The sequence below is a fragment of the Olleya sp. KJ81-1 genome (genome assembly GCF_055808135.1).
Genome location: NZ_CM147854.1, coordinates 2,200,009 through 2,257,679, shown reverse-complemented (window position 1 = coordinate 2,257,679; position 57,671 = coordinate 2,200,009). Strand labels below are relative to the sequence as shown.

The following is a 57,671-nucleotide window of genomic DNA, read 5'->3' as shown; positions in this document are numbered from 1 at the left end:
AAGTAAATCCAGAGCGTAAACCAACCAAAATCCCAAGAGCAGTAATTCGTAAACGCTTAAAAAACAAAAAACACAATTCAGATATTAAAGCTAGTCGGAAAAAACCAAAAATAGAGTAGCTTATTATATGTGTCTTAATTGTATTTTAACAATATTAATTATTGCGTAGATTATTCTTTCAAAAAAAATCAAGAATCATATTTCATAAATCAAAATTCTAATCTACCTTTGCAGCGTTCTCAAAAAAGGGGTGCCTATATCGGCTGAGATCATACCCATTGAACCTAGAACAGGTAATGCTGTTTAGGAAATTTGAAACACATTTTTTGTGTTGCTATGTAATATATAGAGAGTCTATGTATTGCAAAATTTAATTAATAACAATTAAGAATAATTACCTCTTTTTATTCGATTAGTAATTTAATCGTAATGAAAAATTTATTTCTTTTTTAACACTATTAGTGTTATCGGTCAGTGTTAACGCACAAGACAAAAAAACAGTTGAGTCGGACTCAACAAAAATCACAAAACTTGATGAAGTCTTACTATCTGCTACTAGAGCAAAGGATAAAACGCCAGTAGCTTTTTCAAACATCACAAAAGAAGAGTTAGAATCTATAAATCTTGGTCAGGATTTGCCAGTATTATTAGATCAATTACCATCCGTAGTAACAACAAGTGATGCAGGAGCAGGTGTTGGTTATACAGGGATTAGAGTTAGAGGTAGTGATGCGACACGTGTCAATGTTACTATCAACGGAATACCTTACAATGACCAAGAAAGTCAAGGGACATTCTGGGTTAATATGCCTGATTTTGTAAGTTCTGTTGAGGATATTCAATTACAGCGTGGTGTTGGAACATCTACCAATGGATCTGGTGCTTTTGGAGCTAGCTTAAACTTAAAAACACTTAATCCATCTACTGAAGGTTACGCTACAACAACAAATGCTGTTGGTAGTTTTGGAACTAGAAAGCATAATATTAGTATTGGTTCTGGAATTAAAAATAATTTTTATGCTGAAGCTAGATTATCTAATATACAAAGTGATGGATATATTGATAGAGCTAGAGCAGACTTAAATAGTTATTATACAGAAGCTGGTTTTGTTAACGAAAAAACATCCATAAAAGCTATTGTATTTGGAGGAAAAGAAGAGACTTACCAGTCTTGGTATGGAACACCAGAAGCAGTTGTTAATAACGATTTAGAAGGAATTCAGGCTTTTATTGATAGAAATTATCCAAGTGATGCAGAAGCTGAAAATTTATTAAATTCAGGAAGAACATATAACTACTACACATATGATAATGAAATTGATAGCTATCAACAAACACATTATCAATTACATGCTTCTCACCAATTTAACTCTAATTTTTCTGCTAATATTTCTGGTAATTTTACAACAGGTAAAGGTTATTATGAACAATATAAAGATGGTGAGGAATTAGGTGACTATTTCCCAAATAATGCAAATGCTTCAGACGAAGGAGATGTTATTAGAAGACGTTGGTTAGATAATAATTTTACAGCAATTGTATATTCACTTAATTATAAAAAGGATAAGTTAAATTTATATTTAGGTGGTGGATATAATTCTTATAAAGGGGATCACTTTGGTGAAGTTATTTGGGATTCTTTTGAAACACCAATACCTGTAAGAAGCAATTATTATTTTAGTTATGGAGATAAGCAAGATTTTAATACGTACTTAAAAGCCGAGTATAATATCAATTCAAATTTATTTGCATTACTAGATTTACAATATAGAACGGTTGATTATGAGTCTGTTGGGACAAGCTCAGACTTACTAGATATTAATGTAAAAGAAACGTATAATTTTTTCAATCCAAAAATGGGATTAACCTACAGGATTAACAATAATAGTAATGTATATGGATCTTACGCTGTAGGTAACAGAGAGCCAAATCGTGACGATTTAACAAAAAATCCAATCAAGCCAGTATCGGAACAGTTACATGATTTTGAGTTTGGTTATAAATTACAAAATTCTAAGTTTTACCTAAACGCTAATTTATACTATATGGATTATAAAGATCAATTAGTGTTAACAGGAGATTTAGATGATGTTGGTGATCCAATCAGACAAAATGTAGCAGATAGTTACAGAGCTGGTATCGAGATACAAACAGGATATAAATTATCGGATCAATTTAGGATTGATGCTAATGCAACTTTTAGTCAAAATAAAATTAAAGCGTTTGATTATGTCGTTTATGACACGCAGTATGATCCTAGCACATTTGATACAGTATCTTATGATGCTGTTGTGACAACTTATAATGATACAGATATCTCATTTTCGCCAAACGTAATATTTGGTAGCACATTAACCTACTCGCCAATTAAAAATGCTAACATCGCTTTATTATCTAAGTATGTTGGGCAACAATATTTAGACAACACGTCAAGTGATAGTAAAAGTATGGATGGCTATTTTGTAAACAACTTAAATGTGTCTTATCGTATCAAACCAACTTGGATTAAAGAAATCGCTTTTAATGTATTGGTTAACAATGTGTTTAATAATAAATATGTATCTAATGGTTATACGTATAGCTATTTTTATAGACCAGAAAACTCTAATGATGCACCAATCACAGAAAATTTTTACTACCCACAAGCAACCACTAACTTTTTAGCAGGTGTAACCTTAAAATTTTAACCAATAATTTTTACAACAACCCTTTAAAAGCATCTCTAATTTAGAGGTGCTTTTTTAGTTATTGTAAACTCTAATAACATCTCCATTAACCTCTACAAAGTAAGGTTTTAAACTATATTGTCCATTAGTGCCATCAAAAGGAACACCTCCACCAGCAACGCTATAACTATTACCATCATCGCAATTACAAGTTGCAATACCACTTTCAACAGTTAGTAAAGAGCAGTCTGAAGGGACGTGATTAGGATCTGTAATTTCAAAAGCATAATAAGTGTTACCTGTGTAATAAATGACAATGCCATTATACCCAAAACCATTGATAACAATACTACCACCAGGAAACTGCAAGTCATTATATTGTGGTAAAGTTGTGTTTATGGAATTAAAAGTGTCAAAATTAATATTTGGTATAAAATTATTGCTGTTATCAGCATCATCGTTTTTTTGACATGACGTTATTAGCACAAAGCATAATATTATTGTAGTTAAAGACCTTAACATATAAATTTAATAATTTTTTAGGATTGCAATTTACAACAATTACAATGTTGAGTTAAATATTTTGTATATTTGTAAGACAAAATCTCGTGTCGACGAGATTTTTGTGTTTAACGCTAAATTGTTTTAGCGTCTTTTTATTTAAACGAAAAAAATATGAGTAAAGTATCTTATTATACAGCAGAAGGGTTAAAAAAATTGCGTGACGAGCTTAAGCAGCTTAAGGATGTGGAGCGCGTTAAGGCCTCTAGAGCAATAGCAGAAGCAAGAGATAAAGGTGATTTAAGTGAAAATGCCGAGTATGATGCAGCCAAGGAAGCGCAAGGTATGCTAGAAATGCGTATCGCGAAGCTAGAAGATCAAATGGCTGGAGCACGTGTTATTGACGAGTCACAAATGGACACCTCTAAAATATTAGTCCTATCTAAAGTAAAAATCAAAAACCAAACCAATGGTATGGAAATGAATTATACTTTAGTAGCAGATGGCGAAGCAGATTTAGCCTCAGGTAAAATATCTGTAAACAGCCCAATAGGTAAAGGTTTATTAGGTAAATCAGTTGGTGACGTTGCCGAAATACAAGTACCAAGTGGTATTATTAAATTTGATATTGTCGAAATTAGTAGGTAATTATTCATTTAAATAATAACGCTAAAGCGGAAATATATAAAAATGTAAATTTTTTGAAGATTCCTGTTTATTCTGAAACAAATTTCAGGTTAGCAGGAATCTTTTTTTATCTTTAGTTTCTAAACCGAAACCTATATGTCATCCATTTTTACAAAAATAGTAAACGGAGAAATTCCGTGTTATAAAGTAGCCGAGACTGAAGATTTTTTAGCCTTCTTAGATGTTAATCCTAATGCTAAAGGACATACCTTATGTATTCCTAAAAAAGAAGTAAATAAACTTTTTGATTTAGATGAAGCAACATACACTGCTTTAATGCTATTTTCCAGAAAAGTAGCAATAGCTTTAGAAAAAGCTGTGCCTTGTAAACGTGTTGGTGTAAGTGTAATTGGTTTAGAAGTACCACATGTACATGTACATTTAATACCATTAAATACAATGGAAGACGCAAGGTTTATTAATAAAGTGTCTTTACAAAAGGAAGATTTTGAAGCTTTAGCAAAAGCAATCGCTGCTAATTTATAATTGGTAAACTAAAACGCTTAGTATTGCAGCTATTAAAAGGGTAGCTGCACCAATCAAAATCCAAAACAGACTTTTGTACTTTTTAGATGATTTTTTAGGCTGGAAAGCTTTCATCTGGTAGTCATAAACGCGCTCAATGTCATCCGTCCAACGAGCTGGATAGATTTTAGTATTACAAACAATGCAATTCATTTCCGTACTTACCTCTTGTGTAATGCTTTTATAAAAAGAAGTTTCAATAAAACGTTGTTTAAACGTTAATTGCAGTCCTTTAGTGCTAAAGCATTCAGGGCAATTATTATTTAAATCAACAGTATTTATTGTTAGTAATCTATCAGACATTTATATTGTTTTTAGGCTAATCTGCATAGTTGTTCCTTTTCCTTTTTCAGAGTGCAAAACTTTTATACGACCATTATGAAAGTCTTCTACAATTCGTTTTGCCAATGATAAGCCAAGTCCCCAACCACGTTTTTTAGTTGTATAACCAGGCTCAAAGATAGTACTAAATTCGTTTTTACTTATTCCTTTTCCTGTATCTGTTACAGTTATTTTTACACGTTGTTCTAACTGTGTGATACTGACATGCAAATCACCTTTTCCCTTCATGGCATCTATAGCATTTTTAACTAAATTTTCAATAGTCCAACCATATAATTGGGTATTTAAATTAACGTATATAGGGTGTTCTGGTAAAGTGATATCAAAATTTATTAGTCTTGAAGATCTTGTTTTTAAATAGTCATAAGCGTCTTTGGTTTCAGCAACAATATCAACCTTATTCAGTGTTGGAAGCGATCCTATTTTGCTAAATCGCTCTGTGATTGTTTGTAAGCGACTAATGTCTTTTTCTATTTCTTTTATGTATTCAGGATTAGTGTTTTCACCTTTTAAAATTTCGGTCCAACCAATTAATGATGATAAAGGCGTCCCGATTTGATGTGCGGTTTCTTTAGCCATTCCTGACCATAATTTATTTTGAGTTGCAATTTTAGAGCTACGATAAAAAAAGTAAACCACTGCTCCAAATAAGACAATAATTAATAATAGCGCTAATGGATAATATTTTAGTTTATTTAAAAGTGGCGAGTTTCCGTAGTATAGCATACCAAGGGACTCATCGCTATTAGTTTTGTTATTATAATAGGATAATGCAATAGGATGGTTTTCTTCTTCAAACTGTAATTGACTTTTTCTTAAAAAAGCATCAACATTTTTTATTCCTAAAGTATCTAAATTATTAAAGCTGCTTATTTCTCCTTTAGGAGATACTAAAATCATTGGAGTTGTAGAGGTGGAATCTGTTATAATAAATGTTGTGACATTGTTTACTTCGCCATCCAACCCGTTTCTAAAGCTATTTAAAAAATCACTTTGTGCATAGGACCATGTTTGCATTTTTCTGCGTTCTTCTGCTTTAAATTTTTGAAAAAACACATACGTATTCCATAGTATTAAAGAGATAATAGCAAATGAAGCAATAATAATTATCCAGCGTATAAGCTGACGATGTTTTGTAAAAAACATGATTGTTAGTTTTTGGTGTTAATATAATGCAATTCTGTTAATATTATTGTGGAGGTTGGTTACTAATTGCCTTTTAGTTGACCGTCAGATTGTGTATTTTTGTAGTAAATAATACTCCTTTATGTTATCATTTACACCACAAGAATTCTCTACAGCTAAATTACATGGCTATTTACTTAGTGCTGTTGCACCTAGACCAATAGCTTTTGCTAGTACAATAGATGCAGACGGAAAACCTAATTTATCGCCTTTTAGTTTTTTTAATGTGTTTAGTGCTAATCCACCAATATTAATTTTTTCGCCAGCAAGACGTGTTAGAGATAATACTATCAAGCATACATTGGTTAATGCAGAAGCGACTAAAGAGGTTGTAATTAATGTGGTCAACTACGATATTGTACAGCAAATGTCTTTAAGTAGTACAGAGTATCCTGAAGGTATAAACGAATTTGAAAAAGCAGGTCTGACTATGTTAAAATCAGATGTGGTAAAACCATTTAGGGTAGCAGAAAGTCCTGTGCAAATGGAATGTAAAGTTAACCAGATCGTGCATCTTGGTGAAAACGCAGGAGCAGGTAATTTAATTATTTGTGAAGTGGTTAAAATGCATGTGTCTGAAGATGTCTTGGATGCAAATGGTGCAATTGACCAAAATAAATTAGATTTAGTATCTAGAGCAGGAGGTAGTTATTATAGCAGAGCAAAATCTGGGTTTTTTGAAATTCCAAAACCGTTGTCAACCCTTGGTATAGGTGTTGATGCTTTACCAAAAGCAGTTAGAGAAAGTGCTGTTTTAACAGGAAATGATTTGGGGCTTTTGGGGAATGTTGAAAACTTACCTGAGGAAAATAGCATTCAGGCTTTTAAAAACCAACATAATTTAAGTTCTTTGTCGACTGAACAAAAACATAAAAAAGCAAAAGACTTTTTAAGTTTTAGTGATGTGGAAAGCGCTTGGAAAGTGTTGTTATCGTAAGTTTACGATATTTAATTAGACGAATATTTAATAATTATATAGAAAATGGAAGTACAAGGTAAAGTTAAGCTAGTAGGAGAAACTCAAAGTTTTGGTAGCAACGGATTTAGAAAAAGAGAATTAGTAGTAACTACAGAAGAGCAATATCCTCAACATATTTTAGTAGAGTTTGTTCAAGATAAATGTGATTTATTAAACAACTATCAAGTAGGGCAAGATGTTAAAGTAAACATCAATTTACGTGGTAGAGAGTGGGTTAATCCTCAAGGAGAAACTAAATATTTTAACTCTATTCAGGGTTGGAGAATTGAAGGCGTACAAGCTGGAGCAGCACCTCAAGGGATGCCAGAAGTACCACCAGCACAAGCTTTTGAACCAGCAAATAATGTAAAAGATGAAGATCACGACGATTTACCATTTTAAGTAATAGTCAGTCTTTAAACAATAACTTTATTAAAATTAGTTGTTGTACTAGATATAAAAAACCTCAAGACTTTTGTTTTGAGGTTTTTTTATAAAAAAAGTCTTGTAATTAAACAAGACTTTTTAAAATAGTGGATTTTATTAGCCTTTAGTTATAAACTTTAAAAACAGTGGAAAACTAATTATCAATATAAAGACTACATAAATATCTGAAAAATAAATTAATTAGAAGATAAAACGTTGGTAATTAATGTTATAAAATTAAATATTAGTGTTTTTTGTAAGTAAAGACAGTTTGTAATAAGGTTTTCTAATTCAATTTCTTACTTTAATATTTTAAACTAATTGATTAAAAATGGAATTTTTAAATAATAATCATGTGTTTCCTGAAGTTGATAAAGCCACAGAAGATGGTCTTTTAGCTGTTGGTGGAGATTTAAGTGCAAACCGATTGTTAACTGCGTATCAAAAAGGCATTTTTCCTTGGTTTGAAGATGATAACACTATAATGTGGTGGTCTCCAGATCCCAGATTTGTATTGTTTCCAAAAGATTTAAAAGTGTCTAAAAGCATGAAGCAAATCCTGCGTAACACAGATTTTGTGGTCACTGTTAATAAAGATTTTAACGCTGTTATTACAGCTTGTGCTGCAGCAAAACGACCAGGACAAGATGATACTTGGATTACAAAAGGTATGATTGACGCCTATACCAAATTACATCAATTAGGTTATTCAAAGTCTATAGAGGTTTGGCTAAATAATACACTTGTTGGAGGCTTATATGGTGTAGACTTAGGTAATGGTGTGTTTTGTGGAGAAAGCATGTTTGCTAAAGTAAGTAACGCCAGTAAAGTAGGGTTTATAAGTTTTATTCAAAATACAAACTATAAGCTTATTGACTGTCAAGTTTATACAAATCACTTGGAAAGTTTAGGTGCAATGGATATTTCTAGAGCGCAGTTTTTAAAGTATTTAACTTAAACCTCATGGTATCTAAAACAAGCGACCTCATGGTCATTAACCATACCTACAGCTTGCATAAATGCGTAAACAACAGTTGATCCAACAAATTTAAAACCTCGTTTTTTTAAATCTTTACTTAGGGCATCACTAATTGTAGTATTTGCAGGTGCACTTTTATAATGTGCTACTTTATTTTTTATAGGTGTATTATTTACAAAAGCCCATAAATAAGTTCTAAAACTACCAAACTCTTTTTGGATGTCCATAAATAATTGGGCATTAGTAATCGTGGCATTGACTTTTAATTTATTTCTAATAATGCCAGTATTTTGTAATAATTCAGATTTTTTTCTTCATTGTAATTAGCTATTTTTTGATAATCAAATTGGTCAAATGCATCAAAAAAATTATTGCGTTTTCGTAAAATAGTTATCCAACTAAGACCAGCTTGGAAGGTTTCTAAGATTAAAAACTCAAATAGTGTAGCATCATCATATACAGGAGTTCCCCATTCTTTATCATGATAAGCTTCATATAAATCATCTCCAACGCACCAACCGCATTTATGTTTTGTCATTTTGTTTCGTTTTTCGATATTCTTTTATGGCAATTAACATGTAAATAAGCACTATTACATGTCTTAAATCAAACAAATATAGATTTTTAAAAATATGATAATTAGGAATCAAATTAAGACTTTTACAAGCTAATAAGCTGAAAAAACCAACAAATAAAATAGGTTTAAAGGTTCTTAAAGTTAACATTGTAAGGAAGTTTTAATAATTTCTACTAATGTAACAACAGTAACTTATAAATCATAATAGTTGCTGTATTTTTGTACTATGGATACACTTAAAGATACAATTATCAAACAAATTTTACAGGATGGGTTGGATAATAGCATGAGCTATGCTGAATATAGAGATTTGGTTTTGACTAAAGTCGAAAACAATTCAAACACAGGTCATGAGGTTAATGAAGCTTTAGCTAATTATACAATGCTTAATAGTAAGCGCATGAAGCGTTGGGATAAAACGATTAAGATTGGAGAAGGTGTTGCAGATGCTATTAAACATAAAACATTTAATCAAACTTGGATTATAATTACAGAAAGTTGGTGTGGAGATGCTGCACATGTAATGCCTGTTATTAATAAAATTGCAGAATTAAACGATGGTATCAATTTTAGAGTTGTATTAAGAGATGATAACGAAGCGTTAATGGACCAATTTTTAACTAATGGTTCTAGGTCTATAGCTAAGTTAATTATTTTAGATACAATTACTAAAGATGTTATTTCTACCTATGGTCCAAGACCAAGCACAGCAACATTATTGGTAAATGACTATAAAGCTAAGTATGGTAAATTAACGCCAGAGTTTAAAGAAGACTTGCAACAATGGTATAATAAAGATAAAGGTCATACAGTTATAGCGGACTTAGTCGCTTTAATTGGTTAAATAATATATATTCTCTTTTACATTTAAAGGAGAATATATCTATTTTCCGGTAAATTGAAACGTAATAGACCCTAATTGCTTTGATGTTGTTGAGGTATTAAACTTAGCCTCCTTAGCATATTGTAAAGCATGTTCTTGTAAACATGCATTATTAGAAGTTGATGCATTGTTGATATAAGCATCTATAACAGTACCATTATTATTTACGGTTATATTAACTACAATTTTACCTTCTGCATCACATAAATAAACAGGAATTGGTAAGTATTGATCTGTCCGACCTTTTAAAGAATAGTATATGGAGCTGTTAGTGTTGGCAACATTACTTTGTTTCGCACTACTGTTTTTAGACCGTTTGTTAAGTATTTCATTTACGCTATTAAAACTAGTTAATGTCTTTTCAGAGATTGCAGAATTACCATGACTTACTTCCGTAGTTTTTTCAGTTTTGATATCGTTTTTATAGGTCTCTAATTTTGGATTAGTATAATCCTCAGGAGGAGCTATAGGTTTGTAAGCTTGTGCATAGTGTTTATAGTTTTCAGAACTGTTAAAGGCTTTATTAGTTGCTTTATTAGCACTTTTGATTGGTGTTTGCTCGGCTAAATTTTCAATAATATCTTCAACTTGCTCTATGTCGTACACTGTTTCAGCGACAGCTGTATTTGTTTTAAAAACAGTCACATTTAATACAGACAACAGTAATGTGCCTGTTATTAATAAAGTTATAGCTAGCGCTTTATGAGAGTTTTTAAAAAGCATGTATTACAAACGATTTTTAACTAATTGTTAGTATATTTATATACGTTTGCAAAGTATAAAAAGATGTGTTTTAGTCCTTTTTTGGGAGATTTTTAATAAAATCATCTATCGAAAGCCCATTTTTTACATCAAAATCACCAATTTTTGTGCGACGTAAAACAGATAAGTGTCCACCGGAATTTAATGCTTTTCCAAAATCGTTAGCCAAAGATCGTATGTAAGTCCCTTTACTGCATACCACTCTAAAATAAATGTTTAGACCATCAATGTTAGTAATTTCAAATTCTTGTATTGATATTTTTCTAGATTTAATTTCAACGGTTTCACCAGCTCTAGCATATTCGTAAAGGCGCTTTCCTTCTTTTTTTAAAGCAGAAAATATTGGAGGATATTGGTCAATTTCACCTATAAACTGTTTAGTCGTTTGGTGAATTAAATCTTGGGTAATATGGCTAGTATTAAAAGTCTCGTTAATTTCGGTTTCTAAATCGTATGATGGTGTTGTGCTTCCTAAAACAATTGTTCCTGTATACTCTTTAATTTGACCTTGAAAGGTGTCTATTTGTTTGGTCATTTTACCAGTACAAATAACAAGCAATCCAGTAGCTAATGGATCTAAAGTTCCAGCATGACCCACTTTTATTTTTTTAATATTAAAAGCTTGGCGGATTTCCCAACGTAGTTTGTTTACCACCTGAAAAGACGTCCAATCTAATGGCTTGTCTATAAGTAAAACTTGTCCTGCTAAATAATCTTCTTTAGTCATTGACTTAATTTAATAGTGCAAATGTTATTGCAATTATACCAACAATAGCACAGTAAATAGCAAAATAGGATAGCTTACTTTTTTTAACCAAGCTAATCATCCAAGTGCAAGCAAATAAACCAGCAACAAAAGCAGCTATAAAACCAGCGGATAATGCAGTGATATTTTGACTATCAAAATTTAAATCACCTCCTAAAATGTCTTTGGCTATTTTTCCGAATATTAAAGGTACAACCATTAAAAAAGAAAAGCGTGCAGCTTTAGTTTTGTCATTACCTAATAATACAGAAGTAGATATGGTTGCTCCACTTCTGGAAATACCAGGAAGCATGGCTATTGCTTGAGACACACCTATAATTAGTGCATCTTTAAAGGATACGTTCTTATTTGTGTTTTTAGCTTTATCAGCAAAAAATAATAATATTGCTGTAACTAATAACATACAACCTACTAAAAGAATATTGCCACCAAAAAGTTGTTCTAATTGTTCTTCAAAAAACAATCCTACAAAAGCAGCAGGAAGCATAGAGATTGCAATTTTTGTTACAAACTTGGTGTCCTCATTCCATTTAAAAGCCAAAAAGCCTTTAATAATGTCTAAAATATCTTTTCTAAAAATAACAATGGTACTTAATGCAGTAGCAAAGTGAAGAACTACAGTAAATAATAAGCTTTCTTCAGGAATACTTTTATCGCCTAAAATGGCTTTACCTATTTCTAAATGACCACTTGAAGACACAGGAAGAAACTCAGTTAATCCTTGTACTATACCTAATAAAATTGAATCGAAAATATCCATGTTGGCAAAAGTATTAAAATACTATGACCAAATGATACAATGAAGTTGAAATTTAATAGTCTAATTTCAATAAAAATAAACTACTAGAAGTGTTATTCGGCTTTAGGCTTAGATAGTATAGCGTAAACTTGTATACCAAAGCCAATAATTACTAAAGCAGGAGCCAAACGGATACGTCTCCAGCTAAAAATAGCATCACTAAATACATTTGGGTCGTCACTACCACCACCAGACATCAAAATGAAGCCTAAGGCAATGCAAGCTAAGCCAATAAACATAAATTTATAGTTGTGTTTACCAAAAACTAATTCGGTTTTTAAACTGTTTTTATTGTTTTTGTTGCTTTCTCCCAAAGTATTATTTGTGTTGATTTTTGACAAATTTAAACTTTTTAAATTAATCGTAAATAAATTTTGTTTGATGTTTTTTAATAGTCACTTTATCTGTGTGTGCAACTTTAGTTTCAAACTTATTAGTTGTTGTCGCTAAATAAGCAATAATTGCAACTAGACCTATTAATACAAATGTGATTCGTTTCATAAACATTAGTTTTAGAGTTATTAATCATTTTAAAGTATTAGTTGGTCAATAGTGCGTTATTTTTTGGTTAAGTAAATATAACGCGCTAAAGTGCAAAGTATTGTTAACGCTTTAGTTAAAAGCTGTTAAATTAATACAGTTGATCGGTCTTTAAATTTAAAAAACGTTGTGTTGCAAAATGAGTACTTATCCAAGTAATAAGTATACCTAGTAAAAAGATTATTAAAAATAAACCACCTATTAAAATAGGGCTTTGACGTAAAACTAATTCTGGAAAAGCTTGGTCCACATAATACACTATAAACCCTAAGCCTACTAATGCAAGGATAGCACCAAGTATACCTAGTTTAATGCTTTTCCAAACAAATGGTCTACGTATAAAGCGTTTGGTAGCACCTACCATTTGCATCGTTTTTATAGTAAAACGCTTAGCGTAAACAGATAATCTAATGCTACTATTAATTAGTAATACCGCAATTAAAGTAAAAATAGCACTTAGTAATAAGACCCAAAAGCTAATTTTTTTAACGCGACTATTCATTAAGGTTACTAAATCTTTGTCATACCTAACTTCTTCAACAAAACCTTTTTCTAGTGCAGTTGCAGCTAATTCTTCTAACTTATCAGAAGTCACAAAATCTGCTTTAAGGTTAACATCAATATTATTTTGTAAAGGATTAAATCCTAAAAACTCCATAAAATCTTCACCATTTTCAGCTTTCATAGACTCAGCAGCTTGCTCTTTAGAGATGTATTCGGTAGATTTTACATAATCTGCCAACGCTAAACTTTTTTCAAGTTGCTTAACTTCGACGTCCTTGGCGTTGTCTTTTAAATAAATAGTAACCGTTACTTGTTCTTTAAACAAGTCTGCTACCTTTTTAGCGTTAAGAACTAAAAGTCCCAAAATACCCAATAAAAATAATACTAATGCAATACTTAGTACTACAGAAAAGTAAGAAGAAATTAATCTACGTTTTTGATATCTTTCAAAAGAAGAGCTCATAAATTGATGTTAGTTAATAGTGTAAAAATATAAAAGAAAATGAAATCCCTTTGATTTAGAACGTCAAACTTTTAATAGTCTTATAATAAGTTTAAATTTGTTGCTTAATTAAGCGGAAAAACACAAAAATGCAATACCATTTTAACGACATCGAAGCCAAATGGCAAAAATATTGGGCCGAAAATCAGACTTTTAAAGCCTCAAACAGTAGTGACAAACCAAAATATTATGTTTTGGACATGTTTCCTTATCCATCAGGAGCAGGTTTACACGTTGGTCACCCATTAGGTTATATCGCGTCAGATATTTATGCACGTTACAAACGCCATAAAGGATTTAATGTATTGCATCCTCAAGGGTATGATAGCTTTGGATTACCTGCCGAACAGTATGCTATTCAAACTGGTCAACATCCTGCAATTACTACAGAGACTAACATAAAAACTTACAGACGTCAATTAGACCAGATTGGTTTTAGTTTTGATTGGAGTCGCGAAGTACGCACATCAAGTCCAGAATATTACAAATGGACGCAATGGATTTTTATTCAATTATTTGAATCTTATTACTGTTTTAACGATAATAAAGCAAAAGATATAAAGGAGTTAATCTACGTTTTTAAATTAAACGGAAATTGTCCAAAAGAATCTGGATTAAACGTTGCTTGTGATGATAATATCGAAATATTTTCTGCTGACGATTGGAATGGATTTTCATCAGAAAAACAACAAGAAATATTATTACAATATAGATTAACGTATTTAGCCGAAACTGAAGTCAACTGGTGTCCTGCTTTAGGAACCGTTTTAGCTAACGATGAGATTGTAAACGGAGTATCAGAACGTGGTGGACATCCTGTTATGCGTAAAAAAATGACGCAATGGAGTATGCGAATTTCTGCTTACGCAGAACGTTTACTGCAAGGGTTAGATACTATAGATTGGACAGACTCGCTTAAAGAAAGTCAACGTAACTGGATCGGTAAATCTGTGGGAGTATCCGTGACTTTTAATGTTATTCCTTCTGTCTCGTCGAGCGCAGTCGAGATGTCTCATCAAATAGAAGTCTTCACAACTAGACCTGATACTATTTTTGGTGTTAGTTTTATGACCTTAGCTCCAGAGCATGAGTTAGTGTCTAAAATAACGACTCCAGAACAAAAAGCAGAAGTTGAAGCATACATTTTAGCAACCTCAAAACGTAGCGAGCGTGATCGTATGGCAGATGTAAAAACCATTTCTGGTGCGTTTACAGGTGCATACGCAGAGCATCCTTTTAGCAAAGAGCCAATTCCAATTTGGATTGGAGATTACGTGTTAGCTGGTTATGGTACAGGAGCAGTAATGTCTGTGCCTTGTGGAGACCAACGTGATTACGACTTTGCAAAACATTTTAATATTGCAATTCCTAATATTTTTGAAGGAGCAGATATAAGCCAAGAAGCTTTTACATCTAAAGACAACGTGAAAATTGCAAACAGCGATTTCCTTAACGGAATGAACTATAAAAAAGCAACCAAACGTGCTATTTACGAGTTGGAGCAAATGGGTCAAGGTGAAGGAAAAACTAACTACAGATTGCGCGATGCAGTATTTTCGCGTCAACGATATTGGGGAGAACCATTCCCAGTATATTACGTTAACGGAATGCCACAAATGATTGATAAAGCGCATTTACCAATCACTTTACCTGAAGTAGAAAAATATTTACCAACCGAAACTGGAGAGCCACCTTTAGGTCGTGCAGATGTTTGGGCTTGGGACACTAATACTAATACTGTGGTTTCTAACACGCTTGTCTCGTCGAGCGCAGTCGAGACGTCTAAAGATAACGGAATCTACCCATTAGAGTTAAACACAATGCCAGGTTGGGCAGGAAGCTCATGGTACTTTTTCCGTTATATGGAAGAAAAAGCCAACAGAGGAGAAGACTTTGCAAGTAAAGATGCACTTAACTACTGGGAAAACGTAGACCTTTATATTGGAGGAAGCGAGCATGCAACAGGACATTTATTATACTCACGTTTTTGGGTGAAGTTTTTAAAAGATAGAGAATTTGTTGGAGTAGAAGAGCCTTTTAAAAAGCTGATTAACCAAGGAATGATTCTTGGGACTAGTGCTTTTGTTTATAGAGTTACTTCACTTCCGATGATTGGGAAAAAAGCGACCGGAAATATTGAAGATAATGCTGTTATGGATAGTTATGCTTCTAATATTTATGTCTCTAAAAAAATATCAGAATTAATTGAAAATAATGATCTTAATTCCAAAGAATTAGGTGAAATAGTAAAATCATTAAATAATAAGATTAATGAAGTTAATTCTAATTTAAGTGAAGGTGAAACTAAATATGGACAAACAGCAAAAATTAAAGTCACTCCTATTCATGTTAAAGTGCAATACGTTAATGCTTCTGATGAATTAGATATCGAAGGATTAAAAAATGATGGAGAATTTGGAGAAGACTTTAAGGACGCAGAATTCATTTTAGAAGATGGTGTTTATAAAGTAGGTCGCGAAGTCGAAAAAATGTCTAAATCCAAATACAACGTCGTAAATCCAGATAATATTTGCGAGCAATATGGAGCAGATAGTTTACGTTTATACGAAATGTTTTTAGGACCCTTAGAGCAAGCTAAACCTTGGAATACAGCAGGTATTACAGGTGTGCATGGTTTCTTAAAAAAACTATGGAAATTATATGTTGGCGAAAATGGAGTTACTGTAAATGATGCTGAGCCAACAAAAGACAATCTAAAAACGTTACATAAAACCATTAAAAAGGTTGAAGAAGATATAGAGAACTTCTCTTTTAATACTTCGGTTTCAACGTTTATGATTGCTGTTAACGAGTTGACACAACAAAAATGTACTAGTAAAGCTATTTTAGAGCCATTATTAGTACTATTATCACCTTACGCACCTCACATTACGGAAGAGCTTTATAGTCAATTAGGAAATACAAAGTCTATTAGTACTGCAGCTTTTCCTAAGTTTGAAGCTAGCCATTTGGTTGAGAGTAGTAAAAATTATCCAATTTCTTTTAACGGAAAAATGCGTTTTACTTTAGAGTTACCAATGGATATGTCTAAAGACGACATAGAAAAGACCGTTATGGCTCATGAAAAAACTATTGCTCAATTAGATGGACGTACACCTAAAAAAGTGATTATTGTACCTGGTAAAATTGTAAATATTGTTGGATAATAAAAATGCAAACGTCATTGCGATGAACGAAGCAATCTCTTTAATTAATCATGCTAGTTATAGCGAATTGGTTTTTTATTCAACGTCATTGCGAGGAACGAAGCAATCTCTCAAAATTAAGTACATTACAGAGTAAACAATCAAAAGTACTCACCACACGTCAGTTCGAGTGAAATGCTTTTTCAGCATTTAGTATCGAGAACCATTTAAAAAGGCATCTCGATACAATTTGCTCGTACCTCACAAACCACTCGATGTGACGATACGTTTATTATCCAACGTCATTGCGAGGAACGAAGCAATCTCTCAAAATAAAGTATTATATTTAAAACAAAAACAAACCAATCAAGCAAACATGCTGAGGTAATAGGTAATTTGGTTGAAAATAGGTTTAAGCAACATCAGTGAAAATCTAAATAGTAATTAAAAAATTTCAATATGAAGCAATGTATATTTATGTTGTTGTTCCCAATAATGCTTTGGTCGCAATCATATGTTGGTCATGTAGAAAATCTTCCTATCCACTTACAATTAGGTGTTTACGAAAATAGTAGTCAAGCTAATACAGCTCGAGCTGAAGGCTATTATTTTTACGATTCTAAATTAATTAATATCCCTTTAAGGGGAGTTATTAGTAACGATACCATAACTTTAATTGATGGTTATTTTTATAATGAAGACAATATTAGCTCTGCAGATGAGGTTTTTACCTTACAGAAAAAAGGCAATACGTTAATAGGTCAATTAAAAATTAAATCCCAAACCTACAAAGTCGTTTTAACCGAAACAGATACAGATCCAATTGAGGGTTTTAGAAACCCAAAACTTCATTTTGTTAAAGATAGTGTTTCAACCTATAATAATAAACAGATTGTTTGGTTTCACGAGGCGTATTCAAATATGTCACTTTTTAGATTAGGTAACGGTTTTACTAAAAGCCAAAGGGCTATATTTAATTCTAAATTAGATAGTATTCATTTTCAGTTTGCTCAAGGTAAATTGGATTGTAATTCTTGGTTTGAAGTGTCCAATACTATTAATTTGGTTAATGATAACTTTGTTAGTTTTAAAATAAGCTATAGTGTATATTGTGGTGGTGCACATCCATCTTACGGGACAGTAGGTTATACCTTTAATTTAAAAACGTTGTTAGAAGTTAATAATATAGAAGACTTGTATCCTAATATTAGTTTTTTCCAATTGCTAAAATCAAAATATTATGATCCTTCAGATCCATTTCAGGAAGAATGTAATGTGTTTACTGACGCTTATAATTGGGATAACAAAGTCTGGAATTTAACACCTAAAGGCGTCTTACTAACACCTAATTATCCTCATGCAATGACACCTTGTGAGGAAGATTATTTTCTGAGTTATAATAAGTTAATTGCAGATTAATTATAGGTTTCATTACTCTAAAATGGTCGGTTTAACAGATTTTTATGCCAATAAAAATAAAGTCTAAATCTGACATTTTTTCTATCCTTTAAGTTGGCTTACTTTTTGCTATATTTATAGTATCAATTTTAAAATTTAAAAAAATATGTTTTCAGGATATATGGGTTACTATATACTAATAGGAGCTATAGGTTTAATTAGTAGTATAGTAAGTAGTAAGTTAAAAAGTAAATTTGCATTTTACTCTAAAGTCCATTTGCGTAATGGTATGACAGGAGCAGAAATTGCAGAAAAAATGCTAGCAGATAATGGTATTAGAGACGTAAAGGTTATTTCTGTTAAAGGACAATTAACGGATCACTATAATCCAGTGGATAAAACTGTAAATTTAAGCGAAGTCGTGTATAGTCATGCAAATGCAGCAGCAGCAGCTGTAGCTGCACACGAGTGTGGCCATGCTGTCCAGCATGCAACAGCCTATAGTTATTTGACTATGCGATCTAAATTAGTACCTGTTGTTCAAGTAACATCTAGTATGTCACAATGGGTTATTATTGGTGGTATTGCATTAATGGCTTCTGGTGCATTAGGTGCAAGTGGACTTTATGTTGCAATTGCAGGTTTGGTCATGATGGGATTTGCTACACTATTTAGTTTTATCACTTTGCCAGTAGAGTATGATGCAAGTAATAGAGCTTTGGCTTGGTTAAAAGCAAAAAATATTGTCACTCCAGAAGAATATAAAGGCTCTGAAGATGCGCTTAAATGGGCTGCAAGAACCTATTTAGTAGCAGCAATTGGAGCGTTAGCCTCTTTATTATATTGGGCTATGCAAATTTTAGGTAGACGCGATTAAGTCACTTAAATTATATAAAAATAATACATAATAGTTTTTCTTTTTTTACATTTGAGCAACCAATAATTTAATCAATAATAATGGAAAATAATTTAGAAAATTCGTTTGACAATTATCAAGGGAATACATTAGTAAATGTGGCATCTGAAGCAGATAGAGTTACATTTTATAAAAAAACGTATGGTCATGTTGCTGTAGGTGTATTAGTATTTATTTTATTTGAATACCTACTTTTACAAAGCCAAACTGTTGTAGAGTTTATGTTGTCTATGACAGAGGGTTATAAGTGGTTATTACTACTTGGAGGTTTTATGTTAGTCACAACTTATGCTGAAAGTACAGCAATGAAGACTGCCGATAAAAATAAACAGTATTTAGCTTATGCATTATATATATTAGCTCAGGCTGTTATTTTTGTGCCAATGATATACATTGCAGCTTTTTACATGGATTCTGGTCCAGAGATGTTACAGCAAGCAGCATTGGTAACATTAGCGTTATTTACAGGTTTAACTGCTGTAGTAATGATGACTAAAACAGATTTTTCGTTTTTAAAAGCAGGTTTAACTATTGGTGGCTTTATAGCTTTAGGGTTAATTGTTGCTGGATCACTTTTTGGTGGATTTACACTAGGTTTATGGTTTTCTGTTGGTATGTGTTTATTAGCAGGAGGATCTATTTTATACCAAACGTCTCAGATTAAAGATAAATACACAACTGAAGATTATATACCTGCAGCATTAGGTTTATTTGCATCTTTAATGTTGTTATTTTGGTATATCCTTAGAATATTTATGTCAAGAGACTAAAAATTATACCAGTAAATAGTAAAAAAAGCACCTAAATTTTAGGTGCTTTTTTTACGTCTAAACTTAAATTTTACCAAGGTGTAATTAACTTGTAATTTGCTGTTTTATAGTTGTTTGTTGGATGTAAAACTATTTTTAAAATTAATATCAAAAATTATTATATGGTGTCAATCAATATGTTAAATTTGTTATGCTATTAATTTATATATTATGAAAAATAAACTACTATCATTGATTTTTTTGTTACCCTCATTAATCATGTCACAAGTAGGCAATGGTTTTGAAAACACTCCAGGTGTAACATTTAACGCTGTAAGTAATGCGTGTCAATATTTTGACACAAATACTACAACAGCACATACATTAACTAATTATAATGCCAATTGCGGTTTGGTATATGTTACTGAGGCAAGTTCTGGTTCAACATTAGGATACTCTATTGTATTAGATCCAACAACACCTAATGGTCCTGTAGGTTTCTCTGATGGAGATTATTTTGGTGTTGCAACAGCAGCTTCTATCCAATCAGAATTAGGTTTTGCGCCACCAGAAGGGACGCAAGCTTTTTTTATGGATGATGTTGATGGTACAGTTACTATGACTTTTGACCAAGTTGATCTAGTAGGATCTAATCCACAGTTTAGTATGCAATATTTTTTAGATGATACTAATTGGGATATTTTAGATTTTTTTAGAGTGACTATTCAATTTTCAGATTGTGCTTCACCAGCGCTTACGTTAATTGATACCACTACAGAAACTAATGGTATTGATGATTTACCAGGTTTGCAAGGGTCTTGGCAATTATTGTCTGCAGATTTATCTGCTAATGCAGCGTGCAAAGCACAATTGGTAATTGAGTTTTCTTCTAATTCTGGAGCAGAGCAATTGGCCTTAGATGCTATAGATTTTATTCCTGGTTTGACACTAAGTACAGATGTATTTGATTTAAATTATGTGTTATCTATATATCCAAATCCTTCTAATGGATTAATGACTATTAAAAACAACGGAGTTAATTTAAAGGCTGTTAATGTTACAGATATTAATGGACGTTTAATTAAAACAATAGATTTAAATAATAGCTCAACAAACGCTATTTTAGATTTAAGTACAGATTTAGCTTCTGGATTGTATTTTATTACTGTAGTTTCAGAAAAAGGAAATCTTGTTAAAAAGATAATTATAGAATAATTTAGTAATTTAGAAATACATAAAAAAAGCGCCTTTTTGAAGGCGCTTTTTTTATATTTTTATTTGTCGTTCTATTTGTTGGTCTAGAGATATAAAGGTTTCTGTTCTAGAAACACCAGCAATGGATTGTATATCATTGTTTAGTAAATGCATTAAATGCTCGTTGTCCTTACATAGTATTTTTATTAATATACTCCAGTTTCCTGTGGTGTAATGACACTCTAAAACTTCGGGTATTTTTTTTAATTGTTTAACTGCTTCCGGATTACTCATGGCTTTGTCTAAATAAATGCCTACAAATGCCATAGTGGTATAACCTAAAACTTTTGGATTAATAACAAATTTAGAGCCTGCTATTAATTTAGATTTTTCTAGTTTTCTTAAGCGTTGGTGTATGGCAGCTCCAGAGATGCCGACTTGACGCGCGATTTCTAAAACAGGTGTTCTGGCATCTTGCATTAAAGCACGAAGTATCTTTTTATCGATACCATCTATAGTAATGTTATTGTTTGTGGTTTTCAAGTTGAAATAGGTTAAAATTTAAAAGATAAATTTAAACAATCTATTTTAAATTGTAACGTGGTGTAATTAAGACTTTGTTTTTACACGCATTAAGGATGGAAATGGCATCCTTTTTTGCCATTAAAAGCAAAAAAGATATAATGTACAGCCTGACCTAAGCAATACTTACAAGGTTAATTAAAACCTTGTAAGTGTTGTGTGGTAATGCCCAAAAATTAAACATTTAATGGGTTGTAGCCTAAATATGGGACTTCGGTTTCTTTAAAAGTAATTCCGTAATCTTTTAATTCTTCTAGAATTGGAGTGTAGACTTCTTTTGTAATTGGTATTTGTACGCCTGGAGTTGTAATCTTACCATTTAATATGGCTAATGTTGCAATTGCCACAGGAAGTCCTACGGTTTTTGCCATTGCTGTGTAAGTTTGGTCTTCGCCAAGGGTCACCATTGTAGAGTCTATTTGGTGTTTTTTACCATCAAGCTCATAACCAAATTTGTGGTACATGACAATCATGTCCTTGTCTTTAGGGTCTAACGTCCAGCTGTCTAGTAATATTTTTTGTAATATTTGAGCAGGCGTTGCTTTTTTAAGTTCGACCATTTTAGTTTTGCTAAACAGGTCTAGCTCTAAAAATTTGTCCCAAATAATATCATCTTGATCTATTTTTAAGGCGTGTCTAAATTTAAGCTCAACAGAGTCTGTTGGGCTGTAAGGTAAAAAGGCGTTTACAAAGTCGCGATAGGTCATATTCTCACTATCATCTATAGTGTAACTATCGTCTGTCATGCCTAATGCTACAAAGACTTGCCAAGCTCTGGAAAATCCAACACGACGCATCGTCCCACGATATAATGTTTTTACATTGTCAAGATTATACACGCTTTGGTATTTTAATGAGTCGCGATTAGCGTAAGCTTCAAAGCGTCCAAACCCGTCAACGTCTAAAAATTCGGTACGTCTAAATAAGCGGTTATAAGGGATGTATTTGTATGTGTTTTCTTGTAAAAATTTGGCTGCACCACCTTGTCCTGCTGTGACTACATTTCTTGGATTCCAAGTAAATTTGTAATTCCATAAATTGTTATCACTTTCTGGAGCTACTAATCCACCTGTAAAGGACTCGAATAATATGATTTTTCCGCCTTTATCACGAATACCATCAATAACTTGCATGGCACTCATATGATCTAGTCCTGGATCCACACCAATCTCGTTCATAAACACTAATCCTTTGTCTTTAGCATCTTGATCTAAAGCTTGCATCTCATCACTAACATAGGATGCAGTAACCATACTTTTATTAAAAGTAATGCAGTCTTTGGCAACTTCTATATGAAATCTTGCAGGCAACATTGATACAACTATATCTGCTGCTTTAATAGCGTGCTCTCTAGATATTGGGTCAAATACATCTAAGCTAATTGCCGAAGCGTTAGTATGATTTCCAATCATTATTTTTGCGCTTTCTACGTTTAAGTCACCAACCGTAATATGTAAATTTTCGGTTTCTGATTTATCTAATAAGTATTTAATAAGGTACGAGGTTGATTTTCCGGAACCTATGACTAATATCTTTCGCATAATGAGATTTGTTGAGTATTTTTGAACTACGAATGTAGAAAATTTTAATTGGGATAAAAACGAAAATGAAGTATTTATATGAATAAGAAGCTATTACTTTTAGGAACTATTTTGGGATTATTAAGTGTTGTTTTAGGTGCTTTTGGCGCACATGGATTAAAAGCTTTAGTGTCTGCAGAAGCAGTCCAAAGTTACGAAACTGGTGTGCGCTACCAAATGTATCATGCATTATTGTTGTTAGTCGTTGGGAGTCATAATTTGGTGACCTCAAAATCTAAAACAATAATTTTTTATTTGGTTTTGTCAGGTATAATCTTGTTTTCCGGATCTATTTACGGATTAGCAACTAACACATTAACTGCTTTTAATTTTAAATCGATAGCGTTTGTGACACCAATAGGAGGTTTACTATTAATCTTGTCATGGAGTATCCTGTTGATAAATATTTTAAAGATCAAACAGAATAATTAGTATTTGTTTGGCGTTTCTAGTGTAATAATTTTAACTTTGCAACTCAAACAACACATACACAACACACACAAATTATGGTAGACCATACCCAATTTACGAAAACGATTGCGTTGGAACAATACGGAATCAAAAATGCCCAAGTAAAATATCAATTAACACCAGATCAATTACAAGAGGAAACTCTAGAAAAAGGTCAAGGTAAAGTAGCCTCTTCAGGAGCTTTAGCAGTAAATACAGGCGAGTTTACAGGACGTTCTCCAATGGACCGTTTTATTGTAAAAGACAGTATTACTGAAGATAAAGTGTGGTGGGGAAATATCAACATTCCTTTTGATGCTGATAAGTTTCAAAAACTATACGATAAAGTAACAGATTACTTATCTAACAAAGAGGTTTTTGTTAGAGACAGTTTTGCTTGTGCTGATGAAGACTACAAACTAAACATTCGTGTTATAAATGAGTATCCATGGAGTAACATGTTTGCTTACAATATGTTTTTAAGACCAACTGAAGAAGAGTTAAAAGATTTTACTCCAGAATGGACTGTAGTTAACGCTCCAGGTTTTATGGCAGATCCAGAAGTTGATGGTACACGTCAGCATAACTTTGCTATTTTAGATTTTACTAGAAAAATTGCTTTAATTGGTGGTACAGGTTACACAGGAGAAATCAAAAAAGGAATCTTCTCTGCACTAAACTTTATTTTACCAGTTTACAAAAATACATTACCAATGCACTGCAGTGCAAATGTTGGTAAGGATGGTGACACAGCAATTTTCTTTGGATTATCAGGAACAGGAAAAACAACATTGTCTACAGATCCTGACAGAAGCTTAATTGGAGATGATGAGCATGGTTGGACTGCAGAGAATACTGTGTTTAACTTTGAAGGTGGATGTTACGCTAAAGTGATTAACTTATCAGGAGAGCAAGAACCAGAAATTTTTGGTGCGATTAAAAAAGGAGCAATCCTAGAAAACGTTATCATGAATGATAAAGGAGAGGTAGATTTTGAAGATACTTCTATTACACAAAATACGCGTGTAAGTTATCCAATACATCATATTGAAAATATTAGAGTACCATCTACAGGAGAGAATCCTAAAAACATTTTCTTTTTAACAGCAGATGCTTTTGGAGTATTGCCTCCAATATCTAAACTAACACCAGCTCAAGCTGCTTTCCATTTTATATCTGGTTATACTGCAAAAGTAGCAGGTACCGAAGCTGGAATTACTGAGCCAGTACCAAGTTTTTCGGCATGTTTTGGAGCACCTTTTATGCCTTTACATCCAACAAAATACGCTGAGATGTTAAGTAAAAAAATGAAAGACGCTAACGTAAACGTGTGGTTGATTAACACAGGTTGGACTGGAGGGTCTTACGGAGTAGGAAGCAGAATTAAGTTAAAATATACGCGTGCTATGATTAGTGCAGTGCTTAATGGAGATTTAGGATTGTATAACTATAAAGATTATCACATCCATTCTGTATTTGGTGTAGCACAACCTAGAACTTGTCCAGGTGTACCTGATGAGGTATTAAGCCCAAGAGCAACTTGGAAAGACGATAAAGAATATTACAAGACAGCTTTTAAACTAGCTAATGCTTTTAGAGAGAATTTTGAGAAATTTGAATCTTATGCAAGCGAAGAAATTAGACGTGGTGGACCACAACGTTACGCTGAATAGTAATAGATAAAGTGTTAATAAAAAAAGCGCCAATTGAAATTTTCAATTGGCGCTTTTAATTTATAGTAGATTAAGGTTTATTTACCTTTATTAACTTTGTCAATATATTTTTGAAGTGCCATAGTCATAGATGGTGTTTCAGGTGTTGGTGCAGCAATGTCTACACGCAATCCTTTTTCTTCAACAGCTTTAATGGTCGTGTTACCAAAAACAGCAATTCTAGTATCGTTTTGTTTAAATTCCGGAAAGTTGTGGAATAAAGACTCGATACCACTAGGACTAAAAAATACTAAAATGTCATAAGTCACATTTTCTAAATCTGATAAGTCACTAATAACTGTTTTATAAAATACAGCTTCTTTCCAGTCAATATTTAATGCGTTTAAAGTTTCTGGTACCTCAGGCTTTAATTTGTCTGTTGTAGGTAATAAAAACTTTTCGTCTTTATATTTTTTTATTAAAGGTGATAAGTCTGCAAAATTACGTTTACCAACATAAATTTTACGCTTTCTGTACACTACATATTTTTGTAAATAGTAAGCAACTGCTTCAGATTGACAAAAATATTTTAACGAATCTGGCACTTTAAAACGCATTTCTTCAGCCACTCTAAAAAAGTGATCAACAGCATTTCTACTAGTTAAAATAATAGCAGTGTAATTTTTTAAATCAACTTTTTGTTGTCTGATATCTTTGGATGGCACACCTTCTACATGAATAAAAGGTCTAAAATCAATTTTTACTTTCTGCTTTTCAGAGAGATCAAAATAAGGCGAATTTTCTATTTTAGGTTCCGGTTGCGAGACTAAAATCGTTTTCACTTTCATAAGTTGTATAATTTTATTTAGACCCAATTAGTTGTTATTATTTTATATAAAACAACATAAGGTGCAATTTCGAGAGTGCAAAGATACAAAATAAAATAAAACAAGCTCTTTCTAAAGACATTAAGATTATTCTTAATAAATAAAAACAAGCCAAAAAATTGCAAAGCTAAAAGGATGGTAAGCAGTGTAATTAATAGGGTTTGGTTAGGTGTTAAAGTATAGATTAATAAAGCATTTATTGGTAGAAGTACTAATCCTACAAAGTTTTGAAAGCTAGTTTTTTCAAAAATATATTTATCTATAATAGGCTCTATATCCAATACGCTTGATAATAATCTTTCAAAAAGCACCTTTAATATTAAAAATAACCCAATAAGTAAAGCGTATTTAAAGACGTCTAATTGTGGTAACCTGTTTAAGGATTGCTCATTTAAATAGGTATGCAGTAAAAGTCCTAAGTTTAGTATAAAGTTTAAAAACAACAAGCCTTCAAATAAATCAAAAAAGCGCTGTTCCTTTATATATAGGTTAGTATGTCTGGAGTTAAATAGTAGTAAGATAAATTCATTAAATCTTTTAGTAAATAATGTCTTAGATAGCGCTACAATAATTAGGCAACCTATAAAAGTTAGGGTTAAAATATCTACAGTATATAGGTCTCTTAGCATGGCATAAAATTATTATTTTTTAATAGTAAATCGCCTAATAATTAAGTAATTTTTATAATTAAGTAATTTTATAAAAATGTACATTTGCCTAAATTTTAATTAGTATTGATGCAAGACGCTGTTGTTATAATACCAACATACAACGAAATTGAGAATATAGAAGCTATTTTAAGTGCAGTGTTTGCGCTTCCTAAAGCATTTGATGTATTAGTGGTGGACGATAATTCGCCAGATCAAACCGCTGTTAAGGTTAAAGCATTACAAGCAGAGTTTGACAATCAGCTATTTTTAGAAGTTAGAAAAGAAAAATCTGGGTTAGGTACTGCGTATATACATGGTTTTAAATGGGCTTTAAATAAACAGTACCAATATATTTTTGAGATGGATGCAGATTTTTCTCACAACCCTACAGATTTAATACGTTTGTATGACGCTTGTCGTTTAGACAATGCAGACTTAGCCATAGGGTCACGTTATGTAAAAGGTGTCAATGTAGTCAATTGGCCTCTAGGTCGTGTAATATTGTCTTATGGTGCTTCTATTTATGTAAGATTAATTACAGGTATGCGTGTTAAAGACGCTACAGCAGGTTTTATATGTTACAAAAGACAGGTTTTAGAGCAACTAAACTTAGATCAAATAAAGTTTGTTGGCTACGCGTTTCAAATAGAAATGAAATTTAAGGCGTATTTAAAAAAGTTTAAATTAGTAGAAGTCCCAGTCATATTTACTGACAGAACAAAAGGAGAATCCAAATTAAGCTCAAGTATTATATCCGAAGCTATATTTGGTGTAATAAGTATGAAAATTAAAAGTTTATTCAAATCCAATTAATAATGCAAAACAAGAAGACACTTATTAAAAATGCAAAAATCGTTAATGAAGGCACAATTTTTAATGGTGATATATTAATCGAAGGTCAGTTTATTACTAAAATAGACCATTCTATTAGCCCAAAATCTGCAGATGTTAATGTTTTTGACGCAGAGGGTAAATATGTCATTCCAGGAGCAATTGATGATCAAGTGCATTTTAGAGAACCAGGATTAACGCACAAAGCAAATATAGAGACAGAGTCTAGAGCTGCTATTGCTGGTGGAATTACCTCTTTTATCGAGATGCCAAACACCAATCCACAAACAACAACTATTGAAAAGCTAGACGAGAAATTTGCAATTGCTGCTAAAAAATCTTGGGCTAACTATTCCTTTATGTTTGGTGGTACTAATGACAATTTAGAAGAAATTTTAAAAGTAAATAAAAAGGAAGTTGCAGGTCTAAAACTATTTTTAGGATCGTCAACAGGTAATATGCTTGTTGATAATCCAGAGGTTTTAGAAAAAATATTTAACAGTACAGATTTATTAATTTCTGTGCATTGTGAGGACGAAGCAACCATCCAAAAAAACTTAGATATTTATAAGGAACGTTATGGAGATGACATTCCTGTAAATTTTCATCCTATAATTAGAAGTGAGGAAGCATGTTATATTTCTTCTTCTAAAGCTATAGAATTAGCTAAAAAAACAGGAGCACGTTTACATGTGTTTCATTTATCTACAGGTAAGGAAACCGAATTGTTTGACAATAAAGTACCTTTAAAAGATAAAAAAATTACTGCAGAGGTTTGTATACATCACCTGTGGTTTAGCGATAAAGATTATGACGAGAAAGGCACGCTAATTAAGTGGAATCCTGCGGTTAAAACCGAAAAAGATCGCGAGCAACTACTTAAGGCCTTGTTAGATGACAAGATAGACGTTATTGCTACAGACCATGCACCACATACCTTTGAAGAAAAATCAAACGTATACACATCTGCACCATCTGGAGGTCCTTTAGTACAACATGCACTACCAGCATTGCTAGAAATGTATCATGATGGTGATATCTCTATTGAGAAGATTGTAGAAAAATTTTGCCATAATCCAGCTATTTTATTTGAAGTAGAAAAACGTGGATATATCAGAGAAGGCTATTTTGCAGACCTAGTTGTTGTAGATTTAAACAACCCTTGGACTGTTAAAAAGGATAATATTTTATATAAATGTGGATGGTCTCCTTTTGAGGGTACAACATTTAAATCTAGGATTACCCATACGTTTGTAAATGGTGGTTTAGCATATAAAAACTTTAAGTTTTATGATACTAACTACGCACAACGTTTAACCTTTAATAGATAGTTATGTTAAAACAGAACATTGTAATATACATATTTATAACCTTGTTATTTGTGTCTTGTTACGGAATTGAAAAACCAAAAAAACCTGAAAATTTAATGAGTAAGGATAAAATGGTAGATGTTCTGGTAGAATTAGCATTAGTGTCTTCTGCTAAAGGAATTAATAAACGCGAGCTAGAAAATAAAGGGATAGTACCTGATACATTTGTTTACAGAAAACATAAAATTGACAGCACCATATTTGCAGACAGTAATAACTACTATGCATATGACATAGATGAGTATTCTCAAATATATAAGGATGTTAGAGATAGTCTAGAAAGTTTAAGAACTTTTTATAAAGCAGAAGAGAAAAAGGAAGACAAAATCAAACAAAAAGAATTAAAAGAAACAGTTAAACAAAAGCTTGATCGCGTGCAAACGCCAAAGTAGTTTGTTTTAAACTAGTGTCTATACTTGTAAAATTATAATCTAAAGCAGTTGTAATTTTGCTATTACTAAATTGACTTTGTGACAGAGCCGAATGTGCTGTTTGTTTAGACAACAAGCGTCGTTTACCTGTCAGTTTCTGTTTTATCCAATCCAATCGCCAACCTAAAGCTAATAGTAGTTTTGTGGCTTTCTTTTTTGGAGGGACGACATTTAGGTAGTTGGCAGTTTTGTAAATAAAGTCTTTAAAGCTTAAGTTTTCAGATACCAATATGTAGCGTTCATTAATAATGTTGGTTTTCATAAGTGTAACCATACAACTTACAACATCATTAACATCCACGTAACCTGTACTTCCTGTAGTGTAATAGGATATGCCTTTATTTACCATAGTAATTAGCGATCCACTACCATAATTCCATATTCCAGGACCAATTATAATTCCAGGGTTTACAATAACAGCATCTAAGCCTTCTTGTGTACCTCGCCAAACTTCAAGCTCTGCACCATACTTGGTAATAGCATAAACACTATTGTCAAATTCCTGATTCCAATCCGTATCTTCAGTAATTAATTGTGCATTATTAGTTGGTGTACCAATAGCAGCTATGGAGCTGACATAGCATAGTTTTTTTACCTGATTAGATAAACACAGATTAACAATATTTGCTGTCCCTTCAATATTAGTTTTTCTAAGCAGTTCAAACTTATTAGGTTCAAAAGATACAAAAGCAGCACAATGATAAACATGGGTAATGCCATTAAAAGCTTCAGTTAAATCTGGTATATCGTTTAAATCGGCTTTTACCCAATCAATTTTGCTAAAAAGGACATCAGGTGTGTCAGTATAATAGCTAAAAATGCGTTTAACGGTTTCAAACTTTTTTTCATTTCTATAAATAGCACGTAAAGATTGGTTTTCATTTAATAAATTAAACAATAAGTGTGCACCAACCAAGCCTGTTCCTCCTGTAACTAAAATCATACCTCTAAGGTAATAAATATTAGATATTGTATGTAGTTTATGGCACGATTTTTATCTTTGCGACTTCAATAATAAAACCACACTAAAAATGGCTAATGCATTTGTAGAAGAATTAAGATGGAGAGGGATGGTACACGATATCATGCCAGGAACCGAAGCGCAACTGGATAAAGAGATGACCACAGCCTATATTGGTTTTGACCCAACATCAGACTCGTTACACATAGGTAGTTTAGTACCAATAATATTGCTAGTACATTTAAAAAAAGCAGGACATAAACCCGTAGCTTTAGTTGGTGGAGCAACAGGTATGATTGGTGACCCTTCTGGAAAAAGTGACGAGCGTAATTTACTAGACGAAGCAACACTTAACCATAACGTAGCAGGTATTAAGTCTGTGTTGTCTCATTTTTTAGACTTTAACTCTAGCGATAAAAACGCACCAGTTTTAGTTAATAATTATGATTGGATGAAATCGTTTTCATTTATAGATTTTGCGCGTGATGTTGGTAAACGTATTACTGTAAATTACATGATGGCTAAGGATAGCGTTAAAAAACGTTTTTCTGGAGAAGAAGGTAGTATAGGTATGAGTTTTACAGAGTTTACTTACCAATTAATCCAAGGATACGATTTTTACCATTTATATAAACACCTAAATTGTAAATTACAAATGGGTGGAAGTGATCAATGGGGAAACATTACCACAGGAACAGAGTTGGTAAGACGTATGACTGTAGGTGATGACACAGCTAAAGCTTACGCGATGACCTGTCCATTAATAACAAAAGCAGATGGAAGTAAATTTGGTAAAAGCGAAGGTGGTAATGTTTGGCTAACTGCAGACAAAACTAGTGTATACAAATTCTACCAGTTTTGGTTAAATAGTTCTGACGAAGATGCAGAGAAGTACATCAAAATTTTTACCTTTTTAGATAAAGATACCATTGACGCTTTAATTGCAGAACATAAAGAAAATCCAGGTTTTAGAGCCTTACAAAAACGATTAGCAGAAGAGGTAACTACTTTTGTACATAGTAAAGAAGAATTAGAAAATGCTGAAAAAGCATCAGGAATATTGTTTAGTAAAGATTTTAAAAATGAAATTAAGCAGCTAAACGAAAATTTATTTTTAGATGTTTTTGAAGGTGTGCCACAAGCCGAAGTGTCTATGGACAAAATCGAAGCTGGTTTAGACATGATTGCTGCATTGGCTGCCGAAACTGATTTTTTAGCCAGTAATGGAGAAGCACGTCGTGCATTAAAAGAAAACTCGGTGTCTGTAAACAAGGATAAAGTAACAGAGGATTACACGATTACTAAAGACGATTTAATTAACGATAAGTATATTGTAATTAACAGAGGTAAAAAAACAACCTTTATTATTAAAGCTATCTAAAAAATTGCTGAGGTTGTAAATCTCAAATACTATATTAAATAATAAAGCCTGCTTAAAATAAGCAGGCTTTTTTTATGAAATCAGTTAACCAACCAAAAACTAATTTCTCTTTTTCATATTAGGTTGGTCGTATCTTTTTTAAAGTCCTTACAATACCATTAAATTACAGCCTCTAATATCACTATTATCAAAGCGACCAATAATTTCAAAGTCCTCATTATCATATACTTTACCTAAATCTTGAGTCGCAATAAAACTACAAGAATTTATATTTGCCAAATCAATAACATTAATACCACCAGTTTTTGGACTATTAAAAACGGTTAATGCATCCTCAGTATCTCTAGTTAAAATACGCATCCAAGGTGGACAGTTAAAAATACCATGTCCTTTGGAGTATGCTTGGCTTAATAACTCGGTCATACCATACTCGCTATGGATTGCATCCACACCAAAACCTGCTTTTAAGGTGTTGTGTAACTCTTCTCTAATCACTTCTTTACGACGTCCTTTCATACCACCAGTTTCCATAACAATAGTATGTTTAAGGTTAAAAGTGTGCAGATCTATTAAATCTAAAAGCGCAAAGGATACACCAATAAGTAATACGTTTTCTCCTGCTTGATCCAATGCAATTAGTGTGTCCTTTAATTGGTCTAAATTATTTAAGTAAAAACCACTTTTTGGCTTATTGGAATCTTTAATTAAATGGTCAACCATGTAAACTAAAGAGGAGCCTTCGCGTTCTAAATAATTAGGTAATAAGGCCAAAATGGTATAATCTTTTACATTACCATAAAAATGCTTAAAGCCTAATTTAAAACTAGTTTCATACACGCTTAAGTCAGATACCAAATGCTTACTGGTAATTTGTCCTGTAGTACCACTACTTGAAAAAGTAGTTTCAATAGGGTTAGTTGTACTTAATACCTGATGAGATTTAAAAAATTGTATGGGTAAAAACGGAATCTCATGCAAGTCTGAGATATCACTTGGATTAATATACAGTAAGTCGCAAAACGAACGATAGATTGTATTGTTTTCAAACTGAAAACGAAACACCTCTAAGGCTTTTGCCTTAAACTGCTCAGGAGTTGTAATTGTAAAAATGTCCTTAGTCGTAGTCATGAAATTGTAAAACACAAAAGTATATAAAATAAAAAAAGCGTTGCTATTGCAACGCTTTTTTTGTGAGGTATAATAAAACTTATTCTATTACTAATTTTTTAGTAGTAGTCGCTCCATTTTGCGTTAATTTTAAAATGTAAACGCCAGCTTTTAAATTAGACACGTTTAAACGACTAGTCGTTAATTTTGTGTTTAATACTTGCTTTCCTAAAACATCATAAGCAACAACAGCTACTGGTTGGTTGTTTGCAGTTTTGATATTTACAAATCCGTTAGACGTTGGATTAGGGAATACTGTGAATTCTGATTTTTTAAAAGTTGTTGTTGATAATGTTGAAGGGTCATAAACTTGAAGGTTATCAACATATATTACCGTAGAGCCATCAAATCCTGAAACATCATAGAATCTTAACCCAACTTCTATAGTTTCATCAGCAGTAGCAGTAAATGTAGTAGTTACTGTTTGCCAAGTATCAGTATTTGAAGGATCAGAATAATTAGCGTAATCATCTATATATAATCTTACTCTTGAATCATTATCACTTGATGGATGATAAATATCTACAGAAAAGGTATATTCAACTCCATTTTCTACATCTATATTTTGTCTAAAGTCTGTGTTTGCTTGAGTAGCAGTGTTAACTGTTACTTTTAAGGATTTCGTTCCTTCACTTATGATTGTAGACTCTTCATCAGTTGCTATTCCTGAGTCTATTAAAGACCAATTATCAGGCGTTGTTCCTGTGAAATTTTCAAAACCACCATTTGTAGCAATGTTTACTTGTCCATAACTAGATAATGAAACAAGTGTAAAAAGTAAAAAGTAAATTTTTTTCATATAAATGTGTTGTTAAATTTAGCATCAAATCTATACAAAAAAAGAGTTATCTGATAACAGATAACTCTTTTAACAATACCTTAATATGGGATTATTCTACTATTAATCGCTTAGTAGTAGAGGTTCCGTTTTGGTTTAATTTTAATATATAAACACCAGTTGTTAAGCTAGTAACATCTAATGTATTGTTGTTTAATGTTTTAGATAAAACTTGCTTTCCTAATACATCATATACAGTAACATTAACAGATGTATTTGTTTTAGTTGTAATGTTTACAAATCCTGTATTTGTTGGATTTGGATAGATGTTAAAGTTTGCAGTTGTGTTAAATTCTTGAGTTGTTAAAGAGGCTTCACTCCATGTTGTTGCTATTCTTAATTCATCCATTACAATAAATGGTGTTTCAGTTGCACTATCTTGACGAATTAAAAATTGAGAAAAAGTATTACCTGTACTTCCAGAAGCTTCGGTAGCGTCTGCAGCAGGTTCTACACCTCCTAATACTGGATTTACCCATGCACTTACAGTGTCATTATCTATGTCATAATTAAAGACAATAAAAGCTGTGTCGCCAACATTTAAATCTGTAGGTACAATTTGTGTTAATGTACCACCATTACTAATACCTACTCTGTAAGTTGTTGCTCCAGTAGGTGTTATCCATAGTCTAGATTCGTAACTTCCGGAGTCAGTCCTTAATACAGCAAAATAACCATCAGTAGCAGCAGCATCTAATGCAGTAACTTGTAACATAAAAGAAGCATAAATTTTTCCTGCATTGGTAGGTGTATAGTCAACAACTGGATCTGCTCCAGACCCATCAAAAGACATGGAGTTACCTGCAGCTGTTATTCCAGGATAAGTTAAACTTCCTGTTTCAACTAAGGCATCATCACCAGAAAAGTAGTTTGTCCAAGCATCTTGCTCTGCAATAGTTTCACCAGCTGTATAATCAAAACTTTCTGTAAAAGGTAAAGCTTGTACTTCTGCAATTGTAAAATTAACAGTCGTATTTACTGCTGGTACAATTGGATTATGAGAGTTGTCAACTAATTCTAGGTAAACAGAATGTGATCCTGCGCTTAAACTTGTAAGGTTTATTGGATTCGTGTCATATTTCATTACAATACTTCCGCCATCAACAGTGTAGTGGATGTGTCCATCACCAGTTCCGTTAGCGACGTTAAAATTTTGTACACTAACATCTACAGTTACATTTGGCGTATATAGTAAATCTCCTTCTGATGGAGATATAACAGATATACTTGGTGTAGATTGTGGTACTATTTGAAAATTGTCAACAATAATATTGCTACCTGCAGCAGTCCAACCAGCCACATCATAAAAACGTAGTCCAAAATCTGCAGTAGCAGCAGTTGCAGTAAATTCGTAAGTTAAGGTTTGCCAAGCTCCAATAATGCCAGAGTCTGAATAGCCTTGGTATCCATCAGCAAATAGCCTTGCTTCGGCAGCATTGTCTAATTGATAAACATCTACAGATACATCGTAAACTAAACCTGGTGTTACAGTAACGGTTTGTCTAAAATCTGTACTTCCTTGAGTCTGTGTTGTTACTAAAAAATTAATTGCAGAAGTACCTTCTGATACAATTGTGTTTTCTTCAGTTAGCGTTGTTCCTGATTCTGAAGTCCAAGAATCTAAAACGCCTCCAGTCCAGCTTTCAAATCCTCCATTTACTGCAGCGTTTTGTGCAAACGAGAAAGTTGATGTTAAAATAAAAATTAAAAAGTAAAGTTTTTTCATAATTAATGGATATAAAATTAGGCAATAAAGATACACAGAAAATTGACTTAACCCAACTATTAATAATGCTATCCTGCTTCTTAATGTTAAAATAACATCATTTTAATGCTTTGGTTATCAGATTTGTAGTTAAAGACTGATTATGCGTCTATTATATTTTTTTAGATTAATTTAGCATGTTATCTTAATGTTATTAATCATTTAAAAATTAAATCTTTTAGTAATAGTTTTATCTTTACATTAATATAACCATTATGTAATTCAATAGTAAAGTCCATAAAAATTTTACAACATCAGGTTGTTTTAAATAATAGACTGCCTATTGAAATACCATGTGATAGATAAAAAAACACATATAATAGACACATGAATAAAAAAGACATTAAAATCCTTTTAGTGGATGATGAGCCAGACATTTTAGAAATTGTAGGTTATAATTTAACTAATGAAGGCTATCAGGTAGTTACCGCTAAAAACGGATTAGAAGCAGTCAAAAAAGCTAAAAAAGAAAAGCCACAGCTTATTATTCTAGATGTGATGATGCCAGAAATGGATGGTATTGAAGCATGTGAAGCTATCAGAAAAATCCCAGAATTAAGCGCATCGCTTATTACGTTTTTAACAGCCAGAGGAGAAGATTACTCGCAAGTGGCTGGATTTGATGCAGGAGCAGATGATTATATTACTAAGCCTATTAAGCCAAAAGTATTGGTTAGTAAGGTTAAAGCATTGTTACGTCGTTTAAAAGCAGAAGAAACTAGTAAGTCTTTAATGACCATTGGTAACCTGGTAATTAATAGAGAGGAATATAAAATTATTCTGGATGGTGACGAGATTATTTTACCAAGAAAAGAATTTGAATTATTATCTTTATTAGCCTCTAAACCTAATAAAGTCTTTAAAAGAGAAGATATTTTAGATCGTGTTTGGGGTAACGAAGTCGTTGTTGGTGGACGTACAATTGACGTACATATTAGAAAACTACGAGAAAAAATTGGCGATGACAGTTTTAAAACCGTCAAAGGTGTTGGTTATAAATTTGTAGAATAATTTGAAGTTAAAAAAGACTTACAAGTTTGCATTAAAAACCTCGTTTTTAATAACAATCTTCCTCACCCTTTTTATGGGTCTGTTTTTGTATGCGTTTTATCTTGTGGACGTAGGACAAATAGCGCTTTTTGCTTTCGCAACCTTTAGCGTATCGTTTTTAATTACACAGTTTAGGGTAGAAAAATTTATCTATAAGCGTATTAACAAAATTTACAAAGATCTTACCCTTTTAGAAGCAGTTAGTTTTAGTAAAAAAAGCATCACTACAGACATGGCTACGCTGACCAAACAGATAGACCAATATGCTAAAAACAAAAAGCTAGAAATTGAAACACTTAAAGTAAGAGAAGAATACCGTAAGGAGTTTATGGGTAATATTTCCCATGAGCTTAAAACACCTTTGTTTACAGTACAAGGCTATCTAGAAACATTGTTAGATGGTGCTATGAATGACAAAAACGTAGCTGAAAAATATCTAGAAAGAGCCAATAAAGGTGTGGAGCGACTAATCTATATTGTTAAGGATTTAGACATGATAACCAAACTTGAAGTTGGAGATTTAAGTCTAAACGTCGATACCTTTGATATTGTAGAGCTCGTGCAAAGCGTTTTTGAGCTTTTAGAAATGAAGGCAGCCAAGAAAAAAATTACCTTAACCTTTGATATGGATTATAAGTATCCAATAATGGTAAAAGGCGATGAAGAACGTATACAACAAGTGTTGACTAACTTGATTGTGAATTCTATTAAATATGGACGCGAAAAAGGAACGACCGAAATCAGTATAGAAAAACTAATTAAAAACAAAGTCATTGTTAGAGTAACAGACAATGGAGAAGGGATTGAGAAAAAACATATCTCTAGATTGTTTGAGCGTTTTTACAGAGTCGATAAAAGTGGATCACGTAAAGAAGGTGGTTCTGGTTTAGGACTAGCAATTGTTAAACATATTATTGAGGCACACGACGAAAAAATTTATGTAGAAAGCGAGTTTAATATTGGTAGCGAGTTTTCTTTTACGCTTGAAAAAGCAAGAACAACGCCTTAAAGTCTATTGTATTTGTCAAACCTTTAAAACCAGAATAGGTAGTCACACGTTCCAATTGTTTTAAAGTAAAATCCTCCTGACTACAACTAGCAATAATCCCTTGGTTGTTTAAATAGTCAGCTAAATACTCTTGCTCAAATTGTCCAGGTGTTGGTATAAAAAACGCTTGTTTACCCAACTTAGCTAAATCCATAACTGTTGTATAACCAGATCTAGACACCACAAGTTCACTTTTATTAAGTGCCTGTTGCAATTCTTCGGTTTGCATAAAATTGTAAATCGTAAAAGGAGATTCCAACATAACGGTCTGTTCTGCTTCAATTTTTCCTCTAACAAACATCACCTTTCCTTTATAATTAATTAAATCAGATAGTAGTTTTTCTTCTAATATAGTGCGTTGTGGCTCTGGTCCAGACAACAAAACCATGATATCATACTTCGGCTTGACCTTAATTTTTTCTAACCGACTTAAAGGACCAATGTACTTTATCTTTAAACCTTTGTTTTTAAAATTATGACCAAGGTTTCCGCTTAAATTAGGTTGGTTTTCAAAATCCGGTATCCAACATTCATCAAAAGCCTTTAAATAGTGATCATGAAAATAAGTGCTTAATTTAGTAGTGCTTCCGCTTAACACATTTAATTGGTGCGTTATAAATACAGAAGGTACCGTTTTAGACAAAACACCCATTCTGTTGTCAGATATAATACCCTTAATATTATAGTCAGCAATAATTTTTTGTGTCGCGCGATGTTCTTTTTTTATCGCTTTTTTAATTTTAGGTAATTGCCAAAGCATTAACCATTTAAACCATGTTTTAGATTTGGCATATTTAACATTATAAGCAGGTAATGTAAGGCACGTCACACTCTCAAATTCTTTTTTAAGCAAATCTAAAGCTTGACCATCACTAGCAATAATAGGCTCAAAACCCGCTTCAATCAAGGCATTAATAATAGGTATGCATCGCGTCGCATGACCAATTCCCCAATTTAAAGGTGCAACAAGAATTCTTTTTTCATTATAAAAATTTGGGCGTTACCACAAGGGTCAGGCTGATAGTTTATCCTGAGCTTGCCGAAGGGTTATGTCTTTTTTTGCCATTTATGGCAGCAAAAAAAGGATGCCACTTCCATCCTTAACGCAGTAAAATGTCAAAATCAAAGATAATCATAAAGTTACTTAGGTATATTTCCTTAATTTTACGCCAGAAATAACAAATAGTTAAGAAGTGGGTAGCAAGAATAAGCAAAAAAGATTTAGAGAAAATGAAACCTTTGATAATGTGTTTCAGCCAACTAGAAGTCAATTAGTAGACCAGGTTTACGAGCATAAAGGAAATTGGAATAAAAATGTCTTTAAAAACAACAACCCATTAGTGTTAGAGCTAGGTTGTGGTAAAGGAGAATATAGTGTGGCTTTAGCAGAAAAGTTTCCTAATAAAAACTTTATTGGTATAGATATTAAAGGTGCACGTTTTTGGAGAGGAGCCAAAACTGCTACCGAAAATAATATGCCTAACGTTGCCTTTATACGTACACAAATTGAGTTGGTCGAGTCTGTTTTTGCAGAAAACGAAGTAGACGAAATCTGGATTACCTTTCCAGATCCACAAATAAAATATAAGCGTACAAAACACCGCATGACTAATTCGCAGTTTTTAAAACGTTACAAAACGATTTTAAAACCAGACGGAATCATGAATCTTAAAACAGATTCAGAGTTCATGCATGGTTACACATTAGGGTTACTACATGGTGAAGGTCATGAGGTATTACATTCTAATAACGATGTGTATAGACAAGACGGAAGCCCAGAAGAAGTAACAAGCATCCAAACGCACTATGAAAGCATCTATTTAGAACAAAACAAACCAATTACGTATATTAGATTTAAAATTAACTAACTATTGAATTTAACAATTACCTTTTTTGTAAGCTTATTAATTGCACTTGTTGGTGTAATCCCTCCAGGATTGCTTAACATGACAGCAGCAAAAATTAGTATAAAAGAAGGGTATAGTCGTGGCTTAGTATTCTCGTTAGGTGTTTGTGTTATTGTAGTGATACAAACATTAATAGCGGTTATTTTTGCGCGCTATTTAAGTAAACATTCTGAGGTAGTTAGGATATTACAACAAGTCGCATTTGTATTATTTGTTTTAATAACGGTTTACTTTTTTTATTAGCTACCAAGGATCCAAAACCAGAAGTAGAAGCCGATCGTAAAAGTAAACGCAGTCAGTTTTTTTATGGTATGGTGTTGTCAGCATTAAATGTGTTTCCAATTCCGTATCAAGCGTATATGAGTATAACTTTGGCTAGTTTAGGATGGATAACATTGGACAATCCAAACATTGCGTCCTATGTTGCTGGAGCAGCATCTGGTACGTTTGTGATGTTGTATATTTATGTGTTTTTTCTAAAAAAGATAAAAAGCAAAAAGCTAAAGTCACAAAAAAACATGAACTACATTATAGGTTCAATTACAGGTATAATTGCAATTGTAACACTAATAAATATTATAAAAGACTTTTAAAACTATGAAACCCGAAACACTTAATTTTTTTGATAAAGTGTATGAGGTAGCGCGACAAATTCCGTATGGTCGTGTGACAAGTTATGGAGCTATAGCTAATTTTTTAGGGGCTACACGTGGAGCCAGAATGGTAGGTTATGCTATGAATGGGTCACATAATAAAGACGTGCCTGCACACAGAGTGGTAAACCGTAAGGGATTACTAACAGGTAAACATCATTTTGATGGCACTAACCTTATGCAACAATTACTAGAAAGCGAAGGTGTTGAGGTTGTAGATAACCAAATCCAAAATTTTGAAACTCTATTTTGGGATCCTTCTGCATTACTTTCGGAATAATTTTTGATACGTTTTTAGCATGAAGTACAACACTCTTTTTAATGTAATCATGCTAATTTTTTTGGTTACATCTTGTAATCATAAAAAATCATTTAATCAACCAGTTTTAATAACAGCAGCCTACGATACTATTATTCAGGTGGATTCTAAAGTTATGATGGAAGCTAATCATCTAATTTATGGTGTTAATGTTTTGGATACTTTAGATTTTTCGCTTAAAAAAGATAATAATCAAGCTGATTTTATTAACGCTAAGCAAGGATTTAAAAACGACAGTTTAATAGTGTATGTAGATGTCAATAATGCTAATTTTCACACCCATGAAATAAATGTTTCGGAACTCTCACCACCACCTCCACCTTCATTTTATATTCCAGAATATCAAGAATATGATAAGGTTTATCGTGATAGTGTTTTTTTAGAAGTCATGGAAAAAAATAAGATTAAAAATAAGCAAAGGTTAAAAAAGCATTACAATACCATTCCAGTATTTATTTATAATCAATCGGATAATAATAGAGTAATAGTACCATCTGTTATTAACGGAGATTTGTATGTAATAGTTGAAGCATTGGATAAAAATAACCAATGGAAACCCATTGAATATAATAAAGTGCCTAGAAGGATTTGTATAAGTGATTTTGAATATTACCAGCTAAAGCCAAAACATGTTATGGTGTCGTCCATACTTAAATACTCAGGCGATTATAACACCAAGATGCGTGTCAAAGTACTGAACGATCAAAAATTGTATTATTCTAACCCATTTAAAGGTTCGATTAATTATTCTCAATTTGATACCATCCAAGCTGTAAACGATATGAATACATGGTTTTCAGATACGACCAATCAAACGCATAGCATTAAAAAGAAGTTAATATTCTTAGATTTTTAGTTATAAATTTTCCTTATCAAACCATAAAAAACAACAAACCAAGCGCTTCATTCTTCAAGGTTTATGTAGTATCTTTGCATTTTAGAATCATTCTGAATTAGTTAACAATTATCCAGAGTGGATTATTATAAGCTGTAGGCATGGTCTTCAAGCTATAATTTACTCTTTTTTTCTAAATAATTATGAAATTAAATAAACAAGACATACTTAAAGCGTTAGAAACTATAACAGTACCAGGAGAAGGTCAAAATATGGTCGAAAGCGGAGCAATAACAAACGTAGTAACTTTTGCAGACGAGGTTATTGTAGACATAACAATAAAAAACCCAGCCTTACAAGCGCGTAAAAAAACTGAGGTCGAAATCTTACAAGCCATTCACAAACTAGTGTATGAAAAAGCGAAGATTAAGGTTAATATTAAAGTAGATGCACCAGAAAAATCAGCACCAAATGTCATCAAAGGAAAACACATTCCTGGAATACAAAACATAGTAGCAGTAGCTTCTGGAAAAGGTGGTGTTGGTAAATCTACAGTAACAGCAAACCTAGCAGTCACATTAGCTAAAATGGGCTTTAAAGTGGGTGTGTTAGATGCTGATATTTACGGACCATCAATGCCAATCATGTTTGATGTAGAGTTGGAACGTCCATTATCGACAACAGTAGATGGTAAATCAAAAATGAAGCCTGTAGAAAACTACGGAGTCAAAATATTATCAATCGGGTTTTTTACAAAACCAGATCAAGCAGTTGTATGGCGTGGACCTATGGCAGCAAAAGCATTAAACCAAATGATTTTTGATGCAGCTTGGGGAGAATTAGACTTTTTACTAATTGACTTACCACCAGGAACAGGAGATATTCATCTAAGCATCATGCAATCACTACCAATAACAGGTGCAGTAGTGGTTAGTACACCACAAAACGTGGCTTTAGCAGATGCTAAAAAAGGAGTTGCAATGTTCCAACAAGACAGTATTAACGTACCAGTTTTAGGAATTATAGAAAACATGGCTTACTTTACACCAGCAGAGTTGCCTGATAACAAATATTATATCTTTGGTAAAGAAGGTGCAAAACACCTAGCTGAAGATTTACAAGTGCCTTTATTAGGAGAGTTACCATTAGTACAAAGCATACGCGAAGCAGGAGACGTTGGTCGTCCAGCAGCAATGCAAACCGGAACGCCTTTAGAAAAAGCATTTGAAACAATAACACAAAACGTAGTGCAACAAGTAGTGGATAGAAACGATAATCTTCCAGCGACAGAAGCTATCAAAATTACCACTATGGCAGGATGTTCTGCAGTTAATAAAAAATAAATGACAACACAAGAACTAAGATTAAACGTAGAAAAAGCACTAGAAGAAATTCGTCCTTTTTTACAAAGTGATGGAGGAGACATAGCGCTTTTATCTATCGAGAATAACGAAGTTAAAGTACAATTACAAGGTGCTTGTACCTCATGTAGTGTCAACCAAATGACTCTAAAGTCAGGTGTAGAGATGACTATCAAAAAGTACGCACCACAAATCGAACGTGTAATTAACGTGGCGTAAAACATAAGTTTTGGCGTTACCACAAAGGTCAGGCACTCACACATTGGGTAAGTACTGAGCGTAGTCAAAATACACCATGCTTAATGCAGTTAAAAAGCTAACAAAAGTCATAAAACAAAACCAAATCTTGTTTTACTTTTGTCAGGTACACTAAAAGCCCTAAGTAAAGGCTAAAGGTAAATTTGAAAAGAAAAAATAATGATTAAAACAGACATACTAATAATAGGAGCAGGACCAACTGGTCTTTTTGCTGTGTTTGAAGCAGGATTATTAAAATTAAAATGTCATTTAATAGACGCATTGCCACAACCAGGTGGACAATGCTCAGAGATATATCCTAAAAAACCTATTTATGATATTCCAGCCTATCCAGAAATTCTTGCAGGAGATTTAACGCACAAGTTAATGGAGCAATGCAAGCAATTTGAACCAGGTTTTACACTTGGCGAGCGTGCTGAAACGATTGATAAACAAGAGGATGGAACCTTTATAGTAACCACTAACAAAGGCACAAAACATCACGCTCCAGTAGTAGCAATAGCAGGTGGATTAGGTAGTTTTGAGCCTCGTAAACCGATTATTGATAATCTAGCTAATTACGAAGACAAAGGGGTTGAATACATTATCAAAGAACCTGAGTTTTACAGAGATAAAAAAGTAGTCATTGCAGGAGGAGGAGATTCAGCTTTAGATTGGAGTATTTACCTAAGCGATATCGCTTCAGAAGTAACCTTAATCCATAGACGAAACGAATTTAGAGGGCATCTAGATTCAGTAGAAAAAGTACAAGAATTAAAAAATGCAGGTAAGATTAACTTAATCACACCAGCTGAGGTTATTGGAGTAGAAGGGACTAACAAAGTAGAGGCTATTACTATAAAGCAAGATGCTAAAACCTTTAAAAAAGAGTGTGATCATTTTGTACCACTTTTTGGATTGTCACCAAAATTAGGGCCAATTGCAGATTGGGGTTTAGAGATAGAAAAAAATGCAATCAAGGTGGATAATAGCTTGGATTACCAAACTAATATTCCAGGTATTTTTGCTATTGGAGATGTTAATACCTATCCAGGAAAATTAAAATTAATTTTATGTGGTTTTCACGAAGCAACATTAATGTGTCAATCAGCGTATCAAATTATTAATCCAGGAAAACGATATGTATTAAAATATACGACAGTCAGCGGAGTCGATGGTTTTGATGGTACACGTAAAGAAGCACCAAAAGCAGTGGTAAAATCGATTCAGTAGTCAGTCATGGCAGTACAAAAATTGGAAGACTTACTAGTTTGGCAAAAGTCGCAGGATTTAGCGATACATCTTTGTAAAGTATTTCAAGATAATAAAGACTTCTCCTTTAAGGATCAAATAGCGAAGTCCGCTAGATGTTATATTTATCAATTAGATTGCATTATTTAAAAGAGACAGAAGCTAATAGTCTTATTGAAAATACTAACCACTAACTATTAACCTCTAACTAATAATTACTTCTCCTCATGGAACAGGATATTAAAATAAAAATTACAGACAGAGATGGTGTAACACATGAAGTGCTTGCACCAACAGATATGGCAATGAACCTTATGGAAGTTGTACGTAGTTACGAGTTAGCTCCAGAAGGCACTATCGGAATCTGTGGTGGTATGGCAATGTGTGCAAGTTGCCAATGTTACGTGTTAAGTGATACGATGCTTCCAGAAATGCAAGACGATGAAGAAGCGATGCTTAGCGAAGCATTTAACGTCAAAGATAATTCAAGATTAGGTTGTCAAATACAAATGACACCAGCCCTAGAAGGTCTGGAAGTCCAATTAGCTCCTGAAGAATAATCCACATGTCGTAACATACAAAGTAAGTTTTTATAGATACCTCATCACATACGTCATTGCGAACAAAGTGAAGTCTTACAGATACGTCATTGCGAACAAAGTGAAGCAATCTCTTTAGCACTAGTAATAACATGAACATAGCAAAGCAATCTCCCTAACACTAGCAATCACATATACAAAGCAAATCTTAATGTTCTCGTCATTGCGAACAAAGTGAAGCAATCTGCCTTACAATATAACTAGCCTCAACAAAGCAAATCCCAATCCAAATGTCATTGCGAACAAAGTGAAGTAATCTGCTTAACACTAGCAATCACAAGAACAAAACAAAACTTTACTCCCAACAAAAAATAACAATACACTGCAGCTCCTCTCTTTAGTTAAAGAGAGGTGTTTTTTTTATAAAAAAAACGGAGAGTTTGCCTAAAACGCGAAGCAGTTTAAAAACTAAAGCGAAACAGCGCATCATCGCAAACAAAGCAAATCTCATCGCACACGTCATTGCAAACAAAGCAAAGCAATCTCCCTAACACTAACAATCACAAGAACAAAACAAAACGTTACTACCAACCCAAAAATAACAACACACTGCAGCTCCTCTCTTTAGTTAAAGAGCGATGATTTTTTTATAAAAAAAACGGAGAGTTTGCCTAAAACGCGAAGCAGTTTAAAAACTAAAGCGAAACAGCACATCATCGCAAACAAAGCAAATCCCAATCCAAACGTCATTGCGAACATAGTGAAGCAATCTCTTTAACACTAGTAATCTCATTTACAAACAAAGTAAAACAGTAAAGCTACGTCATTACAAACAAAGTAAAACAATGAAACTACGTCATTGCAAACAAAGCAAAGCAATCTCCCTAACACTAGCAATCACATATACAAAACAAAACGTTACTACCAACAAAAAATAACAACACACTGCAGCTCCTCTCTTTAGTTAAAGAGAGGTGTTTTTTTTATAAAAAAACGGAGAGTTTACCTAAAACGCGAAGCAGTTTAAAAACTAAAGCGCAACAAGACATCATCGCGAGAAAACAAATCCCAATCCAAACGTCATTGCGAACAAAGTGAAGCAATCTGCTTAACAATAGCAATCCAATGAACAAAACAAAGCAAAGCAATCTACCCAATAAATAATCAGTTTCAAATAAAACAGCAAATCTAATCGCTATAATCCAACAAGCGTCTAGGACCTTCTAACAAAACACGCACAATTTGTAACGTACCATCTTCTTTAGTAGCAATTTGCCATTTAATCAAAGAAATCGCGCCATTTTCAATCTCAATACCAGTAATACTTCTAGGATGCACACAACTACCATCATTAAAAAAAGCCACATCACCAGGTTCCGGAAAACGTGGTCTATGCGTATGACCAACAACAGTAATCATATTATTGTTTTCAGTAATCCATTTTTTAGTACGACGTTCGACCTTAATCAATTCTTTATAGTTTTTTGCAGGACTAGTGGGATCTGCAATACCCATAACATTTAAAGGTTTCCAAAGGACACGTACCATAAATCGACTCCATTTCCAGAAGGTATAGTTCCACCAATCCGCTTGATGACCATGCGTTAAAAATACCTCTTGCTGTGTGTCTTTATGTTTTAAAATAATAGCTTCGTGGTATTCTATATCACCAAACAATTCTACATCAGCGCCAACCTTAGGATCAAAAAAAGAATGTAAATGTTTCTTAACATAGTCAGGATCGCGATACACCATATCATGATTTCCCCAAATCATATGCAAGCGGTTTTGTTTATGAAACAGTTGCATCAAGCCATACACGTTTTTATGAGCATAAAGGATGGACTCAAACGATATGTTTTCCCACAACTCATCACCATCGCCTAATTCGGCATAGTCAAAACCTTGGACATAATAATGTTTTAAAGCATGGTAATAGATATTTCGGTTATTAGCAAAATCATCAGCAAAACTATTATCACCACGATGACAATCACTAAATAGTATAAACTTAGAGTCGTCATCAAACCCAATAACTTTAGCTTGATTATAAGCACGATCTAATTTCTTTTTTGCTGAAAACATAGTATAATTTTTCTACAAGCAAGATAGGATTTATTTTATAATCTAAACAAATACATAAACCAGTAACTGTAAGGCGTATAGGCTATGTAATAGTGTTGGTTTTAGTTATAAGCATTTGATAATCAATTTATTTACTTTAATATTTAACTTAACGGTTTAAATAGCTAAAAGTTAAATTACCGTTGTGTTAAATTGAGTAAAATAAGCGTGGAGTCCCTTTGTTTTAATTGTGATTTGTCGTAAAATTGCACTCAAATCAATAATTTGAAAATCAACAATACGTAATTATTGTGTAAAAAGGTTCAGTTCTAACCAAACGGAATCTATTAAAAACGGGAAAATCAATAGTAGCAGTATTAGGCTTATTATAAGTTTTAATACAATTTGTTTATTAAAGTTACCTAACCAGTAAAATCGCTTTAACTAACAAATGTAATGCATTACAATCCCTTTTTTTATTTAGTAAATTAGTTAAATAGCTAATTTTTAGTCAGCTACGTTTTATTAAAACCCAGCTATAGACGTTTATTGCTATTTATGTAACTGTAAATAGTAACTAAGTTATACACAATGGATTGCGATAAAAATGATTTTTTATGTTTAACTGTATAGCGCTATTACTATGTTAACAACAAGCTTACCAACAAACCATGAGCAGATAACACAATTTCTGAGCAACTATAAAGGCATAGTAATTATAGTCACAGTAATTACAGCATTAATTATCACATTAATCGTGATGCCAAAAGTAGTGGCTATTAGTAAAGCTAAAAACTTAACAGCCTTACCAAATGGACGTACATCGCACAAAGGGGTAATTCCTACGTTAGGAGGTGTTGGTGTGTTTACAGGTGTGGTGTTAACCATTCAAGTGGCAGCAATACTGTTTGCTAATTACAGTCAATTAATAGATTTAATGGTGTTTAATGTCCTTATATTATTACTGTTATTAGTGGGTTTGGCGGACGATATCATGAAAATTTCACCAAAACGTAAACTAGCCTATCAATTGCTAGTCGCTTCTATATTTGTAATTGCAACCAATTTAAACATCAACTCGTTTGTAGGCTTATTTGGTATTTATAAAATCTCACTATTCTCAGCCATACTGTTTTCAATATTTGTTATAGTGTTAGTCATTAATGCATATAATTTAATTGATGGTATCGATGGATTAGCAGGAGTATTAGGAGCCATAATTTCTATTATCACTGCCTTACTATTCTACTATAGTGGTCACTTTTTTTACTGCTTAATATCCTTGGCTTTAGTTGGTGCATTAATTGGCTTTTTAGTATTTAACTTTTCGCGAAACCGAAAAATATTTCTGGGTGACACAGGATCAATGGTGGTTGGATTTGTATTAGCCATTCAAATGATTACCTATTTAAGCTTAGCAGGACATAATCCTGATAAAGAAATCTTTCAAAACGCACCAGTAATAGTTTTGGCCTTATTATCCTATCCATTATTAGATACACTTAGGGTGTTTTGCGTTAGGATTTGTAACAAAAAAAGTCCATTTTCGGCAGACCGTAATCACATACACCATCGTTTAATAGACCTTGGATTAAAACACAAATGGGCAACCAGTCTTATCGCATTGTATACCATTGGGATAACAGTATTGGTATTAGCACTAAATCATTTAGATACTAACGTCATATTTGCGATTACTGTTCCTGTAGCGATGCTAATTTTAGTCATTCCGTTTGCAATACAGTATAAATCTGGTAAGATTAAATTTGTTTTGCCTACTTTGTAAATTCGCAATAAAATAACGATAAGAATAATATTTATATAATAAAGCGGTTTTCTATTAAACCAAACCAATAAAATGAAAAAAATAGCATTAATCACAGGCGTTACAGGACAGGATGGCGCATATTTAACCGAGTTTCTATTAAAAAAAGACTACATCGTTCATGGTATAAAACGTCGTAGTTCATTATTTAATACAGATAGGATTGACCATCTATATCAAGATCCGCATGTGAATAATCGTAATTTTATTCTGCATTATGGAGACATGACAGACAGTACCAATTTAATTAGAATTATTAAAGAAGTACAACCTGACGAAATCTATAACCTTGCTGCTATGAGTCACGTGGCTGTTTCTTTTGAAATTCCTGAATACACAGGTAATGCAGATGGTTTAGGGACACTTCGTATTTTGGATGCAGTTAGATTATTAGGTTTAGAGAAAAAACCAGAATCTATCAAGCGTCAACCTCAGAGTTATACGGTAAAGTGCAAGAAGTACCACAAACCGAAACCACACCTTTTTACCCAAGATCACCTTATGCTGTAGCAAAAATGTACGCCTTTTGGATGACAGTAAATTACAGAGAAGCTTACGGAATGTTCGCCTGTAACGGAATCTTGTTTAATCACGAATCACCTTTAAGAGGAGAAACCTTTGTAACCAGAAAAATTACCAGAGCTGTAGCCAGAATTGGATTAGGCTTACAGGATAAATTATACTTAGGTAACCTAGACGCGCAACGTGATTGGGGACACGCTAAGGATTATGTACGCATGATGTGGATGATTTTACAAGCAGACCAACCAGAAGATTGGGTCATTGCAACTGGTAAAACCACAACCATTCGTGACTTTGTAAAACAAGCCTTTAAGCACATTGGTGTGACCTTACAGTTTGTAGGTGCAGGAGTGGATGAGGTTGCTATTATTAAAGAAACCACAAATCCTGACTACCCATTAAAAGTAGGACAAGAGGTGTTAGGTGTCGACGCTAGATATTTTAGACCTACCGAAGTCGATTTACTAATCGGAGACGCTACCAAAGCCAAACAAAAATTAGGTTGGACACCAAAAATCCAGTTAGAAGAGTTAATCGAAGACATGATGTCATCAGATATTAAACTAATGAAAAAAGAACAACTGCTTAAAGATGGTGGCTACCAGACCCTAAATTATTTCGAGTAAACGTAGCAACACTAAGTAACAGTAAACAACAACACATGTCAAGCACATTATCAAAAGACGCAAAAATATACATAGCAGGTCATAAAGGAATGGTAGGTTCTGCCATTTGGCGTGCATTAACAGCAGCTGGATACACTAAGCTAATTGGGCAAACTAGCCAACAACTAGACTTACGTAACCAAGACGCTGTTAACCAATTTATGGAACACACAACACCAGAAGTGGTTATTGTAGCAGCAGCCAAAGTGGGAGGCATATTAGCCAATAGCCAATTTCAGTATCAGTTTTTGCTAGAAAACCTGCAAATACAAAACAATATTATAGATGCAGCACATCGTAATAACACCAAAAAACTAATCTTTTTAGGCAGTTCTTGCATCTATCCAAAACTAGCACAACAACCCTTAACAGAGGACAGTTTATTAACAGGACCATTGGAGCCAACTAACGAGGGTTACGCAATCGCAAAAATTGCAGGAGTCAAACTGTGTCAGCACATCAAAAACCAATACAATAAGGATTTTGTTAGCTTAATGCCAACCAATTTATATGGCTCAAACGATAATTTTGACCTAAAATCCTCACACGTATTACCAGCAATGATTCGCAAGTTTCATGACGCTAAACTAGATAACAACGCTCCAGTTACCCTTTGGGGAAGTGGGACACCAATGCGCGAATTTTTATACGTGGACGATCTAGCACAAGCAGTCCTATTTGCTATGCACAACCAAATGCCAGACCATTTGTATAATGTAGGTACAGGTACAGACATTACCATTAAACAATTAGCAACAACCATCCAAAAAGCAATTGGTCATACAGGACCAATTATTTGGGACAGTACAAAACCAGATGGCACACCACGTAAATTAATGGACGTGTCTAAACTAAAACAAGCAGGTTGGCAATATACTACCAATCTAGAGCAAGGGATTGCAAAAACCTACCAATGGTTTTTAGACAACCCAAGCACATACAAGCAAGTTAAATTATAACGTAAGCACACCTAATGCAAAATCAAACAGATAACACAACAACCGTTGTGGAAAACCCTAATAAAATAACATCAATATGTTGTATTGGTGCAGGCTATGTTGGAGGACCAACTATGGCTGTGATGGCTCAAAAAAATCCAGACATCAAAATAACAGTCGTGGATTTAAATGCGCAACGTATTGCAGACTGGAATAACGACGACCTAACCAAACTACCCATTTTTGAACCTGGTTTAGACCAAGTCGTTAAGGAAGCCAGAGGTCGTAATCTGTTTTTTTCGACTAATGTCGAAGACGCTATTGACCAAGCACAAATGATATTCATTTCGGTTAACACACCTACCAAAACCTATGGTGCAGGAAAAGGGATGGCAGCAGACTTAAAGTATATCGAGCTTTGTGCAAGACAAATCGCTAAAGTCGCAACCACTAATAAAATTGTAGTCGAAAAATCAACACTACCAGTAAAAACAGCACATGCCATAAAAAGCATACTAAACCATACTGGTAATGGTGTAAAGTTTCAAATATTATCCAATCCAGAATTCCTGGCAGAAGGGACAGCAATAACAGACCTAACACATCCAGATCGTGTACTAATTGGTGGTGACCAAACACCAGAAGGGCAACAAGCCATACAAGCCTTAGTGGACGTGTATGCGACTTGGGTACCAAAAGCACAAATACTAACCACAAATATCTGGTCGTCAGAGCTATCCAAATTAGTAGCCAATGCTTTTTTAGCACAACGTGTATCGTCTATAAATGCGATTTCAGAGTTATGCGAAGCGACACAAGCCAATGTAGAAGAAGTAGCAGAAGCAATTGGTATGGACTCGCGTATTGGACCTAAATTTTTAAAAGCCTCAGTAGGTTTTGGTGGGTCATGCTTTCAAAAAGACATCCTAAACCTAGTGTATATCTCTAAGTCTTTAGGCTTAAATCAAGTGGCAGACTATTGGGAACAGGTTATTATAATGAATAATCACCAACGCGACCGTTTTGCAAATAATATCGTGCAAACCTTATACAACACAGTATCAGACAAAAAAATAGCCTTTTTAGGTTGGGCTTTTAAAAAAGATACCAACGATACTAGAGAGGTTGCAGCCATTTACGTGGCAGATAAGTTAATGGACGAGCAAGCTAAAATTAGCGTGTACGATCCTAAAGTATCTGCAAAACAAATGCAGTTTGATATTAACTATTTAAACACACGTACAGAAGCACAAAACCAAACCTATTTAAGCACACAAGATAATCCGTATGACGCAGTTAATGGTGCACATGCAATTGCAGTGTTGACAGAGTGGGACGAGTTTAAAACCTACGACTGGCAGCGTATTTATAATAGCATGAACAAACCAGCCTTTATCTTTGATGGTCGTAACCTATTAGATAAACAAGCACTAGAAACTATTGGGTTTAAAGTGAAAGCTATTGGGAAGTAAATTTTTGAATTAAAAGCGTGTTAACTTAAGAATAATAATTAACTGCAAAACGAAGAGGTTAATGTCAAATTTAAAGAAAGTATTAATTAATGGAGCTGCTTGGTCATTATTTGGTCGTATGGCATCATTAGTTGTCGTCTTATTTACTAACATTTGGTTAGCAAGATTACTTTCTCCTGATGAATTTGGACAAGTAGGAGTAATAATGTTTTTTGTAGGTATCGCAAATGTTTTGACAGAAGGAGGTTTGGGAGGTGCATTAGTTAGAAAAAAAGAAGCAACAATAAATGATTATTCAACAGTTTTTGTAACCAACTTAATATTTAGTATTGTTTGTTATGTTTTCATTTTTGTAGGTTCTAATTGGGTTGCTTCATATTATGAAGACCCTATATTAAAAAAGCTATTACTTGTGGCATCTTTGGTTTTAATAATAAACTCTTTCCAAATAACTCAGAATGCAAAGTTAATGAGTGATTTGAAGTTTAAGAAATATTCAATCTATACGTTCATATCTGTAATTATTGCTTCTGTAATAGGTGTTATTTTAGCATATCAAGGTTTTGGCGTTTGGGCTCTCGTGGTTATCCAGCTTTTAACAGCAGGTATGTATACCCTTATATTGTGGTTTTTTGAAGGGTTTTATTTACGATTATACTTCTCAAAAAAATCGTTTAAAGAACTTTATGGGTTTGGTGTCAATACTACCTTAGCTTCTATATTAAACTCAGCATTTGAAAATGTATATCAATTAATTTTGGCGCGATATTTTTCTTTTCAGCAAACAGGTTTTTTTATCAAGCAAAAAAATTGCAGGATGTTCCAGGTGGTATAATAGCAACTTTAACACAAGGTGTGTTATTTTCATCTTTATCTAAATTTCAAGATGATGAAAAAAGCTTCGCCTCAATTTTTGATAAAATTAATATATACTTTATGGTATTATTAGCTTTCATTTCTACGTTTATATACGTGTATGCAAAACCAGTTGTTTTTTTACTGTTTGGAGAGAAATGGATGGGCTCAGTTTTTTATCTTCAATTACTAACCATTGCGTCCTTTTTCTATTTATTAGAAAAGCTAAATAGGATTATTTTCAAGGTATTTAACCAAACAAAAAAATATTATACCTGGAATATTTAAAAAAGTCTATTCAGGCTATAACAATATTAATTGGAATATATTATGTTAATTTAACTTTGTTGATAGTTGGATTTGTTTTTACAAGTATGATTAGTTATTTTTTTAATTATTACTACTCGCATAAAATTATAGACGCTGTTAAACCCTCTCAATTAGTAAAACTTTTTAAAATTATTGGTATCTCAGTGACAACAGCATTATTATGCTTAAATGTTATTTCCTTTTTTAATATAAAGGGGTTAGATTATTTTTGGAGTTTACCTTTATTTTTTATTTGCTATTTTCTTTTAATCCAGAGTTTAGAAATTTTAAATTTAAGTGAAGAGCTAAATAAGCTTTATTCTATATACAAGAAAAGATAATAATATGTTTAAGATGAGCATAAGAAGTCATAAAGATAAAATTTAATAATACATGAAGTTTATTGTACTTATTGTTATAGCTATTTTAAATCTTATAGGATGGTTTTATGACTTGCAAGATTTTGATGATCTATTATTTGTGTTTCCTTTAATATCCATTGTGTGTTCACTACTATTTGTTTGGCCTAAAATCAATAAAGGAAAAGTAGAGATTAAATTATTGTATTTTGTTTTATTTGGAATATTATTTTTTAACGCACCATTGTACTTTATGGCTTTAACAGATGGTTACGGACTTTCAAATATATTACTTCGTTATAGTTTAGATAAAGCAAGCTTTATAAAAGCTAATTTCTTATTAGGGATTAATTTACCTTTAATAATTTGTGGTTATTTAATGCCTATAAAAAAAGAAAGTAAAAAAATATGATATAAGAGCGTTGGTTCCCATAAAGACTAGTGTATTTATAGTACTGTTTTTTGTATACTTTATGTTTTCATTAAGTGTTACGGGTTGGACATTGGGTTCTACTTTTAATGGTGTCAGCTCTTATAATTATATTGTTATTATTAGATTAAGTGTGTTGATAATTTCAATAATATTATATAATGAACTTATTAGAAGTAGTTTCGTGACTAAAAAATATAGTCCAGTTAGAATTGTCAAGCGCAACATTAGTGGTTTTTCAATTATATTTCTTTTTATAATATATGCACTTATTGGTGGAGATAGAGGTCCTGTTTTAGTTCTATTACTAATTATAGGTTTAGGGTATTTACTTTTAAACAACATGATGGTAAAAAAGAAAATATTAGTTTATTTGGTTGGGGTCTATATTGTTTTAGGTACATTATTTACATTTATTGAAGTACTAAGACAAAGTGGCAATGAAACCTTGTCCGCAGCTTCTATTGAAAAAAGTTTGGATTCATTTAAGGACTATGAATCATTACCAGGTTTAATTGTTAGAAATACTACTTTGGCTATAATGGGTATTGAACGTGGTATATATCCGCATTCTTATGGTTTTTTTCAATTTCAGGCATTGGCTAAAGGTGTACCTTATTTTGGTATAAAATTAATAGATAATTTAGTAGCAGGTAGAGTTATTAATGGGACTGCAGAGCTTATAACTATTCAATATTTTGGTAGCTTTTATACTACTGGATTAGGTACGTCGCATTTAGCTGATTTATTTATAGAATTTGGCTTGATTGGAGTGATTTTAATTTCTTTTGGTTATGGTTTTTTAATTAGGATATTTGATTATAAATGTAAAAACTTACATTTTAAAAACTTTTCAGACATACTCATAGTTACATTATTTGTAGGTTATTCTATTTACACAGGGAGAAGTACTCTGTTTGGTTTCATTACAAACTTTATTCATACATGGATATTTTACATTTTAATTAAATATGTATTTAGCATGTTCGGTTATAATTTTAGCAAGCGTCTAAAATGAATGAAATAAAAAAGAATTTTAGTTTAATTAATAGTAATAAAACTAATAGGTTAAAAGGAAATTGATGAACAAGAAAATATTGATTACAGTACCTACTTTAGTAGCAGGAGGTATGGAAAGAGCAGCACTTAATTTTGCGATATCATTTTATCAATTAGGATATGAAGTCAAAATTTTTTTAGTATCAAGCAATACTATTTATTTTGATGTGCCTAAAGAGATTGAAGTGATCTCTGGTAAAGATAATGCTGCTAACCCATGGCTAACTCCTTTGTCTCTTTATAAGTTGCGTAAATTCACTAAAAAATTTAAACCTACTGTTGTGCTTAGTTTTTCAGGTAAAATGAGTGCATACGTTATATTGGCATTAAAAGGCTTAAATATTCCAACGCTTCCTTTTCATAGAAGTAACCCTAACATAACTTATGGAAAAATAAATAATATTTTGAATTTATTATTATTTCCAAATTGTAAAGCGCTTGTTGTTCAAACAGACGAAGCTAAAAGAGTTTTTGAAAAGAAATATAAAAATAAAAATATAATTGTCGTTCCTAACCCTATTAGAGAATTGTTTCTTATTAAAGATGCTAAAAAAGAGAATATAATTATTAATACTTCTAGATTGGTAAAAGGAAAAGGAGTAGATGATTTAATAAAGATTTTTGCAAAAACGGATACTACAAATTGGTCTTTACACCTCTTAGGCGATGGTGATGAGCGTCCTTATTTGGAAACATTAGTGCGTGATTTAAAAATAGAGAATAGTGTAAAATTTTTAGGCTTTAAAAAAAATGTAGATGTGCATTTATCAACTGCTTCTATTTTTGCCTTTACATCAAAATCTGAAGGTTTTCCTAATTCTTTATTGGAAGCAATGTGTTCTGGTTTGGCATGTATTAGTTTTAATTGTCCGACAGGTCCAAGCGATATGATAATAAATGGTGCAAATGGTTATTTGATTGATGTGGGTAATCACGAAGAATACGAAGAGAAACTTAAAAAATTAATGTCAAATAAGGATTTACGCTCGCAATTTTCATTTGAAGCTCAAAAGCTTAACGCTATCCATAACCCAGAAAAGATATTAAATGAATTTACTACAGCTTTATTTAACTTATAATACAAATAGGAAAATATCAAATGCTTAAAATAAACCACGTAATAACATCCATAGATATCATAACTGGTGGTCCAGCAAGAAGTGTGACGCACTTAATTGCTGCTATGTTGGAAATAGACGCAACATTGCATATTGGTTTAGATACTTTAAAAAGTAAAAACCCAATAACGAGGTCATTTAATACAGTTAATAGTGGGATTAGATTTCATGATGCTGAGACATTGCAACGTTCTAAAAGCTTGGTTAATTCCTTAAACTATTCTGATACTACATTATTACATGGTCATGGCTTATGGCAAATGCCAGTGCATCAAATGGCTAAAATAGCACGTCAAAAAGGTGTGCCTTATATTATTACACCAAGAGGCATGTTAGAGTCTTGGGCTTTGTCACAAGGTAAAATTAAAAAACAAGTCGCTTTAAAACTGTTTCAGTATAAAGATTTAGAGCAAGCGACCTGTTTACACGCGACTGCTCCTATGGAAGTAAAAAGTATTAGAGCTTTAGGATTAAAAAATCCTGTGGCTATGATACCAAACGGAATTAATGTCAGTCAGTTTCCGGCTAAAATTCCTGTTAAAGCAATACAACCAAAGCGTATGTTGTTTTTATCGCGCATTCATATTAAAAAAGGGATTGAAAATTTAATTGAAGCGTGGCAATTAGCAGATAATAAATTAAAACAAGATTGGGTGATTGATATTTATGGTAATGGTGAACCAGAGTATATTAAAAGCTTAAAAGCAAAAATTAAAGCTGCTAATCTAGAACATCAAATTACGATTAAACCACCAGTGTTTGATGACCAAAAAACAAAAGTATTTAGGGAAGCGTCTGTGTTTGTGCTACCAACCTTTAGCGAAAACTTTGGGATTGTAGTGGCTGAGGCTTTGGCAAGTTATACACCTGTTATAACCACACAAGGTGCACCTTGGGAAGAATTAAATACTAATAATTGTGGACAATGGATTGGTATTGGTGTCACACCTTTAGTGGACGCACTTAATAGCATGATGGCAAAATCACCTGAAGACTTGCAACAAATGGGAGTAAATGGTAGACAATTAATAGAGCAAAAATATAGCATGCAAGCTGTTGCAAAACAGATGTTAGCATTGTACGATTGGATTTTAAATAAAACGAACAAACCAGAGTTTATAGACATAATTAAATAATGAAAATAACAATTATTACAAGTCCCTTTGGTTTTATACCTCCTAATGGTTATGGAGCTGTTGAGAAAATTTGGTTTGATGTAGCAAACGAAATTGTCAAACAAGGTCACGAACTATCGTTTTTGTCTAAAAGATTTGACAAGCAAATAACAGCTAATACTTTAGAAGG

Annotated in this window: 57 protein-coding genes and 3 pseudogenes (2 of these 60 only partly in view); 40 read left to right on the top strand and 20 right to left on the bottom strand. The window is 32.7% G+C overall.

The window, feature by feature from the left end; translation table 11 throughout:
* Positions 1 to 119 carry the 3' end of an alternative ribosome rescue aminoacyl-tRNA hydrolase ArfB gene (gene arfB, locus AC0L3M_RS10750; protein ID WP_473430736.1) on the top strand. The gene continues 289 nt to the left of window position 1, outside the view, so only the last 119 of its 408 coding nucleotides appear in the window; its start codon lies off the left edge, out of view; it ends in the stop codon at positions 117 to 119.
* Positions 120 to 461: 342 nt separating this feature from the next.
* Positions 462 to 2,687 carry a TonB-dependent receptor gene (locus AC0L3M_RS10745; protein ID WP_473430735.1) on the top strand — a complete coding sequence of 742 codons (2,226 nt, stop codon included), beginning with the start codon at positions 462 to 464 and terminating at the stop codon, positions 2,685 to 2,687.
* Positions 2,688 to 2,741: 54 nt separating this feature from the next.
* On the opposite strand, the gene AC0L3M_RS10740 is transcribed toward AC0L3M_RS10745, so the two are convergent.
* Positions 2,742 to 3,152, bottom strand: coding sequence for a hypothetical protein (locus AC0L3M_RS10740; protein WP_473430734.1), 411 nt, complete (start codon positions 3,150 to 3,152; stop codon positions 2,742 to 2,744).
* A gap of 189 nt (positions 3,153 to 3,341) precedes the next feature.
* Between AC0L3M_RS10740 and greA the strand changes: the two genes are divergently transcribed.
* Together greA and AC0L3M_RS10730 are read left to right on the top strand one after the other, a co-directional pair.
* Positions 3,342 to 3,815, top strand: a complete 474-nt coding sequence (greA, locus tag AC0L3M_RS10735; protein ID WP_145004207.1) for a transcription elongation factor GreA — start codon at positions 3,342 to 3,344, stop codon at positions 3,813 to 3,815.
* A 135-nt stretch (positions 3,816 to 3,950) separates the two neighbouring features.
* On the top strand, positions 3,951 to 4,340 hold the full coding sequence (locus AC0L3M_RS10730; protein ID WP_292948079.1) for an HIT family protein: 390 nt from the start codon (positions 3,951 to 3,953) through the stop codon (positions 4,338 to 4,340).
* Here the strand turns inward: AC0L3M_RS10730 and AC0L3M_RS10725 are convergent.
* Entirely contained in the window at positions 4,335 to 4,682 is a 348-nt protein-coding gene (locus AC0L3M_RS10725; protein WP_145004201.1) for a hypothetical protein, read from the bottom strand. The genes AC0L3M_RS10730 and AC0L3M_RS10725 overlap by 6 nt on opposite strands.
* Positions 4,683 to 5,867, bottom strand: a complete 1,185-nt coding sequence (locus AC0L3M_RS10720; RefSeq protein WP_292948078.1) for a sensor histidine kinase — start codon at positions 5,865 to 5,867, stop codon at positions 4,683 to 4,685.
* Positions 5,868 to 5,988: 121 nt separating this feature from the next.
* Between AC0L3M_RS10720 and AC0L3M_RS10715 the strand changes: the two genes are divergently transcribed.
* The 3 genes from AC0L3M_RS10715 to aat all read left to right on the top strand — a co-directional run bounded on the left by AC0L3M_RS10715 (position 5,989) and on the right by aat (position 8,248).
* Entirely contained in the window at positions 5,989 to 6,843 is an 855-nt protein-coding gene (locus tag AC0L3M_RS10715; RefSeq protein ID WP_473430733.1) for a flavin reductase family protein, read from the top strand.
* A 45-nt stretch (positions 6,844 to 6,888) separates the two neighbouring features.
* On the top strand, positions 6,889 to 7,266 hold the full coding sequence (locus AC0L3M_RS10710) for a DUF3127 domain-containing protein (RefSeq protein WP_145004194.1): 378 nt from the start codon (positions 6,889 to 6,891) through the stop codon (positions 7,264 to 7,266).
* Positions 7,267 to 7,621: 355 nt separating this feature from the next.
* Positions 7,622 to 8,248 carry a leucyl/phenylalanyl-tRNA--protein transferase gene (gene aat / locus AC0L3M_RS10705; RefSeq protein WP_473430732.1) on the top strand — a complete coding sequence of 209 codons (627 nt, stop codon included), beginning with the start codon at positions 7,622 to 7,624 and terminating at the stop codon, positions 8,246 to 8,248.
* On the opposite strand, the pseudogene AC0L3M_RS10700 reads toward aat, so the two are convergent.
* Positions 8,245 to 8,807: pseudogene (locus AC0L3M_RS10700) on the bottom strand (DNA-3-methyladenine glycosylase I). The gene aat and the pseudogene AC0L3M_RS10700 sit on opposite strands and share 4 nt — an antisense overlap.
* Positions 8,808 to 9,072: 265 nt before the next feature.
* On the opposite strand from AC0L3M_RS10700, the gene AC0L3M_RS10695 reads away from it, so the two are divergent.
* Positions 9,073 to 9,690, top strand: a complete 618-nt coding sequence (locus AC0L3M_RS10695) for a thioredoxin family protein (RefSeq protein ID WP_473430731.1) — start codon at positions 9,073 to 9,075, stop codon at positions 9,688 to 9,690.
* A 39-nt stretch (positions 9,691 to 9,729) separates the two neighbouring features.
* Here AC0L3M_RS10695 and AC0L3M_RS10690 read toward each other — a convergent pair whose 3' ends face one another.
* The 6 genes from AC0L3M_RS10690 to AC0L3M_RS10665 all read right to left on the bottom strand — a co-directional run bounded on the left by AC0L3M_RS10690 (position 9,730) and on the right by AC0L3M_RS10665 (position 13,563).
* Positions 9,730 to 10,452, bottom strand: coding sequence for an energy transducer TonB family protein (locus AC0L3M_RS10690; RefSeq protein ID WP_473430730.1), 723 nt, complete (start codon positions 10,450 to 10,452; stop codon positions 9,730 to 9,732).
* A gap of 70 nt (positions 10,453 to 10,522) precedes the next feature.
* The gene (gene truB / locus AC0L3M_RS10685) at positions 10,523 to 11,218 is read right to left on the bottom strand and encodes a tRNA pseudouridine(55) synthase TruB (RefSeq protein WP_473430729.1); all 696 of its coding nucleotides are present in this window, start codon (positions 11,216 to 11,218) and stop codon (positions 10,523 to 10,525) included.
* 4 nt (positions 11,219 to 11,222) lie between these two features.
* Positions 11,223 to 12,017 (bottom strand): undecaprenyl-diphosphate phosphatase, encoded by a 795-nt coding sequence (locus AC0L3M_RS10680; RefSeq protein WP_145004178.1) that lies wholly within the window; start codon positions 12,015 to 12,017, stop codon positions 11,223 to 11,225.
* 92 nt (positions 12,018 to 12,109) lie between these two features.
* Complete coding sequence (locus tag AC0L3M_RS10675; protein WP_292948102.1) at positions 12,110 to 12,370, bottom strand: DUF3098 domain-containing protein; 261 nt, start codon at positions 12,368 to 12,370, stop codon at positions 12,110 to 12,112.
* 43 nt (positions 12,371 to 12,413) lie between these two features.
* Positions 12,414 to 12,557, bottom strand: coding sequence for a hypothetical protein (locus AC0L3M_RS10670; protein ID WP_186439217.1), 144 nt, complete (start codon positions 12,555 to 12,557; stop codon positions 12,414 to 12,416).
* 130 nt (positions 12,558 to 12,687) lie between these two features.
* Positions 12,688 to 13,563, bottom strand: coding sequence for a cell division protein FtsX (locus tag AC0L3M_RS10665; RefSeq protein ID WP_145004175.1), 876 nt, complete (start codon positions 13,561 to 13,563; stop codon positions 12,688 to 12,690).
* 128 nt (positions 13,564 to 13,691) lie between these two features.
* Between AC0L3M_RS10665 and AC0L3M_RS10660 the strand changes: the two genes are divergently transcribed.
* From AC0L3M_RS10660 to AC0L3M_RS10640, 5 genes are all read left to right on the top strand, one after another.
* Positions 13,692 to 16,769 carry a leucine--tRNA ligase gene (locus tag AC0L3M_RS10660; RefSeq protein ID WP_473430728.1) on the top strand — a complete coding sequence of 1,026 codons (3,078 nt, stop codon included), beginning with the start codon at positions 13,692 to 13,694 and terminating at the stop codon, positions 16,767 to 16,769.
* Positions 16,770 to 17,207: 438 nt separating this feature from the next.
* Positions 17,208 to 18,167, top strand: a complete 960-nt coding sequence (locus tag AC0L3M_RS10655) for a hypothetical protein (RefSeq protein ID WP_473430727.1) — start codon at positions 17,208 to 17,210, stop codon at positions 18,165 to 18,167.
* Between the two features lie 145 nt (positions 18,168 to 18,312).
* Entirely contained in the window at positions 18,313 to 19,023 is a 711-nt protein-coding gene (locus AC0L3M_RS10650; protein ID WP_292948058.1) for a zinc metallopeptidase, read from the top strand.
* 80 nt (positions 19,024 to 19,103) lie between these two features.
* Complete coding sequence (locus AC0L3M_RS10645) at positions 19,104 to 19,832, top strand: Bax inhibitor-1/YccA family protein (protein ID WP_473430726.1); 729 nt, start codon at positions 19,104 to 19,106, stop codon at positions 19,830 to 19,832.
* A gap of 258 nt (positions 19,833 to 20,090) precedes the next feature.
* Positions 20,091 to 21,026 (top strand): T9SS type A sorting domain-containing protein, encoded by a 936-nt coding sequence (locus AC0L3M_RS10640; RefSeq protein WP_473430725.1) that lies wholly within the window; start codon positions 20,091 to 20,093, stop codon positions 21,024 to 21,026.
* Positions 21,027 to 21,077: 51 nt separating this feature from the next.
* On the opposite strand, the gene AC0L3M_RS10635 is transcribed toward AC0L3M_RS10640, so the two are convergent.
* Both AC0L3M_RS10635 and AC0L3M_RS10630 read right to left on the bottom strand, forming a co-directional pair.
* Positions 21,078 to 21,548 carry an Lrp/AsnC family transcriptional regulator gene (locus AC0L3M_RS10635; protein WP_028283223.1) on the bottom strand — a complete coding sequence of 157 codons (471 nt, stop codon included), beginning with the start codon at positions 21,546 to 21,548 and terminating at the stop codon, positions 21,078 to 21,080.
* A 215-nt stretch (positions 21,549 to 21,763) separates the two neighbouring features.
* Positions 21,764 to 23,128 carry a saccharopine dehydrogenase family protein gene (locus AC0L3M_RS10630; RefSeq protein ID WP_473430724.1) on the bottom strand — a complete coding sequence of 455 codons (1,365 nt, stop codon included), beginning with the start codon at positions 23,126 to 23,128 and terminating at the stop codon, positions 21,764 to 21,766.
* A 78-nt stretch (positions 23,129 to 23,206) separates the two neighbouring features.
* On the opposite strand from AC0L3M_RS10630, the gene AC0L3M_RS10625 reads away from it, so the two are divergent.
* Both AC0L3M_RS10625 and pckA read left to right on the top strand, forming a co-directional pair.
* A complete protein-coding gene (locus tag AC0L3M_RS10625) occupies positions 23,207 to 23,599 on the top strand; it encodes a DUF423 domain-containing protein (RefSeq protein WP_473430723.1) in 393 nt (130 codons plus the stop codon).
* Between the two features lie 74 nt (positions 23,600 to 23,673).
* A complete protein-coding gene (gene pckA, locus AC0L3M_RS10620; protein ID WP_473430722.1) occupies positions 23,674 to 25,290 on the top strand; it encodes a phosphoenolpyruvate carboxykinase (ATP) in 1,617 nt (538 codons plus the stop codon).
* 77 nt (positions 25,291 to 25,367) lie between these two features.
* Here pckA and AC0L3M_RS10615 read toward each other — a convergent pair whose 3' ends face one another.
* Together AC0L3M_RS10615 and AC0L3M_RS10610 are read right to left on the bottom strand one after the other, a co-directional pair.
* Complete coding sequence (locus AC0L3M_RS10615; RefSeq protein ID WP_145004153.1) at positions 25,368 to 26,117, bottom strand: uroporphyrinogen-III synthase; 750 nt, start codon at positions 26,115 to 26,117, stop codon at positions 25,368 to 25,370.
* 17 nt (positions 26,118 to 26,134) lie between these two features.
* Positions 26,135 to 26,785: a DUF4271 domain-containing protein gene (locus tag AC0L3M_RS10610; protein WP_473430721.1), complete on the bottom strand. Its 651-nt coding sequence runs from the start codon at positions 26,783 to 26,785 to the stop codon at positions 26,135 to 26,137.
* Positions 26,786 to 26,893: 108 nt separating this feature from the next.
* On the opposite strand from AC0L3M_RS10610, the gene AC0L3M_RS10605 reads away from it, so the two are divergent.
* From AC0L3M_RS10605 to AC0L3M_RS10595, 3 genes are read left to right on the top strand one after another with little or no spacing between them, the layout of a single operon-like run.
* Positions 26,894 to 27,619, top strand: a complete 726-nt coding sequence (locus tag AC0L3M_RS10605; protein ID WP_292948042.1) for a polyprenol monophosphomannose synthase — start codon at positions 26,894 to 26,896, stop codon at positions 27,617 to 27,619.
* Between the two features lie 2 nt (positions 27,620 to 27,621).
* Positions 27,622 to 28,968, top strand: a complete 1,347-nt coding sequence (locus AC0L3M_RS10600; RefSeq protein ID WP_145004144.1) for a dihydroorotase — start codon at positions 27,622 to 27,624, stop codon at positions 28,966 to 28,968.
* A 2-nt stretch (positions 28,969 to 28,970) separates the two neighbouring features.
* Entirely contained in the window at positions 28,971 to 29,399 is a 429-nt protein-coding gene (locus AC0L3M_RS10595) for a DUF4296 domain-containing protein (protein ID WP_145004140.1), read from the top strand.
* Here AC0L3M_RS10595 and AC0L3M_RS10590 read toward each other — a convergent pair.
* The gene (locus AC0L3M_RS10590) at positions 29,362 to 30,381 is read right to left on the bottom strand and encodes an NAD-dependent epimerase/dehydratase family protein (protein WP_473430720.1); all 1,020 of its coding nucleotides are present in this window, start codon (positions 30,379 to 30,381) and stop codon (positions 29,362 to 29,364) included. The two genes, AC0L3M_RS10595 and AC0L3M_RS10590, sit on opposite strands and share 38 nt — an antisense overlap.
* Before the next feature lie 88 nt (positions 30,382 to 30,469).
* On the opposite strand from AC0L3M_RS10590, the gene tyrS reads away from it, so the two are divergent.
* Positions 30,470 to 31,780 carry a tyrosine--tRNA ligase gene (tyrS, locus tag AC0L3M_RS10585; RefSeq protein WP_473430719.1) on the top strand — a complete coding sequence of 437 codons (1,311 nt, stop codon included), beginning with the start codon at positions 30,470 to 30,472 and terminating at the stop codon, positions 31,778 to 31,780.
* Between the two features lie 147 nt (positions 31,781 to 31,927).
* Here the strand turns inward: tyrS and AC0L3M_RS10580 are convergent, their stop codons facing one another.
* From AC0L3M_RS10580 to AC0L3M_RS10570, 3 genes are all read right to left on the bottom strand, one after another.
* The gene (locus AC0L3M_RS10580; protein WP_473430718.1) at positions 31,928 to 32,908 is read right to left on the bottom strand and encodes a LuxE/PaaK family acyltransferase; all 981 of its coding nucleotides are present in this window, start codon (positions 32,906 to 32,908) and stop codon (positions 31,928 to 31,930) included.
* A gap of 79 nt (positions 32,909 to 32,987) precedes the next feature.
* Positions 32,988 to 33,746 carry a T9SS type A sorting domain-containing protein gene (locus tag AC0L3M_RS10575; RefSeq protein ID WP_473430717.1) on the bottom strand — a complete coding sequence of 253 codons (759 nt, stop codon included), beginning with the start codon at positions 33,744 to 33,746 and terminating at the stop codon, positions 32,988 to 32,990.
* A 91-nt stretch (positions 33,747 to 33,837) separates the two neighbouring features.
* Positions 33,838 to 35,511 carry a T9SS type A sorting domain-containing protein gene (locus AC0L3M_RS10570; protein ID WP_473430716.1) on the bottom strand — a complete coding sequence of 558 codons (1,674 nt, stop codon included), beginning with the start codon at positions 35,509 to 35,511 and terminating at the stop codon, positions 33,838 to 33,840.
* Positions 35,512 to 35,877: 366 nt separating this feature from the next.
* Between AC0L3M_RS10570 and AC0L3M_RS10565 the strand changes: the two genes are divergently transcribed.
* Together AC0L3M_RS10565 and AC0L3M_RS10560 are read left to right on the top strand one after the other, a co-directional pair.
* Positions 35,878 to 36,561, top strand: coding sequence for a response regulator transcription factor (locus AC0L3M_RS10565; RefSeq protein WP_145004123.1), 684 nt, complete (start codon positions 35,878 to 35,880; stop codon positions 36,559 to 36,561).
* A gap of 1 nt (position 36,562) precedes the next feature.
* A complete protein-coding gene (locus tag AC0L3M_RS10560; RefSeq protein ID WP_473430715.1) occupies positions 36,563 to 37,609 on the top strand; it encodes a sensor histidine kinase in 1,047 nt (348 codons plus the stop codon).
* Here the strand turns inward: AC0L3M_RS10560 and AC0L3M_RS10555 are convergent.
* Positions 37,578 to 38,555 carry a glycosyltransferase gene (locus tag AC0L3M_RS10555; RefSeq protein WP_473430714.1) on the bottom strand — a complete coding sequence of 326 codons (978 nt, stop codon included), beginning with the start codon at positions 38,553 to 38,555 and terminating at the stop codon, positions 37,578 to 37,580. The genes AC0L3M_RS10560 and AC0L3M_RS10555 overlap by 32 nt on opposite strands.
* A 286-nt stretch (positions 38,556 to 38,841) precedes the next feature.
* Between AC0L3M_RS10555 and trmB the strand changes: the two genes are divergently transcribed.
* From trmB to AC0L3M_RS10510, 9 genes are all read left to right on the top strand, one after another.
* A complete protein-coding gene (gene trmB / locus AC0L3M_RS10550) occupies positions 38,842 to 39,516 on the top strand; it encodes a tRNA (guanosine(46)-N7)-methyltransferase TrmB (protein WP_145004115.1) in 675 nt (224 codons plus the stop codon).
* 3 nt (positions 39,517 to 39,519) lie between these two features.
* Positions 39,520 to 39,798 carry a hypothetical protein gene (locus AC0L3M_RS10545; RefSeq protein ID WP_473430713.1) on the top strand — a complete coding sequence of 93 codons (279 nt, stop codon included), beginning with the start codon at positions 39,520 to 39,522 and terminating at the stop codon, positions 39,796 to 39,798.
* A gap of 68 nt (positions 39,799 to 39,866) precedes the next feature.
* Entirely contained in the window at positions 39,867 to 40,148 is a 282-nt protein-coding gene (locus AC0L3M_RS10540) for a hypothetical protein (protein WP_473430712.1), read from the top strand.
* Between the two features lie 4 nt (positions 40,149 to 40,152).
* Complete coding sequence (locus AC0L3M_RS10535) at positions 40,153 to 40,488, top strand: MGMT family protein (RefSeq protein WP_191100177.1); 336 nt, start codon at positions 40,153 to 40,155, stop codon at positions 40,486 to 40,488.
* Between the two features lie 19 nt (positions 40,489 to 40,507).
* Positions 40,508 to 41,383 carry a hypothetical protein gene (locus AC0L3M_RS10530; RefSeq protein WP_473430711.1) on the top strand — a complete coding sequence of 292 codons (876 nt, stop codon included), beginning with the start codon at positions 40,508 to 40,510 and terminating at the stop codon, positions 41,381 to 41,383.
* Positions 41,384 to 41,565: 182 nt separating this feature from the next.
* A complete protein-coding gene (locus AC0L3M_RS10525; protein WP_292948027.1) occupies positions 41,566 to 42,705 on the top strand; it encodes an Mrp/NBP35 family ATP-binding protein in 1,140 nt (379 codons plus the stop codon).
* Positions 42,706 to 42,942, top strand: coding sequence for a NifU family protein (locus tag AC0L3M_RS10520; RefSeq protein WP_292948026.1), 237 nt, complete (start codon positions 42,706 to 42,708; stop codon positions 42,940 to 42,942).
* 198 nt (positions 42,943 to 43,140) lie between these two features.
* Entirely contained in the window at positions 43,141 to 44,193 is a 1,053-nt protein-coding gene (locus tag AC0L3M_RS10515) for an NAD(P)/FAD-dependent oxidoreductase (protein ID WP_145004098.1), read from the top strand.
* 245 nt (positions 44,194 to 44,438) lie between these two features.
* Positions 44,439 to 44,771 (top strand): 2Fe-2S iron-sulfur cluster-binding family protein, encoded by a 333-nt coding sequence (locus AC0L3M_RS10510; RefSeq protein WP_473430710.1) that lies wholly within the window; start codon positions 44,439 to 44,441, stop codon positions 44,769 to 44,771.
* Positions 44,772 to 45,938: 1,167 nt separating this feature from the next.
* Here AC0L3M_RS10510 and AC0L3M_RS10505 read toward each other — a convergent pair.
* Positions 45,939 to 46,835, bottom strand: coding sequence for a metallophosphoesterase family protein (locus tag AC0L3M_RS10505; RefSeq protein ID WP_473430709.1), 897 nt, complete (start codon positions 46,833 to 46,835; stop codon positions 45,939 to 45,941).
* Between the two features lie 622 nt (positions 46,836 to 47,457).
* Between AC0L3M_RS10505 and AC0L3M_RS10500 the strand changes: the two genes are divergently transcribed.
* From AC0L3M_RS10500 to AC0L3M_RS10455, 10 genes and pseudogenes are all read left to right on the top strand, one after another.
* Positions 47,458 to 48,600, top strand: coding sequence for an MraY family glycosyltransferase (locus AC0L3M_RS10500; RefSeq protein WP_473430708.1), 1,143 nt, complete (start codon positions 47,458 to 47,460; stop codon positions 48,598 to 48,600).
* Between the two features lie 72 nt (positions 48,601 to 48,672).
* Positions 48,673 to 49,787, top strand: a pseudogene (gmd, locus tag AC0L3M_RS10495) (GDP-mannose 4,6-dehydratase).
* 35 nt (positions 49,788 to 49,822) lie between these two features.
* Entirely contained in the window at positions 49,823 to 50,785 is a 963-nt protein-coding gene (locus tag AC0L3M_RS10490; protein ID WP_292948022.1) for a GDP-L-fucose synthase family protein, read from the top strand.
* A 14-nt stretch (positions 50,786 to 50,799) separates the two neighbouring features.
* Entirely contained in the window at positions 50,800 to 52,236 is a 1,437-nt protein-coding gene (locus tag AC0L3M_RS10485; RefSeq protein WP_473430707.1) for a nucleotide sugar dehydrogenase, read from the top strand.
* A 61-nt stretch (positions 52,237 to 52,297) separates the two neighbouring features.
* Positions 52,298 to 53,379, top strand: a pseudogene (locus AC0L3M_RS10480) (lipopolysaccharide biosynthesis protein).
* A 414-nt stretch (positions 53,380 to 53,793) separates the two neighbouring features.
* Positions 53,794 to 54,171, top strand: a complete 378-nt coding sequence (locus AC0L3M_RS10475; RefSeq protein ID WP_473430706.1) for a hypothetical protein — start codon at positions 53,794 to 53,796, stop codon at positions 54,169 to 54,171.
* 61 nt (positions 54,172 to 54,232) lie between these two features.
* Positions 54,233 to 55,207 carry an O-antigen polysaccharide polymerase Wzy gene (gene wzy / locus AC0L3M_RS10470; RefSeq protein WP_473430705.1) on the top strand — a complete coding sequence of 325 codons (975 nt, stop codon included), beginning with the start codon at positions 54,233 to 54,235 and terminating at the stop codon, positions 55,205 to 55,207.
* Between the two features lie 64 nt (positions 55,208 to 55,271).
* The gene (locus AC0L3M_RS10465; RefSeq protein ID WP_473430704.1) at positions 55,272 to 56,327 is read left to right on the top strand and encodes a glycosyltransferase; all 1,056 of its coding nucleotides are present in this window, start codon (positions 55,272 to 55,274) and stop codon (positions 56,325 to 56,327) included.
* 20 nt (positions 56,328 to 56,347) lie between these two features.
* Complete coding sequence (locus AC0L3M_RS10460) at positions 56,348 to 57,502, top strand: glycosyltransferase (protein ID WP_473430703.1); 1,155 nt, start codon at positions 56,348 to 56,350, stop codon at positions 57,500 to 57,502.
* Positions 57,502 to 57,671: the 5' end (the start) of a glycosyltransferase family 4 protein gene (locus tag AC0L3M_RS10455; protein ID WP_473430702.1), read on the top strand. The gene runs 955 nt beyond the window's last position; 170 of the gene's 1,125 nt are visible here — the first part of the coding sequence; the start codon lies at positions 57,502 to 57,504; the stop codon falls past the right edge of the window. Before AC0L3M_RS10460 ends, AC0L3M_RS10455 begins: the two co-directional genes overlap by 1 nt.

Excerpts from the sequence above, each read along its gene's own strand:
- greA (WP_145004207.1), top strand. The coding sequence starts at position 3,342 with ATGAGTAAAGTATCTTATTATACAGCAGAAGGGTTAAAAAAATTGCGT.
- AC0L3M_RS10730 (WP_292948079.1), top strand. The coding sequence starts at position 3,951 with ATGTCATCCATTTTTACAAAAATAGTAAACGGAGAAATTCCGTGTTAT.
- AC0L3M_RS10725 (WP_145004201.1), bottom strand. The coding sequence starts at position 4,682 with ATGTCTGATAGATTACTAACAATAAATACTGTTGATTTAAATAATAAT.
- AC0L3M_RS10720 (WP_292948078.1), bottom strand. The coding sequence starts at position 5,867 with ATGTTTTTTACAAAACATCGTCAGCTTATACGCTGGATAATTATTATT.
- AC0L3M_RS10715 (WP_473430733.1), top strand. The coding sequence starts at position 5,989 with ATGTTATCATTTACACCACAAGAATTCTCTACAGCTAAATTACATGGC.
- AC0L3M_RS10710 (WP_145004194.1), top strand. The coding sequence starts at position 6,889 with ATGGAAGTACAAGGTAAAGTTAAGCTAGTAGGAGAAACTCAAAGTTTT.
- aat (WP_473430732.1), top strand. The coding sequence starts at position 7,622 with ATGGAATTTTTAAATAATAATCATGTGTTTCCTGAAGTTGATAAAGCC.
- AC0L3M_RS10695 (WP_473430731.1), top strand. The coding sequence starts at position 9,073 with ATGGATACACTTAAAGATACAATTATCAAACAAATTTTACAGGATGGG.
- AC0L3M_RS10690 (WP_473430730.1), bottom strand. The coding sequence starts at position 10,452 with ATGCTTTTTAAAAACTCTCATAAAGCGCTAGCTATAACTTTATTAATA.
- truB (WP_473430729.1), bottom strand. The coding sequence starts at position 11,218 with ATGACTAAAGAAGATTATTTAGCAGGACAAGTTTTACTTATAGACAAG.
- AC0L3M_RS10680 (WP_145004178.1), bottom strand. The coding sequence starts at position 12,017 with ATGGATATTTTCGATTCAATTTTATTAGGTATAGTACAAGGATTAACT.
- AC0L3M_RS10670 (WP_186439217.1), bottom strand. The coding sequence starts at position 12,557 with ATGAAACGAATCACATTTGTATTAATAGGTCTAGTTGCAATTATTGCT.
- AC0L3M_RS10665 (WP_145004175.1), bottom strand. The coding sequence starts at position 13,563 with ATGAGCTCTTCTTTTGAAAGATATCAAAAACGTAGATTAATTTCTTCT.
- AC0L3M_RS10660 (WP_473430728.1), top strand. The coding sequence starts at position 13,692 with ATGCAATACCATTTTAACGACATCGAAGCCAAATGGCAAAAATATTGG.
- AC0L3M_RS10655 (WP_473430727.1), top strand. The coding sequence starts at position 17,208 with ATGAAGCAATGTATATTTATGTTGTTGTTCCCAATAATGCTTTGGTCG.
- AC0L3M_RS10650 (WP_292948058.1), top strand. The coding sequence starts at position 18,313 with ATGTTTTCAGGATATATGGGTTACTATATACTAATAGGAGCTATAGGT.
- AC0L3M_RS10645 (WP_473430726.1), top strand. The coding sequence starts at position 19,104 with ATGGAAAATAATTTAGAAAATTCGTTTGACAATTATCAAGGGAATACA.
- AC0L3M_RS10640 (WP_473430725.1), top strand. The coding sequence starts at position 20,091 with ATGTCACAAGTAGGCAATGGTTTTGAAAACACTCCAGGTGTAACATTT.
- AC0L3M_RS10630 (WP_473430724.1), bottom strand. The coding sequence starts at position 23,128 with ATGCGAAAGATATTAGTCATAGGTTCCGGAAAATCAACCTCGTACCTT.
- AC0L3M_RS10625 (WP_473430723.1), top strand. The coding sequence starts at position 23,207 with ATGAATAAGAAGCTATTACTTTTAGGAACTATTTTGGGATTATTAAGT.
- pckA (WP_473430722.1), top strand. The coding sequence starts at position 23,674 with ATGGTAGACCATACCCAATTTACGAAAACGATTGCGTTGGAACAATAC.
- AC0L3M_RS10615 (WP_145004153.1), bottom strand. The coding sequence starts at position 26,117 with ATGAAAGTGAAAACGATTTTAGTCTCGCAACCGGAACCTAAAATAGAA.
- AC0L3M_RS10610 (WP_473430721.1), bottom strand. The coding sequence starts at position 26,785 with ATGCTAAGAGACCTATATACTGTAGATATTTTAACCCTAACTTTTATA.
- AC0L3M_RS10605 (WP_292948042.1), top strand. The coding sequence starts at position 26,894 with ATGCAAGACGCTGTTGTTATAATACCAACATACAACGAAATTGAGAAT.
- AC0L3M_RS10600 (WP_145004144.1), top strand. The coding sequence starts at position 27,622 with ATGCAAAACAAGAAGACACTTATTAAAAATGCAAAAATCGTTAATGAA.
- AC0L3M_RS10595 (WP_145004140.1), top strand. The coding sequence starts at position 28,971 with ATGTTAAAACAGAACATTGTAATATACATATTTATAACCTTGTTATTT.
- AC0L3M_RS10590 (WP_473430720.1), bottom strand. The coding sequence starts at position 30,381 with ATGATTTTAGTTACAGGAGGAACAGGCTTGGTTGGTGCACACTTATTG.
- tyrS (WP_473430719.1), top strand. The coding sequence starts at position 30,470 with ATGGCTAATGCATTTGTAGAAGAATTAAGATGGAGAGGGATGGTACAC.
- AC0L3M_RS10580 (WP_473430718.1), bottom strand. The coding sequence starts at position 32,908 with ATGACTACGACTAAGGACATTTTTACAATTACAACTCCTGAGCAGTTT.
- AC0L3M_RS10575 (WP_473430717.1), bottom strand. The coding sequence starts at position 33,746 with ATGAAAAAAATTTACTTTTTACTTTTTACACTTGTTTCATTATCTAGT.
- AC0L3M_RS10570 (WP_473430716.1), bottom strand. The coding sequence starts at position 35,511 with ATGAAAAAACTTTACTTTTTAATTTTTATTTTAACATCAACTTTCTCG.
- AC0L3M_RS10565 (WP_145004123.1), top strand. The coding sequence starts at position 35,878 with ATGAATAAAAAAGACATTAAAATCCTTTTAGTGGATGATGAGCCAGAC.
- AC0L3M_RS10540 (WP_473430712.1), top strand. The coding sequence starts at position 39,867 with ATGGTGTTGTCAGCATTAAATGTGTTTCCAATTCCGTATCAAGCGTAT.
- AC0L3M_RS10535 (WP_191100177.1), top strand. The coding sequence starts at position 40,153 with ATGAAACCCGAAACACTTAATTTTTTTGATAAAGTGTATGAGGTAGCG.
- AC0L3M_RS10530 (WP_473430711.1), top strand. The coding sequence starts at position 40,508 with ATGAAGTACAACACTCTTTTTAATGTAATCATGCTAATTTTTTTGGTT.
- AC0L3M_RS10525 (WP_292948027.1), top strand. The coding sequence starts at position 41,566 with ATGAAATTAAATAAACAAGACATACTTAAAGCGTTAGAAACTATAACA.
- AC0L3M_RS10520 (WP_292948026.1), top strand. The coding sequence starts at position 42,706 with ATGACAACACAAGAACTAAGATTAAACGTAGAAAAAGCACTAGAAGAA.
- AC0L3M_RS10515 (WP_145004098.1), top strand. The coding sequence starts at position 43,141 with ATGATTAAAACAGACATACTAATAATAGGAGCAGGACCAACTGGTCTT.
- AC0L3M_RS10510 (WP_473430710.1), top strand. The coding sequence starts at position 44,439 with ATGGAACAGGATATTAAAATAAAAATTACAGACAGAGATGGTGTAACA.
- AC0L3M_RS10505 (WP_473430709.1), bottom strand. The coding sequence starts at position 46,835 with ATGTTTTCAGCAAAAAAGAAATTAGATCGTGCTTATAATCAAGCTAAA.
- AC0L3M_RS10500 (WP_473430708.1), top strand. The coding sequence starts at position 47,458 with ATGTTAACAACAAGCTTACCAACAAACCATGAGCAGATAACACAATTT.
- AC0L3M_RS10490 (WP_292948022.1), top strand. The coding sequence starts at position 49,823 with ATGTCAAGCACATTATCAAAAGACGCAAAAATATACATAGCAGGTCAT.
- AC0L3M_RS10485 (WP_473430707.1), top strand. The coding sequence starts at position 50,800 with ATGCAAAATCAAACAGATAACACAACAACCGTTGTGGAAAACCCTAAT.
- AC0L3M_RS10475 (WP_473430706.1), top strand. The coding sequence starts at position 53,794 with ATGAAGTTTATTGTACTTATTGTTATAGCTATTTTAAATCTTATAGGA.
- wzy (WP_473430705.1), top strand. The coding sequence starts at position 54,233 with ATGTTTTCATTAAGTGTTACGGGTTGGACATTGGGTTCTACTTTTAAT.
- AC0L3M_RS10465 (WP_473430704.1), top strand. The coding sequence starts at position 55,272 with ATGAACAAGAAAATATTGATTACAGTACCTACTTTAGTAGCAGGAGGT.
- AC0L3M_RS10460 (WP_473430703.1), top strand. The coding sequence starts at position 56,348 with ATGCTTAAAATAAACCACGTAATAACATCCATAGATATCATAACTGGT.